Annotated in this window: 64 protein-coding genes (1 of these 64 only partly in view); 18 read left to right on the forward strand and 46 right to left on the reverse strand. The window is 52.2% G+C overall.

Annotation, left to right across the window (positions count from 1 at the left end; translation table 11 throughout):
- Positions 1-76: 76 nt before the first annotated feature.
- The 3 genes from uvrC to AC3G2T_RS08810 form a co-directional block, all read right to left on the reverse strand.
- Positions 77-2,155, reverse strand: a complete 2,079-nt coding sequence (uvrC, locus tag AC3G2T_RS08800) for an excinuclease ABC subunit UvrC (protein WP_488435197.1) — start codon at positions 2,153-2,155, stop codon at positions 77-79.
- Positions 2,156-2,458: 303 nt separating this feature from the next.
- Positions 2,459-2,773 (reverse strand): thioredoxin, encoded by a 315-nt coding sequence (gene trxA, locus AC3G2T_RS08805; protein ID WP_474680122.1) that lies wholly within the window; start codon positions 2,771-2,773, stop codon positions 2,459-2,461.
- Positions 2,774-2,910: 137 nt separating this feature from the next.
- The gene (locus AC3G2T_RS08810) at positions 2,911-3,300 is read right to left on the reverse strand and encodes a MerR family transcriptional regulator (RefSeq protein WP_474680121.1); all 390 of its coding nucleotides are present in this window, start codon (positions 3,298-3,300) and stop codon (positions 2,911-2,913) included.
- Between the two features lie 202 nt (positions 3,301-3,502).
- On the opposite strand from AC3G2T_RS08810, the gene AC3G2T_RS08815 reads away from it, so the two are divergent.
- A complete protein-coding gene (locus AC3G2T_RS08815) occupies positions 3,503-3,649 on the forward strand; it encodes a YqzM family protein (RefSeq protein WP_474680120.1) in 147 nt (48 codons plus the stop codon).
- A gap of 172 nt (positions 3,650-3,821) precedes the next feature.
- Positions 3,822-4,826: a protoglobin domain-containing protein gene (locus AC3G2T_RS08820; protein ID WP_488435198.1), complete on the forward strand. Its 1,005-nt coding sequence runs from the start codon at positions 3,822-3,824 to the stop codon at positions 4,824-4,826.
- A 77-nt stretch (positions 4,827-4,903) separates the two neighbouring features.
- Here AC3G2T_RS08820 and dnaI read toward each other — a convergent pair whose 3' ends face one another.
- The 4 genes from dnaI to AC3G2T_RS08840 all read right to left on the reverse strand — a co-directional run bounded on the left by dnaI (position 4,904) and on the right by AC3G2T_RS08840 (position 8,789).
- Positions 4,904-5,857 carry a primosomal protein DnaI gene (gene dnaI / locus AC3G2T_RS08825; RefSeq protein ID WP_474680118.1) on the reverse strand — a complete coding sequence of 318 codons (954 nt, stop codon included), beginning with the start codon at positions 5,855-5,857 and terminating at the stop codon, positions 4,904-4,906.
- 32 nt (positions 5,858-5,889) lie between these two features.
- Complete coding sequence (locus tag AC3G2T_RS08830; protein WP_488435199.1) at positions 5,890-7,407, reverse strand: replication initiation and membrane attachment family protein; 1,518 nt, start codon at positions 7,405-7,407, stop codon at positions 5,890-5,892.
- 168 nt (positions 7,408-7,575) lie between these two features.
- Positions 7,576-8,451, reverse strand: coding sequence for an alpha/beta fold hydrolase (locus AC3G2T_RS08835; RefSeq protein WP_488435200.1), 876 nt, complete (start codon positions 8,449-8,451; stop codon positions 7,576-7,578).
- A 53-nt stretch (positions 8,452-8,504) separates the two neighbouring features.
- Positions 8,505-8,789 (reverse strand): YuiB family protein, encoded by a 285-nt coding sequence (locus AC3G2T_RS08840; protein ID WP_474680115.1) that lies wholly within the window; start codon positions 8,787-8,789, stop codon positions 8,505-8,507.
- Positions 8,790-8,955: 166 nt separating this feature from the next.
- Between AC3G2T_RS08840 and hemQ the strand changes: the two genes are divergently transcribed.
- The gene (gene hemQ / locus AC3G2T_RS08845; RefSeq protein ID WP_474680114.1) at positions 8,956-9,702 is read left to right on the forward strand and encodes a hydrogen peroxide-dependent heme synthase; all 747 of its coding nucleotides are present in this window, start codon (positions 8,956-8,958) and stop codon (positions 9,700-9,702) included.
- Between the two features lie 80 nt (positions 9,703-9,782).
- Here the strand turns inward: hemQ and AC3G2T_RS08850 are convergent, their stop codons facing one another.
- Both AC3G2T_RS08850 and AC3G2T_RS08855 read right to left on the reverse strand, forming a co-directional pair.
- The gene (locus AC3G2T_RS08850) at positions 9,783-10,067 is read right to left on the reverse strand and encodes a hypothetical protein (RefSeq protein ID WP_474680113.1); all 285 of its coding nucleotides are present in this window, start codon (positions 10,065-10,067) and stop codon (positions 9,783-9,785) included.
- Between the two features lie 33 nt (positions 10,068-10,100).
- The gene (locus tag AC3G2T_RS08855; RefSeq protein ID WP_474680112.1) at positions 10,101-11,291 is read right to left on the reverse strand and encodes an NAD(P)/FAD-dependent oxidoreductase; all 1,191 of its coding nucleotides are present in this window, start codon (positions 11,289-11,291) and stop codon (positions 10,101-10,103) included.
- A 398-nt stretch (positions 11,292-11,689) separates the two neighbouring features.
- Between AC3G2T_RS08855 and AC3G2T_RS08860 the strand changes: the two genes are divergently transcribed.
- Both AC3G2T_RS08860 and AC3G2T_RS08865 read left to right on the forward strand, forming a co-directional pair.
- A complete protein-coding gene (locus tag AC3G2T_RS08860) occupies positions 11,690-12,691 on the forward strand; it encodes an NAD(P)/FAD-dependent oxidoreductase (RefSeq protein WP_488435201.1) in 1,002 nt (333 codons plus the stop codon).
- A gap of 62 nt (positions 12,692-12,753) precedes the next feature.
- On the forward strand, positions 12,754-12,996 hold the full coding sequence (locus tag AC3G2T_RS08865) for a hypothetical protein (RefSeq protein ID WP_488435202.1): 243 nt from the start codon (positions 12,754-12,756) through the stop codon (positions 12,994-12,996).
- Positions 12,997-13,020: 24 nt separating this feature from the next.
- Here the strand turns inward: AC3G2T_RS08865 and sda are convergent, their stop codons facing one another.
- Positions 13,021-13,176, reverse strand: a complete 156-nt coding sequence (sda, locus tag AC3G2T_RS08870) for a sporulation histidine kinase inhibitor Sda (protein WP_474680109.1) — start codon at positions 13,174-13,176, stop codon at positions 13,021-13,023.
- A gap of 348 nt (positions 13,177-13,524) precedes the next feature.
- Here sda and AC3G2T_RS08875 point away from each other — a divergent pair, with 348 nt between their 5' ends.
- The gene (locus tag AC3G2T_RS08875; protein ID WP_474680108.1) at positions 13,525-13,686 is read left to right on the forward strand and encodes a mechanosensitive ion channel protein MscL; all 162 of its coding nucleotides are present in this window, start codon (positions 13,525-13,527) and stop codon (positions 13,684-13,686) included.
- Positions 13,687-13,741: 55 nt separating this feature from the next.
- Here the strand turns inward: AC3G2T_RS08875 and AC3G2T_RS08880 are convergent, their stop codons facing one another.
- From AC3G2T_RS08880 to AC3G2T_RS08915, 8 genes are all read right to left on the reverse strand, one after another.
- Complete coding sequence (locus AC3G2T_RS08880; protein ID WP_488435203.1) at positions 13,742-14,305, reverse strand: hypothetical protein; 564 nt, start codon at positions 14,303-14,305, stop codon at positions 13,742-13,744.
- A 76-nt stretch (positions 14,306-14,381) separates the two neighbouring features.
- Positions 14,382-14,555, reverse strand: a complete 174-nt coding sequence (locus tag AC3G2T_RS08885) for a hypothetical protein (RefSeq protein WP_488435204.1) — start codon at positions 14,553-14,555, stop codon at positions 14,382-14,384.
- 68 nt (positions 14,556-14,623) lie between these two features.
- On the reverse strand, positions 14,624-14,998 hold the full coding sequence (locus AC3G2T_RS08890; RefSeq protein ID WP_488435205.1) for a hypothetical protein: 375 nt from the start codon (positions 14,996-14,998) through the stop codon (positions 14,624-14,626).
- A 6-nt stretch (positions 14,999-15,004) separates the two neighbouring features.
- Entirely contained in the window at positions 15,005-16,396 is a 1,392-nt protein-coding gene (gene fumC / locus AC3G2T_RS08895; protein WP_488435206.1) for a class II fumarate hydratase, read from the reverse strand.
- 462 nt (positions 16,397-16,858) lie between these two features.
- The gene (locus AC3G2T_RS08900) at positions 16,859-17,380 is read right to left on the reverse strand and encodes a GNAT family N-acetyltransferase (RefSeq protein ID WP_488435207.1); all 522 of its coding nucleotides are present in this window, start codon (positions 17,378-17,380) and stop codon (positions 16,859-16,861) included.
- 55 nt (positions 17,381-17,435) lie between these two features.
- Positions 17,436-17,657, reverse strand: coding sequence for a hypothetical protein (locus AC3G2T_RS08905; protein ID WP_488435208.1), 222 nt, complete (start codon positions 17,655-17,657; stop codon positions 17,436-17,438).
- Positions 17,658-18,163: 506 nt separating this feature from the next.
- Complete coding sequence (locus AC3G2T_RS08910) at positions 18,164-18,526, reverse strand: HesB/IscA family protein (protein WP_474680101.1); 363 nt, start codon at positions 18,524-18,526, stop codon at positions 18,164-18,166.
- Positions 18,527-18,613: 87 nt separating this feature from the next.
- The gene (locus AC3G2T_RS08915) at positions 18,614-18,796 is read right to left on the reverse strand and encodes an aspartyl-phosphate phosphatase Spo0E family protein (protein ID WP_474680100.1); all 183 of its coding nucleotides are present in this window, start codon (positions 18,794-18,796) and stop codon (positions 18,614-18,616) included.
- 201 nt (positions 18,797-18,997) lie between these two features.
- On the opposite strand from AC3G2T_RS08915, the gene mqnE reads away from it, so the two are divergent.
- Both mqnE and AC3G2T_RS08925 read left to right on the forward strand, forming a co-directional pair.
- On the forward strand, positions 18,998-20,098 hold the full coding sequence (gene mqnE, locus AC3G2T_RS08920; protein WP_474680099.1) for an aminofutalosine synthase MqnE: 1,101 nt from the start codon (positions 18,998-19,000) through the stop codon (positions 20,096-20,098).
- A gap of 48 nt (positions 20,099-20,146) precedes the next feature.
- The gene (locus tag AC3G2T_RS08925) at positions 20,147-21,211 is read left to right on the forward strand and encodes an NAD(P)/FAD-dependent oxidoreductase (RefSeq protein WP_474680098.1); all 1,065 of its coding nucleotides are present in this window, start codon (positions 20,147-20,149) and stop codon (positions 21,209-21,211) included.
- A 3-nt stretch (positions 21,212-21,214) separates the two neighbouring features.
- On the opposite strand, the gene AC3G2T_RS08930 is transcribed toward AC3G2T_RS08925, so the two are convergent.
- Positions 21,215-21,469, reverse strand: coding sequence for a YuzB family protein (locus AC3G2T_RS08930; RefSeq protein ID WP_474680097.1), 255 nt, complete (start codon positions 21,467-21,469; stop codon positions 21,215-21,217).
- 101 nt (positions 21,470-21,570) lie between these two features.
- Here AC3G2T_RS08930 and AC3G2T_RS08935 point away from each other — a divergent pair, with 101 nt between their 5' ends.
- Positions 21,571-21,816 carry a NifU family protein gene (locus tag AC3G2T_RS08935; RefSeq protein WP_134751012.1) on the forward strand — a complete coding sequence of 82 codons (246 nt, stop codon included), beginning with the start codon at positions 21,571-21,573 and terminating at the stop codon, positions 21,814-21,816.
- A gap of 184 nt (positions 21,817-22,000) precedes the next feature.
- On the opposite strand, the gene AC3G2T_RS08940 is transcribed toward AC3G2T_RS08935, so the two are convergent.
- The 6 genes from AC3G2T_RS08940 to AC3G2T_RS08965 all read right to left on the reverse strand — a co-directional run bounded on the left by AC3G2T_RS08940 (position 22,001) and on the right by AC3G2T_RS08965 (position 26,264).
- Positions 22,001-22,798 carry an SDR family oxidoreductase gene (locus tag AC3G2T_RS08940; protein ID WP_474680096.1) on the reverse strand — a complete coding sequence of 266 codons (798 nt, stop codon included), beginning with the start codon at positions 22,796-22,798 and terminating at the stop codon, positions 22,001-22,003.
- Positions 22,799-22,805: 7 nt separating this feature from the next.
- Entirely contained in the window at positions 22,806-23,516 is a 711-nt protein-coding gene (locus AC3G2T_RS08945; protein WP_488435209.1) for a Cthe_2314 family HEPN domain-containing protein, read from the reverse strand.
- Positions 23,517-23,550: 34 nt separating this feature from the next.
- Positions 23,551-24,504, reverse strand: coding sequence for a DMT family transporter (locus tag AC3G2T_RS08950; protein WP_488435210.1), 954 nt, complete (start codon positions 24,502-24,504; stop codon positions 23,551-23,553).
- A complete protein-coding gene (locus AC3G2T_RS08955) occupies positions 24,501-24,686 on the reverse strand; it encodes a hypothetical protein (protein ID WP_474680266.1) in 186 nt (61 codons plus the stop codon). Before AC3G2T_RS08955 ends, AC3G2T_RS08950 begins: the two co-directional genes overlap by 4 nt.
- 86 nt (positions 24,687-24,772) lie before the next feature.
- On the reverse strand, positions 24,773-25,684 hold the full coding sequence (locus tag AC3G2T_RS08960) for a COX15/CtaA family protein (RefSeq protein ID WP_488435211.1): 912 nt from the start codon (positions 25,682-25,684) through the stop codon (positions 24,773-24,775).
- A gap of 235 nt (positions 25,685-25,919) precedes the next feature.
- Positions 25,920-26,264, reverse strand: coding sequence for a thioredoxin family protein (locus tag AC3G2T_RS08965; RefSeq protein WP_488435212.1), 345 nt, complete (start codon positions 26,262-26,264; stop codon positions 25,920-25,922).
- A gap of 255 nt (positions 26,265-26,519) precedes the next feature.
- Between AC3G2T_RS08965 and AC3G2T_RS08970 the strand changes: the two genes are divergently transcribed.
- The 3 genes from AC3G2T_RS08970 to AC3G2T_RS08980 all read left to right on the forward strand — a co-directional run bounded on the left by AC3G2T_RS08970 (position 26,520) and on the right by AC3G2T_RS08980 (position 27,949).
- The gene (locus AC3G2T_RS08970) at positions 26,520-26,672 is read left to right on the forward strand and encodes a DUF1540 domain-containing protein (protein WP_474680091.1); all 153 of its coding nucleotides are present in this window, start codon (positions 26,520-26,522) and stop codon (positions 26,670-26,672) included.
- A gap of 215 nt (positions 26,673-26,887) precedes the next feature.
- Positions 26,888-27,727, forward strand: coding sequence for an SPFH domain-containing protein (locus AC3G2T_RS08975; RefSeq protein WP_488435213.1), 840 nt, complete (start codon positions 26,888-26,890; stop codon positions 27,725-27,727).
- Between the two features lie 12 nt (positions 27,728-27,739).
- Positions 27,740-27,949: a type II toxin-antitoxin system antitoxin gene (locus AC3G2T_RS08980; protein WP_474680089.1), complete on the forward strand. Its 210-nt coding sequence runs from the start codon at positions 27,740-27,742 to the stop codon at positions 27,947-27,949.
- Positions 27,950-28,184: 235 nt separating this feature from the next.
- On the opposite strand, the gene AC3G2T_RS08985 is transcribed toward AC3G2T_RS08980, so the two are convergent.
- Positions 28,185-28,298, reverse strand: coding sequence for a stalk domain-containing protein (locus AC3G2T_RS08985; protein ID WP_474680261.1), 114 nt, complete (start codon positions 28,296-28,298; stop codon positions 28,185-28,187).
- Positions 28,299-29,240: 942 nt separating this feature from the next.
- Here AC3G2T_RS08985 and AC3G2T_RS08990 point away from each other — a divergent pair.
- Complete coding sequence (locus AC3G2T_RS08990; RefSeq protein WP_488435214.1) at positions 29,241-30,542, forward strand: DUF2515 family protein; 1,302 nt, start codon at positions 29,241-29,243, stop codon at positions 30,540-30,542.
- Between the two features lie 3 nt (positions 30,543-30,545).
- Here AC3G2T_RS08990 and AC3G2T_RS08995 read toward each other — a convergent pair whose 3' ends face one another.
- The 5 genes from AC3G2T_RS08995 to AC3G2T_RS09015 are packed head-to-tail and all read right to left on the reverse strand — an operon-like array spanning position 30,546 to position 35,721.
- Positions 30,546-32,225, reverse strand: coding sequence for a putative polysaccharide biosynthesis protein (locus tag AC3G2T_RS08995; RefSeq protein WP_488435215.1), 1,680 nt, complete (start codon positions 32,223-32,225; stop codon positions 30,546-30,548).
- Between the two features lie 25 nt (positions 32,226-32,250).
- Entirely contained in the window at positions 32,251-32,736 is a 486-nt protein-coding gene (locus AC3G2T_RS09000) for a DUF456 domain-containing protein (protein ID WP_488435216.1), read from the reverse strand.
- 13 nt (positions 32,737-32,749) lie between these two features.
- Positions 32,750-33,487, reverse strand: a complete 738-nt coding sequence (locus AC3G2T_RS09005) for a Cof-type HAD-IIB family hydrolase (protein WP_488435217.1) — start codon at positions 33,485-33,487, stop codon at positions 32,750-32,752.
- A gap of 13 nt (positions 33,488-33,500) precedes the next feature.
- Positions 33,501-35,375: an asparagine synthase (glutamine-hydrolyzing) gene (asnB, locus tag AC3G2T_RS09010; RefSeq protein ID WP_488435218.1), complete on the reverse strand. Its 1,875-nt coding sequence runs from the start codon at positions 35,373-35,375 to the stop codon at positions 33,501-33,503.
- Between the two features lie 55 nt (positions 35,376-35,430).
- Positions 35,431-35,721, reverse strand: coding sequence for a hypothetical protein (locus AC3G2T_RS09015; protein WP_474680083.1), 291 nt, complete (start codon positions 35,719-35,721; stop codon positions 35,431-35,433).
- Positions 35,722-36,142: 421 nt separating this feature from the next.
- On the opposite strand from AC3G2T_RS09015, the gene AC3G2T_RS09020 reads away from it, so the two are divergent.
- Positions 36,143-36,529, forward strand: a complete 387-nt coding sequence (locus AC3G2T_RS09020) for a hypothetical protein (protein WP_488435219.1) — start codon at positions 36,143-36,145, stop codon at positions 36,527-36,529.
- 50 nt (positions 36,530-36,579) lie between these two features.
- Here AC3G2T_RS09020 and AC3G2T_RS09025 read toward each other — a convergent pair whose 3' ends face one another.
- From AC3G2T_RS09025 to AC3G2T_RS09045, 5 genes are all read right to left on the reverse strand, one after another.
- Positions 36,580-38,643, reverse strand: a complete 2,064-nt coding sequence (locus AC3G2T_RS09025) for a peptidoglycan D,D-transpeptidase FtsI family protein (protein ID WP_488435220.1) — start codon at positions 38,641-38,643, stop codon at positions 36,580-36,582.
- A 17-nt stretch (positions 38,644-38,660) separates the two neighbouring features.
- The gene (locus AC3G2T_RS09030) at positions 38,661-39,383 is read right to left on the reverse strand and encodes an HAD-IA family hydrolase (protein ID WP_488435221.1); all 723 of its coding nucleotides are present in this window, start codon (positions 39,381-39,383) and stop codon (positions 38,661-38,663) included.
- A gap of 137 nt (positions 39,384-39,520) precedes the next feature.
- The gene (locus AC3G2T_RS09035; protein ID WP_474680079.1) at positions 39,521-40,669 is read right to left on the reverse strand and encodes a transglutaminase domain-containing protein; all 1,149 of its coding nucleotides are present in this window, start codon (positions 40,667-40,669) and stop codon (positions 39,521-39,523) included.
- 22 nt (positions 40,670-40,691) lie between these two features.
- Entirely contained in the window at positions 40,692-41,126 is a 435-nt protein-coding gene (locus AC3G2T_RS09040; RefSeq protein ID WP_474680078.1) for a hypothetical protein, read from the reverse strand.
- A gap of 57 nt (positions 41,127-41,183) precedes the next feature.
- Positions 41,184-41,339 (reverse strand): hypothetical protein, encoded by a 156-nt coding sequence (locus tag AC3G2T_RS09045; RefSeq protein WP_488435222.1) that lies wholly within the window; start codon positions 41,337-41,339, stop codon positions 41,184-41,186.
- Between the two features lie 123 nt (positions 41,340-41,462).
- On the opposite strand from AC3G2T_RS09045, the gene AC3G2T_RS09050 reads away from it, so the two are divergent.
- On the forward strand, positions 41,463-42,647 hold the full coding sequence (locus AC3G2T_RS09050; RefSeq protein WP_474680076.1) for an MFS transporter: 1,185 nt from the start codon (positions 41,463-41,465) through the stop codon (positions 42,645-42,647).
- Between the two features lie 71 nt (positions 42,648-42,718).
- Here AC3G2T_RS09050 and AC3G2T_RS09055 read toward each other — a convergent pair whose 3' ends face one another.
- Both AC3G2T_RS09055 and AC3G2T_RS09060 read right to left on the reverse strand, forming a co-directional pair.
- Complete coding sequence (locus AC3G2T_RS09055; protein ID WP_474680260.1) at positions 42,719-44,269, reverse strand: glycoside hydrolase family 43 protein; 1,551 nt, start codon at positions 44,267-44,269, stop codon at positions 42,719-42,721.
- A gap of 156 nt (positions 44,270-44,425) precedes the next feature.
- Positions 44,426-45,955 carry a glycoside hydrolase family 43 protein gene (locus AC3G2T_RS09060; RefSeq protein ID WP_474680075.1) on the reverse strand — a complete coding sequence of 510 codons (1,530 nt, stop codon included), beginning with the start codon at positions 45,953-45,955 and terminating at the stop codon, positions 44,426-44,428.
- 729 nt (positions 45,956-46,684) lie between these two features.
- On the opposite strand from AC3G2T_RS09060, the gene AC3G2T_RS09065 reads away from it, so the two are divergent.
- Complete coding sequence (locus AC3G2T_RS09065; RefSeq protein ID WP_488435223.1) at positions 46,685-47,038, forward strand: ribonuclease M5; 354 nt, start codon at positions 46,685-46,687, stop codon at positions 47,036-47,038.
- A 42-nt stretch (positions 47,039-47,080) separates the two neighbouring features.
- On the opposite strand, the gene AC3G2T_RS09070 is transcribed toward AC3G2T_RS09065, so the two are convergent.
- Both AC3G2T_RS09070 and cyoE read right to left on the reverse strand, forming a co-directional pair.
- Positions 47,081-47,713 carry an SCO family protein gene (locus tag AC3G2T_RS09070; RefSeq protein ID WP_488435224.1) on the reverse strand — a complete coding sequence of 211 codons (633 nt, stop codon included), beginning with the start codon at positions 47,711-47,713 and terminating at the stop codon, positions 47,081-47,083.
- 81 nt (positions 47,714-47,794) lie between these two features.
- Positions 47,795-48,766: a heme o synthase gene (gene cyoE, locus AC3G2T_RS09075; protein WP_474680072.1), complete on the reverse strand. Its 972-nt coding sequence runs from the start codon at positions 48,764-48,766 to the stop codon at positions 47,795-47,797.
- Positions 48,767-49,382: 616 nt separating this feature from the next.
- Between cyoE and AC3G2T_RS09080 the strand changes: the two genes are divergently transcribed.
- A complete protein-coding gene (locus tag AC3G2T_RS09080) occupies positions 49,383-49,655 on the forward strand; it encodes a hypothetical protein (RefSeq protein WP_488435225.1) in 273 nt (90 codons plus the stop codon).
- A gap of 2 nt (positions 49,656-49,657) precedes the next feature.
- Here the strand turns inward: AC3G2T_RS09080 and AC3G2T_RS09085 are convergent, their stop codons facing one another.
- From AC3G2T_RS09085 to AC3G2T_RS09110, 6 genes are all read right to left on the reverse strand, one after another.
- Positions 49,658-50,512: an urease accessory protein UreD gene (locus tag AC3G2T_RS09085; RefSeq protein WP_488435226.1), complete on the reverse strand. Its 855-nt coding sequence runs from the start codon at positions 50,510-50,512 to the stop codon at positions 49,658-49,660.
- Positions 50,505-51,164 (reverse strand): urease accessory protein UreG, encoded by a 660-nt coding sequence (ureG, locus tag AC3G2T_RS09090; protein WP_474680069.1) that lies wholly within the window; start codon positions 51,162-51,164, stop codon positions 50,505-50,507. Before ureG ends, AC3G2T_RS09085 begins: the two co-directional genes overlap by 8 nt.
- Before the next feature lie 44 nt (positions 51,165-51,208).
- Positions 51,209-51,907: an urease accessory protein UreF gene (locus AC3G2T_RS09095; protein ID WP_488435358.1), complete on the reverse strand. Its 699-nt coding sequence runs from the start codon at positions 51,905-51,907 to the stop codon at positions 51,209-51,211.
- Positions 51,908-51,931: 24 nt separating this feature from the next.
- Positions 51,932-53,647, reverse strand: coding sequence for an urease subunit alpha (ureC, locus tag AC3G2T_RS09100; protein ID WP_488435227.1), 1,716 nt, complete (start codon positions 53,645-53,647; stop codon positions 51,932-51,934).
- The gene (gene ureB, locus AC3G2T_RS09105; RefSeq protein ID WP_488435228.1) at positions 53,634-54,011 is read right to left on the reverse strand and encodes an urease subunit beta; all 378 of its coding nucleotides are present in this window, start codon (positions 54,009-54,011) and stop codon (positions 53,634-53,636) included. Before ureB ends, ureC begins: the two co-directional genes overlap by 14 nt.
- Positions 54,012-54,128: 117 nt before the next feature.
- Entirely contained in the window at positions 54,129-54,434 is a 306-nt protein-coding gene (locus tag AC3G2T_RS09110; protein WP_474680066.1) for an urease subunit gamma, read from the reverse strand.
- 284 nt (positions 54,435-54,718) lie between these two features.
- Here AC3G2T_RS09110 and urtA point away from each other — a divergent pair, with 284 nt between their 5' ends.
- Positions 54,719-55,574, forward strand: the 5' portion of a protein-coding gene (gene urtA, locus AC3G2T_RS09115) for an urea ABC transporter substrate-binding protein (RefSeq protein ID WP_488435229.1). Its footprint extends 422 nt past the window's final position; 856 of the gene's 1,278 nt are visible here — the first part of the coding sequence; it begins with the start codon at positions 54,719-54,721; its stop codon lies off the right edge, out of view.

Raw genomic sequence — 55,574 nt, forward strand, 5'->3', positions numbered from 1 at the left:
CATGCAGCGCAGCCCCCGATAGGAGCTGCGCGAGGTGCACACCTTTCACGTAAACCGACAAAAAAGCGGGGCCCCCTTACTCCTGGGGAGCCGCCGCCTCATTTTCGCCTTGCAAAGCTTTCATAATTTCGTTTGCCAGCTTTTCACCGATACCCAGAGGCTTGAAGTCTTCGACTTTGGCCTCTTTTATTTTGCGTACCGAGCCAAAATGCTTGAGCAGCGCCTTCCGCCGCTTCTCGCCGATGCCCGGTATCGCGTCAAGCTGGGAGACGACCATCGACTTCGCCCTCGTCTCGCGGTGAAACGTGATCGCGAAGCGGTGCACTTCGTCCTGGATGCGCTGCAGCAAATAAAACTCCTGGCTGTCCCGCTGCAGAGGAATTACTTCCGCCGGGTCGCCCATCATCAGCTGCGCGGTTTTGTGCTTGGCGTCTTTCACCAGGCCGCAAATCGGGATGTACAGCCCCAATTCGTTCTCCAGCACATCGACCGCAGCGGAGATTTGCCCTTTGCCTCCGTCCACGACGATCAAATCGGGCATCGTCAAATTTTCCTTGAGCACCCGCTCGTAGCGGCGGCGGATCACCTCGCGCATCGTTTCGTAATCGTCCGGCCCCTGAACGGTTTTCACCTTGTATTTGCGGTACTCTTTGCGATCCGGCTTGCCGTTGATGAACACGACCATGGCCGAGACCGGATTCGTCCCTTGAATGTTCGAGTTATCGAACGCCTCGATGCGGTGAATCGCACCCGTTCCCAGCCATTCGCCCAGATTTTGCACCGCTTTGACGGAACGGCTTTCATCGCGCTCAAGCAGCCTGAACTTCTCTTCCAGCGCCATGCGGGCGTTATCCTTCGCCATATCGACCATCTGCTTTTTCAACCCGCGCTGCGGAAAATGAACCTTCACCTTCAGCCACGACTCCAGCGCTTCCCGCACGTCCTTCTCCTCGGCTTCAGCCTGGGCAGCGCCACCACCAGCTTCCGCAACTCCTTCTGCCTGTATAGCGTTCCCGGCATCTGCTACAGCTTCAACCTGCGCGGCACCCCCAACTTCCCCAGCTCCCTCGACCTGGATAGTGTTTGCAGCTTCAGCAGCTCCTTCCACCCGTATAGCGCTCCCGGTTTCCGCTACGCCTCCGGCCTGCGAGGCAGCCGCTGCCCCAGGCTGCGCCGACGCCCCCGCTTCCGGCACGCCGGGCAGGAAAATCTCCTTCGGCAGCGCCGGATTGTCGCTGTACACCTGTGTCACATAGGTGATGAAGTCGCCGTACTCGTCACCATAGTAAGGGAACAGCGAAACGTGGCGCTCGATCATCTTGCCCTGGCGCATGTACTGGATATGTACAGCCATCCAGCCTTTGTCCACGGCATAGCCGAAAATGTCGCGGTCGACCGCATCATTCGTCGTGATCTTCTGCTTCTCCATGACCGCGTCGATGTTCAAAATATGATCGCGCAGCTCCTTCGCGCGCTCAAAGTTCAATTCCTCCGCTGCGGCGTGCATTTTGGCCGTCAGCTCTTCCTTGATCTCCACGTGTCCTCCGTTGAGGAAACGGGTGATCTCCTGCACCATCCGCTCGTTCGTCTCCGCGGATACTTCATATTCGCAAGGCGCCAGACACTGCCCGATATGATAGTATAGGCATACTTTATCGGGCAGGGTCCTGCACTTGCGCAGCGGATACAGCCGGTCCAGCAGCTTCTTCGTCTGCTGGGCGGCAAAAGCGTTCGGATAAGGGCCGAAGTATTTGCCCTTATCTTTAATCACCCGCCGCGTGACCTCCAGACGCGGCTGCTGTTCGTGCGTGATTTTGATATACGGGAACGTCTTGTCGTCCTTCAAAAGCACGTTGTAGCGCGGATGGTGCTGCTTGATCAGGTTGCATTCGAGAATCAACGCTTCCATATTGCTGGACGTGACAATATATTCAAAATCGCGAATCTCGCTGACCAGCCGCTGCGTCTTGGCGCCGTGGCTGCCCGTAAAATAGGAGCGCACGCGATTTTTCAGAACTTTGGCTTTGCCTACGTAAATGATCGTTCCTTCGCGGTTTTTCATCAAATAACAGCCGGGTTTGTCCGGCAGCAGCGCCAGCTTGTTGCGGATCGCTTCCTGGCTTTGTTCCCGGGCTTCCCGGTCCTCGTATTCCATTGCAGACAGTTCCCCCTTCTTACGATCTCCCCAAAATGCCCATCGCCCAGCGGCAGCAGGTACTTCCCTGCCCGTCGCCCGAGCGCCGGCGGAACTCCCCATCCGTCGCCTAAAAGGCGGAGGGTACTCACCTACCCGTCGCCCAAACAACGGCGGGTACTTTCCCACCCGTCGCCCCGACGGCGGCGGAACTCCCTACCCGCCGCTCATTCGGCCGGACCGGGCCGTGCTCATGCAAAAAAGCTCTTTCTCAGCATAGCAGAAAAAGAGCTTTTTCTCACGAATTTTGTGCGGTGGAGCCTATTATTGATGACGGCTTACTACGTTTTTCAGCGCGTCTTTGGATTGGAAGCCCACGACTTTGTCGACCGGCTGGCCGTCTTTGAATACGATCAGCGTCGGAATGCTCATCACGCCGAAGCGCGCAGCGGATTCCGGATTGTCGTCGACGTTTACTTTGGCGATTTTCAAAGATTCAACCTCTTTATCGAGTTCTTCCAGGACAGGCGCGATCATTTTGCAAGGCCCGCACCAAGGTGCCCAAAAGTCTACAAGGACAGTTCCTTCGCTTTCAACTTCAGCTTTAAAGCTTTGGTCGGATACATTCACAATTGCCATGTTAAATCCTCCTTCATGAAAATGAATTTATAGCATCAAGTAGGTTTCTACTGAGCGTCAACATGTAAAGTATACCACAGTGCCCGGCCATTTCAACCGAACCCGCGATAGCGCAAATCGACATCCGGCATGACCGGTCAAGTCGTCGCCGCCTTTTCACGTTCCTGCTTCTGCCGCTCCAAGTATGCGATCCGATCCTTCAGATTTGCCTGCAGCAGCATCAGCATTTCCATCTGCCCTTCAATTTCTCTGAGCTTATCCGTATAAAGCGGCAGCAGATCGTCGCAATGCGACTCCGGGTGCTTCATAACGCAGTTCAGAAAACTTTCGATTTGCTCGGTGGAAAAGCCCAGGCTCAAATAAAACTGAATGGTCTTGACGCGCTCTACAGCCATTTGATTGAACACCCGGTACCCGTTCTCTTCGCGTTCCGTAGCGATCAAACCCTTTTGCTCGTAGTAACGCAAGGAGCGTATGCTGGCACCGGTAAGCTTGGAAAGCTCGCTGATCCGCATGGCGTTCACCACATTTCTTTTCCTTCTTGATCAAGTAAGGTTAAACTTATTGTAAACCATAACACTAATGTTATAGTCAAGCATTTTTTTCTTATTTTCAAAAAAAATCGGACACTTTCCACTTTTATCATGACGAAATGCTTTACAACTTTCTAAAAGTTTGGGTATACTAGGCTTACAATCATGCTAATGATGGACGGCAGGGGGTACGAATATGAGCGATCCTAAACATCCTGAGCTTCACGTCTACGAAGAACCGCGCAACGACTTTATGGACGTTGGCATGGGCTTCGGCGTTTTTTTTGGAGTTCTGCTCTTGGTGGCGGTTATTGCAACGATCATCCAAGTTGCGCGAGTCTAAGAATCTGTCCGACGAACTCAGTAGAAGGTATAGGCAGTTTCGGACAGACTTCTAGATTAGTACGATCGGAACAACAGAACCGTTTCCCGGCCTCTGGCGAAGCGGTTCTGTTTTCTTATTCGCAGGAAGCGCCTTATCTGCCGTTCTGCATGCAAAGGAGCTAAGAGAACAGATGATTCGAGTTAATCAAGCGCGGCAGCAAATGCTGGACTTTATCGGTTTAACAGAGGAAGATCTAGCCCTGCTCAAAAGCAACGAGAACGCTTTCAAACAAGTCGTGGATGAACTGGTCGATCAATTATATGAAGATATTATCAAATGGCCGGAGTTGAAAGCGCTTATCGAAAAGCACAGCAGCATCGAGCGCCTGAAGGAAACCCAGCGCTGGTACTTTATGTCCATGGCGGCCGGCACGATCGACGATTCGTTTATCGAAAAGCGGCTGCACATCGGGAGAGTGCATTCGCGCATCGGGCTGACTACCGCCTGGTATTTGGGCACTTATCTCAAATATACGAACCTGGCTTCCCGGCACTTTGCCGCCGTTCTGCCGGACAATTGGACCCATGTCATCAACTCGCTGAGCAAAATGTTCAACCTCGATTCCCAATTGGTGCTCGAAGCCTATGAACAGGACGAAAAAGCGAAGGTGCAAAATCTCGCCGACGAGCAAAAACTGATGCTGACGACGATCAGCAGAGCCGTGCAGGATCTCGCCTCCATGATGGTCCAGTTGAACGGCAGCAGCCAATCCGTCGCCGATACCGCGATCCAGACGGCCGAATCGCAGGAGCTGTCCAATCAGCGCATCGACGAGCTGCATTTCGAGATCAAAGATATCGAGAAAATGGGCTCGGTCATGAAAGAAATCTCCGATCAGACGCACCTGCTCGGCCTGAATGCGGCCATCGAAGCCGCGCGGTCCGGCGAGCACGGACGGGGCTTTGAAGTCGTCGCCAACGAAGTGCGCAAGCTGGCTTCCCACTCCAGGGAATCGCTCAATTTGATCCAGAGCAAGCTGAAACAAATCTCCGATAAGCTGGAGATGGTCAAGCAGGGCTCCGAAGAAACGACGCTGTACGCCCGGACGCAAGCGGCCAGTGCCGAAGAGCTGACCTCATTTGTGCAAATGATCGAAAATGTCACCGAAGAGCTGGAACAGCTGAAAAAGGACTAATCTCTTACATAGCGAAAAAGGCTGGAACCACCGACATCCAATGCGTCGTCGGCGTTCCGGCCTTTTTATTGTCCGCGCTAAGCGTAGCCCCGCTTGTTCGCGCCGTTGACGGCGACGACATCGACGAAAGGCCGGATCCGGTCCATGATCCGCTGCCCTTTGTACTCCTCGTCACCGTCCTTGTTGGTGAAGCTGAAATGCTTCTCCAGCCCGGACAGCTCGTAATTCGAGGTGAAGAAAGTCGGCTTGCGGTTCATCCGGTAATTGAGGATCGCGCCGATAACATGGTCTCTGAGCCACGGATTCAGGTTCTCCGCCCCGATATCGTCGAATACGAGCAGATCCGTCTCCTTGAGCAGATCGATCGTCTCCTTGAGTTTGTAGGGCTCCTGGAACATGCCCTTCAAATCTTCCGCGAAGTCCGGCATGTAGACGATAGCGCCGGTCATCCCCACTTTAGCCAATTGGTACAGCATGTAGCACATCAGAAACGTCTTTCCCGTGCCGAACGGGCCGGACAAGAACAGTCCTTTCTTTTGCAAGCCGTCTTCTATAGTCCGTTCCACATAGTTGTTGATTTGAATGACCGCTTTCGCGCGATCCAGATCTGTCCGAAGGATATCCTCAAACGAATAGCTCTGGCTGAGAATGCCGGGATCGACATGAAACGTCCGGATTCGGCTTCCGATCGCATCCTGCAGCTGCTTGGCGGTGAATTTTTTGCAAGCGACCTTCTCCTCATGAATAAAAGGGGTTCCATTTGCCAATTCCGCCGTCAGCATCGTATAATGGCCGGTCATATCGTTGGGACAGCGATCCAGACCAGGGCAGTTCGAGCAAACTTTGTACTCCGTCACATACTGGTAAAGCTTATTCATATTGAGTTTAATCGCATGATCATCGAGAAACGGATATTTTTGGCGGAACTTGCCGATCAGAGCGTCCTGCATAGCGGCTTGAATTTTGGCTTCCGCATTCCTTCTCCATTCCGAATCGGGCAGCGATTTAAGTATTTTAGACAGGGATTCCATTCAGGCAACACCCCCCCTTTAGCGTATTCGTGCTAACTTTTGCGGTTGAAGCGCTCGTCCAGCTTCTGCGCCTTTCTGAGCGCAGCTTCCAGCTCCTCTTCCGTAAGTCTGGAAGACGCGGCGGAATCGGCATCCTGCACCGCAATCGGAATGCGCGGCTTCTGCTGCTTGCCCTGCCGGCCTCTTGTCGCAGAGCCGCCGCCCGCCTTGGCCGCCTCCACCTTTGAAGCCGCTTTTTGCTTGAAGCGGATTTTTTCCCGCACATACTCGACCGCCTGCTCGTACGTCGCGATTTGCTTGCCCAGCATGTCCGACGCGACCGCTTCGATCGACGATCTGGCCCAGGAGCGCCGGTCGATGTGCAGGAAGTGGATGAGCACGTTGATGACTTCCTCTTTCAGCTTGTAGTTCAAGTCAATTTTCTCAAAAATGTTCAACACGCCGTCCGGAATCGAACCTTGCGTAAAAAACATGCGCAGAACAGCCATATAAGGCTCGTTCCGCAAAATATAGTTGTACTGGTGATCGGTGCACTCGCCGCGAAGCATCTGCGGCACCTCCAGGTAGTACTGCATCTCGACCGGTCTGTCTTCGGCCCTTTCCTCGGCCTGCTCTTCGCCGGATCTTCCCTCCGCAGGCCGGGCAAGCGCGCGCTCCCGCTCCTCGCCGCGCTTCTTGCTTTGCCGGTAGAACAAATTCGCGTTGTACTGCAGCCTGTCCATCTCCAGTTCGCCTTCTTCGGTGAACATGCCGTCTTCATCCAGCAGCCGGCACGTCTCCTGCAGCGACAGATTATACTTTTTCGCTACGATGTTAATAGCGGCCATCTGATCAGGCTTATGCTTCAGCGCTTCGACAAATACCCGGTTGCTGGCGCCGCGTGGAAAGCGCATGATGATGTCGGCGTACTGGAAGCCCTTGGTCGTCACGTCGATTCCCGCCTCGCCGCCGTGCTTCGACGCCGAAGCTTCGTACAGCGCCTGCTCCAGCTCGTAGTCGATCACCTGCGTGTTCAGGCGGAACAGGTCGTAGAACGGTACGGACAAGTTCTCGCCCCTGGCGTCCAGGCATTCCTCCGGCTCCGGGGCAAGCAGCTCTTCCCGAAGGGAAAGCAGCATATATTTGCCCACTTTATCGCGCAGCAGCAGCGTTAAATGCTGATTGCGAAAAAACTCGTTCGGCCCCAAAGGAGCAAACAGGGTGTATTCAAACACATAGTCCTCGTCCCCCGGCAAAAACTTGCGTGTCGTTTGCAGCAGCCCGATCGCCTCGAGCTTCGACGACTGCTCGATCAAATATTTGCGGCCGCGCTCGCCCTGCTCAAGCTCCAACAGCAGAAACAGCTTCCGCTGCTGCTCCAGCGGCGAATAGCCGGCCCGATCCGCGCCGATCTGCTGATAAAGCGCGTGGTACAGGCTTACGGCGTACCCGCCTATCATCGGCTGGTACATCATCGTAAGCATTTTATAATCCAGGCTGCTCAAAGAAAAATCACGGTTGACGTAAAACCGGTGATTTTCCGTAAAATGCAGCATATTCGTCATTTGCATTGCGCAATCGCTCCATCCTGCCTTCGGCCGAATCTATCTGTCAGCCTTTCAGCCATACTCTATCAGTCTACCACAAAAAACGACACGCTTGGAGTGGATGAGCCGAAGGATTTTTACCCAAAAAAATAAAGCCCCCTCCCCGGAGGCCGGCTTCATTCGCGCGGGCCGTCAGCTTAACGGCAGCCCGCTTTCGTTGTCATCATGCCCGTACATGGCCGGGTTGAGCTTTTTGGCGATTTCCAGGTCCAGCTTCCCGCGCTCCGTCTCGCGGTCCTCCAGGCTCTCAATCCACAGCCGGATCAAATCGTTCATTCGCGGAGCGTTTTTGAGCGGAATTTGATGCTTCGCGCCCTTAATAAAATAAAGCGAGCTGTTCCGCAGCTTGTCTTGCAGCATATACGAATACTTGTTGAAGCGAATATCGTTTTGCCCGAAGATGAGAAGCATCGGATGCGAAATGGACGCCAGCCGGTGCGTGCAGTTATAGGTTAAGGACAGCTCAAAATATTGCTTGATCTGGTTCGGATTGCCGCGAAGTGAAGTTTGAAACAATGTCCGAAAAGTTTCATCCTTATCGGCGTTGCCCGCTGTAATGACTCTGGACAGCAGCTTGTGGAGAACTCCGCGGTCAGCCATCTGGACAGCCGTCCAAATCGAGCTTTTGTTAAAAGCATCGCTGATCTCGGACATGCCGCTGACGACGATGCCGCCCAAAAATCGCTTCGGATACGCAAGCAGCGCTTCCAGTACGATAGAACCGCCGGTGGAATAGCCGCATATATAAGCCTTGTCGATGCCCAAAAAGTCAAGCAGGTGCCGGATATCCTGGGCGATGAGCGAATAGGTGAGCAACCTTTCCGACGGCCTGCTCTCCCCATGCCCCCGAATATCGAAAGTAATCACCCGAAACCGGTCCGAAAGCTGCTCTTTCTGATAATTGAACGTTTCAAGCGTCAGCAGCGGAGGGTGGATGAAGACGACAGGCGTCCCGTTCCCGGTCGTTTCAAAATGCAGGACGGTTCCGTTAATATGAGCGAAAGGCAAAGTTCTCTCCTCCGAATGGTCAAGTTCGACTACTTCACCATAGAGTGCCCATTTTAAAACATTTTAAATCCTCGGATGCGCAGCGCCTTGATGGCCGAACCGCTCAATACCGCCCCGACAAGGCCGCCGACAGCCGGCACGGAATCCACGACCGTAAACCCCGTATTGTCGGACAAAAACGAAGCTGTACCCATCGTACCGTAAACGATGACCCCGATGATCAGGGCTATGTAAGCGTAAAGCGGAAACCATGTTGTTTTCATCAGCATATTCAAAATAAAGCCAAGTCCGAAAAACAGCACGAGCATCAGGACTGCGGCTACGATCATTTGCAGCAACGAAATCTACCCCCTTTTTCCTTTATATTTTAATCTACGGACAAGCGCAGGTAAAGTGCATGCGGATACAATTTTTCCATCGTCACCCTTTGTTCATTTGCCCTTTCTCCAAGGATTGGATACAATGTAGGGGACAAAAAGCCGTGATCGAGGAGGTTCATTACTCATGAGTGAAGCTGTACAAACGCTTGAAGGCTGGTATGCGCTGCATGATTTCCGTCTGATCGACTGGAACGCATGGAAAGCCGCTTCTTCGGAAGAGCGCAAGTTCGCTGCGGACGAGCTGAATTCGTTTCTGTCCAAATGGCAGCAGGTAGAAAATGACAAATTAGGCAGCACTGCCGTATATAGCATCGTCGGGCAAAAAGCCGATTTCGTCTTTATGCAGCTGCGTGAAACGTTGGAAGAACTGAACGAACTGGAAAATGAGTTTAACAAATCGGCTTTTGCCGCGTTCACGATTCCCGTTTATTCCTACGTATCGATTGTGGAATTAAGCAGCTACCTGGCCAAACCGGGCGTCGATCCGCTGGAAGATCCGGAGCTGGCCGCCAGATTGAAGCCGACACTGCCCAAAGCGAAGCATATTTGCTTCTATCCGATGAACAAGCGCCGCGACGGCGGCGACAACTGGTACATGCTCAGCGCCGACGAGCGCAGAACGATGATGCGCTCCCACGGCATGATCGGCCGCACATACGCCGGTAAAGTGAAGCAAATCATCACAGGCTCCGTAGGCCTCGACGATTGGGAATGGGGCGTTACGCTGTTCGCCGACGATGCGCTGCAATTCAAGAAGCTTGTCTATGAAATGCGCTTTGACGAAGTCAGCGCCCGCTACGGCGAATTTGGCGAATTCTACGTCGGCAACCTGCTTACACCCGACAAATTTGCCGAACTCATTCGTCTGTAAACCGGAGCTCCGCTCCCGAACGCGCCAAAAAAGGAAGCACGCTTTTTACAAGCGAAGCTTCCTTTTTCTTATTTTGACGCCTAGTTCTCATCCTCTTCATCGTCCCGAAGGGCGGCTGCGAGCTCGGCTTCCATCTGCGCTTTGCGGGCCAAATATGCCTCAGTGTCGCGGTCGCGCTGACGGCTCTTTTCCTTCAGCCGCTCGATCGCCGGAAGAATGAGGATATCGATTTCCTTTTGAATCGTAGCTACAAGGTCGTAGCGCTTCTCCGACTCCAAATGACGGCCTACATCCATCAAAGCGTTGTAACGGTCCAATTCATCCCGGGTTAGAAGACCTCTTACTTGGACACTGCAGTGCCGCACGGCTATCCCCCCAGATTCGCCAAACTTGTTATTTTAGAATCGGCCCTTGCGAATAACGAGCGGGATGCCGCCGATAATATACAGGTAACGGATATCGACTATCTTTTTCATAATCGCCGCCATGTTGCCTTTGAGCTTGCGGGAACCGACGATTCCGATGGCTTGTCCTCTGCCCAGGGAGGCTACGGTGCCTTTGTTCGAGAATTTGAAAGTTTTCATTTGCGAGCCGCGGATCGAAGCGATCAGGTTGTGCGCAACAGCTTCGCCCTGCTGCATCGCGATTTGCGCCGTAGGCGGGAACGGTCTGCCTTCGTCATTCATGACGATCGAGCAGTCCCCGACGACATAAATGTTCTCAAACTGCGGAGAACGCAAGTACTCGTCCACTTTGATTCTGCCGCGCATCGTCTCGAATCCGGCTTCGTCGAGCATATGGTTGCCGCGGATACCGCCGGTCCATACGACAGTGGCGGACTTGATGAACTCGTCGCCGGCAATAAGAACGCCCTCAGGCGTACATTCTTTGATTGCCGTGCCGATTTTGAACACGACGCCCTTGTTTTCCAAAACTTTCATGCCGTATTCGACCAACTCGGGGTCAAAGCCCGGCAGCGCGGTCGGCGCGGCTTCAATATTGTATATTTTCACAAGCGCCGGATCTACGTCGAACTCTTTGCAAAGTTCCGGTACGCGGTCGGCCAGCTCGCCAATGAACTCGATGCCCGTAAAACCCGCGCCGCCGACTACGAAAGTCAAATAATCTTTGCGGTCAGGCTCGCGCTTGTATTTGGCAAACTGATATTCGATATGTTCGCGGATAAACCGGACGCTGTTGATGCTGCGGATGTTCATCGCATAATCTTTTAACCCCGGAATGCCGAAAGTTTCAGGTTCGCCGCCGAGACCAACTACCAAGTAATCGTAAGAGAGGGTTCCGTCTTCAAGGATGACTTTCTTTTCATGCGGACGAATTTGGGTCACTGTGGACTTCACGAAATCCACTTTAAATTCATCGATGAGCTTCAAAATGTTCACGCGTGCATTTTCAGGATTGTCAGTCCCTGCAGCGGGCATATGAAGGTGGGTAGTAATATAATGATAATCATGCTTATTGACTAATGTCACGTCAGCTTCGTTATAGTTCAATTCCTTTTGCAAACGAATAGCCGTCAAAATACCGCCATAACCTGCTCCTAAAATAACGATTCTTGGTATGCGACTCATGTTTCTCTCACTTCCATGTCCGATTTTGTTAAAGGTTTTCTCTATATTGTGAAATATTACACAAATGGCTTCAAATGTAGTATACAACCTATAGTTTGCACTTCTTCACAGCTAAATATGATGAAACAGCCATGAGATTGATCACAACATGCATAAACCCATTCTCAGGTAATGATATAATAGTTCGCGGTCAAATATCAAGCCTTATTTTACCCGAAAATAGGGCATATAGGCGAATAATGCTTGTCTTGACAATGTAAGTAGAATTTATCATATACATAAGCGTTTTACATAAAGAAATCACAATTTTCTGGTTCCTTCTATAGTGGAGATGTCTATAATAAACTAACATTGTGCAGAAACCGCATCTAAAGGAATGTAATCGGAGGGTGGAACACATGACTGAGAGAGAAACGAACCAAGATTTGGTCGACATTATTGTCATAGGCGGAGGGCCTGCCGGCATGTTCGCTTCATTTTATGCGGGGATGCGCCAGGCATCCGTAAGAGTTATCGAAAGCATGCCGCAGCTCGGCGGGCAGCTTGCCGCTCTTTACCCGGAAAAATACATCTACGATGTCGCCGGGTTCCCGAAAGTAACCGCCCAAGAGCTGGTGAACAATCTCCAGGCGCAAATGAAGCATTTCCCGATCGATGTCCGGCTCGAAGAGAAAGTGCATCAAGTGAGCAAAAAGGAGGAGCGTCTTTTCGAAGTTTGTACCGATAAAGGCGTGCATTACAGCCGCGCTATCATTCTTACCGGCGGCGTCGGCGCATTCGAGCCTCGCCGTCTCGAGCTTCCCGAAGCTCCTCAATACGAAAAGAAAAACCTGCATTACTTCGTCAGTGACTTGAACAAATTCGCCGGCCAAAAAGTGTTGATCAGCGGCGGCGGTGATTCGGCCGTTGACTGGGCGCTGATGCTTGAGCCGATCGCCGAAAAAGTAACGCTGATCCACCGCAGAGACAATTTCCGTGCGCATGAGCACAGCGTTGAAAACTTGATGAAATCCAAAGTAAACATTGTTACGCCTGCGGAAATCACCAAACTTCACGGCAGCGGCGCCATCGAACAGGTTACTTTGAAAAATATCAAATCCGGTGAAGAAACCGTCGTCGACGCGAACGCCGTTATCGTTAACTTCGGATTCGTATCCTCGCTGGGTCCGATCGCCGAGTGGGGACTTAACATCGACGGCGGCTCAATCGTCGTTGATTCCAGAATGGAAACGAGCATACCCGGCATTTTCGCAGCGGGAGACATCACTACTTATCCGGGCAAGCTGAAATTGATCGCTGTCGGCTTCGGCGAAGCGCCTACGGCTATCAACAACGCCAAAGTATACATCGATCCGACAGCCAAACTGTCACCGGGCCACAGCAGCAGCTTGAAATTTTAATCGTTAATATTTATAAAACGGGGTATTCTATGCCTAATCACCTGATTAGGAGGAATACCCCGTTGTCATATGTATGCCCGATTTGCAACGGTATGCAGGCGCTGAGCGCCGAGTGCCCCGAATGCCGCAGCCAGGTTCAGGATTACGGAAGATGGCTCGATTATTTGGGTCCTTATTCTCCGTACCGCGAAATCGACGATCTGTCGATGACGGACGGTTTTAGCGGTACAGGTGAAGAGGGATGCGTTCATCTGGTCAACTGCCCCGAATGCGGCCGCAGCTTTACTGTGGAAATCCATGCATAGAACGCAGCCCGAAAAAAAAGAAGCTCAGTTCAGCGGAGCCTCATCCTTCAAGTATATATCCAGCTTCAAGTTGCGCCTCTTGATTTCCGCAAAGAGCAAGTCTACGAAATCCGCTTCCAATTTTAAATCCAGTGCCTTGTAGTAAGAGTCGATCAACGTTTCATCACTAATTAATCTCACCGCAATCACCTTTATTCCTAGAATTTGTAATTATATTATCATGGGCTTAACATTAGAACAAGCGTTCCGTTATCCACAGAAGATTGTGAATAACCTGTGGGTAACATGTTGATAGGTGTCATAAACTGTCTGCTGGCAAAGGGGATAATGTGAATAAAGTTATTCACAGCCGGTGGATTCGCTCATCCGATAAAAAAAAATGATCAGTTCTACAGGAACCAATCAACATAGAATTAACAAAACCGTAATCTTGTTCACAAATTTGAAAAATTAATTTAATCGTCATTTAATATTGTCCGCATACAATAAGTCCATAAGGTAATTTTCCAGGAAAGGAGTGAATGAGCAATGATCGTGTACGATATCGTACTGAATGGGGAAATCAAGGAAACTATCAAACCTCGCAAAAGCCGTCTGAAAGAAATTTACGCATACATGCTGGAGCAAAGCAAACTGATGAGAGCCAAATACGGCGAAAACGTAAAAATTAAAGGCCGCATGGTGTATTAGGGAAATGCAGTTCCCCTGGCACTACGGCCTTTCTTTTTTCGCATCATGGGGCTTTTTACTTGGACGCGCCCCATTTCCGCTTGATCAGCACGCCGATTCCAAACAAGCCGAGCAGCACAACGGCGATGATGGCAAAATAGCCCCAAGCCCCCCCATAACCCGCCAAGTTCACACGATGAGTTGGCGCTGAACTTTGTCCCAGCTTTTGCAGATCGGCAGAAGCCAAAGAAAGCTCCGTCGTCCTGGTGCACAATCCGGTGGCGAGACGGCGCTCCTCATTCTCGTAGGCGTACACCAAATACGACTGTCCCTTGACAAACTCAGCCCCGCAGGAGCTTGAACTCATCGCCGTATAAACGGCCATCTGCGAATCCTCCGCCCCTTTCCAATTGCCGGCAACTTCGAAGACGACCCGAACCGGATCCGCCGAGCTGCGCATCAATCTGAACGGGCTTCCTTCTTCCACCCGCAGCACTTTTCCCGAAAATACGGCGTTCGCCTTTGCCAATGCCACCGCCGGTTCCGGAGGCTGCGCACAGGAGCAGGCATGAGCCTGACGAACATCCAGCCATGGCAGCAGCAGACCAAGCACAAGCATGGCATACACAATTTTTCGCATGGTAAAAGCCTCCAATCTAACGTTTACTTTTAAACGCAGATGAAGGCGATTTTGTTGCTCCAGGCAAAAACCCCAGTTATTTCAGAACTTCTGTTTCCTCCAAAATAAAAGCTTTCAACTTTTGATCCGCAATATCATGGCTAAGGCGCATAATAGCCTCGACCTCTAATTCCGCTCCTTTGTCATCAAAATCATGATAATCGCCCGGCTGCTGCTTCGAGCGGCAGACGATTTCATACAACATGCCCAAACAAGATCACCTTCCATCTAAAAATGAATTCGTTAATTATATGTGTGAAATCATAAGATTGACTATACTTATTTGCTCAACAAACGGTTGTCCATGGCGATTTCTTCGGCAAATTGATAATCGACGGCCAGCAAACCGCTGGAATGCGGCGCGGAAGGAAGCGGAAGATTCGCGTCGGCTTCGACCAGCCCTTTGCACGAAAATACGACCCGGCAAGCCGAACAACCGAGCTGCTCGGCCTTATGTCCGGCAAACTGCCGAATCGCGTCCAGCAGCTTCTCGAACTGATCTTCCGACTCCAGTTCAAGCAAATAAAGATCGACGCAAAGCTCCAAGCGTCCCGCTCCGGCCGATACTTGCCCTACGGCGCCCCAAGGCTCCAGATAGCCTTGCTCCAGTTGAAATCCGTACAGAGTATCCGATATTGCTATTGCATTCCACATCGCTGCTCACTCCGCTTTCGGTTCGATCATAAGTTCAGGACGGACGATCCGGTCGAACTGCTCTTCGCTCAAAACATGGTTCTTGAGAACGGCTTCTTTTAGCGTAATGCCTTCTTTGTGGGCCAGTTTGGCGACGGCGGCCGCGTTATCATAGCCGATATGCGGATTTAATGCCGTAACGAGCATTAAGGAGCGCTCCAGATGGCCGCTGATGACCGCAAGGTTCGGTTCGATGCCAACCGCGCAATGCTCGTTGAAAGAACGGATGCTGTCAGCCAACAGCCGGGCTGACTGCAGGAAATTGTAGATGATGACCGGCTTGAAAACGTTCAGCTCAAAATTGCCCTGGCTCGCTGCAAAACCGATAGCCGCATCGTTGCCCATGACCTGGCACACCACCATCGTCAGCGCTTCGCTCTGCGTCGGGTTCACTTTGCCAGGCATGATCGAGCTTCCCGGCTCATTGGCCGGGATGGTCAGCTCGCCGATCCCGCTGCGCGGCCCGCTGGCGAGCCATCTCACATCGTTGGCGATCTTCATCAGATCGGCCGCCAACGCCTTGAAAGCGCCATGAACGTGCACGAGCTCGTCATGGCTCGTTAAGGCATGGAATTTGTTCGCGGCGCTAACAAATGTTTTGCCTGTCAGCCGGCCGATCTCCTGGGCGACCAGCTCGCCGAACCGGGGATGGGCGTTAATCCCCGTGCCGACGGCCGTCCCGCCGATAGCCAGCTCGCGCAAAAACTCCAGGCTTTGGCGAAGCATCGCCTCCGATTTTTCCAGCATGCGGACCCAGCCGCTGATCTCCTGTCCGAGCGTGATCGGCGTCGCATCCTGCAGGTGGGTGCGGCCGATTTTGATGACGGCTGCATAGTTTTCGCTCTTGGCGCGAAGCGTTGCCTGAAGGGCTCCGATCGCGGGCAGCAGCTCATCCTCCACGGCCAGCAGCGCAGCGATATGCATCGCGGCCGGGAACGTGTCATTCGAGCTTTGCGAGCGGTTGACGTCGTCGTTCGGATGAATACGCCCGTCAAGCCCCTGCTGCTCCAGCAGCTGATTGCCGCGGTTCGCAATAACTTCGTTGACGTTCATATTCGTCTGCGTGCCGCTGCCCGTCTGCCAAACGACAAGCGGAAAATGCTCGTTCAGCGCGCCGGAAATAATCTCGTCCGCCGCCGCTTGAATCGCCGTCGCTTTATCGGCGTTCAGCTTGCCGAGCTGCGCATTTACCGCTGCGGCGCTCCGCTTCAAAATGCCGAACGCCCGGATGAGCCGCAGCGGCATTTTTTCCGTGCCGATTTGAAAATTGACGAAACTTCTTTGCGTTTGAGCGGCCCATAATTTATCCGCCGGAACCTGAACTTCCCCTAATGTATCTTTTTCAATACGATAATCCATCGTTAACCTCCTGATATAGACTTCTGTGTTATGTATGACATCGATGTTGGTTTTATGATAAATGATAATGATTATCATTGTCAAATTGAAGATGGCGATGACCGCTCGCCTACAGTAATGCGCGCCAGTAAACCAGAGCCATCCTGACGGAAATACGTCGCTTACGATGATGACGGAACCATCCAAACGCTGATCTTGGTATATGGGCGGGGATTGTGTATGAAAACTCATGCACAATTTAGCCTTGGAAAGCCGGAATCGAAAATCTGTACGAAAAATCGCATAGAATTCCTCATTTCTGTCGATTCCGACAAAGTGTATATGAAAAAACACACAGATTCATAGACAAGCATACGATCAAACTGCAACGAACCGTACAAGTCTTAAACGTGATCCCGGAAGCTTTTTCCGCGCAAAAAGACGCTCAGGACCGCGGCCCGGAGCGTCTGCAATTTATGATTTTCACAGAAAATAGACCATGTGATGCTCATCGAAATATTGGCCGTTTATTTTTAGGGCGCGTTCTTCAACAGCATATGTTTTAAATCCTATTTTCTCGTAAAGCAATTTTGCCTTCTGATTGCCTACGACTGATAAATGCACTTGTTCTAACCCTGAAACCTGCCTGGCATAGTGCAGGACAAACTCCATGATTTGCGTGCCGATTCCATTTCCTTGCGCGTCGGATTTGACATACATACCCCAAATATAACCTTTATGCTTGGATTTGTTTTGATGATATTGAAAAAATCCGGCAACGCCTATTAATTCGCCATTTTCAAAAGCTCCCGAAATAAAATTGTTGTCCGAATGAGTTCGATTCCAGCGCTCCCTCAAGTTCTCGGCGGTAACATGCTGCTCTTCCTCCAGGGAAGAACCGAAAGATTCGGGATAATCCCCAAGCGCCTGCAAACGAATGTCCCGAAAAGCTTCGGCATCCTGAATAGTCAATTTACGTATTTCTACCATTAAAAGTTCTCCCAACTAAAAATCCTCCCAACACTTGGGGCTTGCATCCTGCCGCACCTGCAAAACTCAACTACATCCATCTTATAAAAATGGTATTTTTTACAGGAACTTTGTTTTTCTTCGCCCAATCATAACGTAACCGGGCACAGCTTTCGCCATACATACCCTCACTAGTCCCATGCCACGCTTCCGCCCCCTCACCCGCCAGCACTTCCCGATCGAGCATCACGGAGAAATCCTGCACTAACGCATTACTGATCAGCACCGCACGCAAAAACCTGCAAAAGTACATCTTTTTACGTCCTCGATGGGCTCGATGCAAAATATTCCTGCAAATGTGCAGGCTTTTCCGCCCAAACTCTTGCTCAGACCCGTTTTCGGCAAAAATTCCTGCACAATCGCAGGCTTTTCTCCCAATCGTGCCACTACGGCCGAAAATTCCTGCACTTTTGCAGTTTTTCTGCGCAAATGCTCCGTCAGCCGCCAGACGATGTCCTGGCCAGCGAGTTTTTCAGCGATCGCCTTAACAGCGTTAAGCTTTTGACGTTATTCGGCCGATTTCAGGGCGAAAACTACTCATCACGCATGTATAGTGCAAATTTCACGTTACGCTTAACCTTGATAAGCCAACCATTTGCAAGCGCGTTTCCTACTTTCCGCCAATTGCCAACTTTGAAATAAACTAACCGCGGATGCAAAACAAAAACCTCCTGATGGAATATTCACGTAGAATATTTCGTCAGGAGGCCGTAATCGCTAGGTGCCTCGGTTATCGCCTCAGTGTCAGAAGGACAACCCTTAATCCTCGCAAGGCTGCGCTAACGCTGCGTCCTCTTCCTTCGTGCGGAACGACTGTCCGCAGCCGCAGGATGCTACCGCATTCGGATTGTTGATGGTGAAGCCGCCGCCCATGCCGGAGTCTTGGTAGTCGATTTCGACGCCGTACAAGTACTTCGCGCTGTCTTCGTCTACGACGACCTTCAGGCCATGAATGGTCATTACTTTATCGTCATCCTTCTGATCGTCGTCGAACCCCATCCCGTAAGAGTAGCCGCTGCAGCCTCCGGCTTTGACGCCGACGCGCAGGAACAGGTTCGGTGATTCTTCAGAAGCCAAAAGATCTTTAATTTTATCGCACGCTGATTCGCTGATCGTGATCATTAGGAAATCCCTCCTATTCGTATTGCTTACTAACAAGTATACTCCTAATGAGAAGAATGCTCAAGGGCTCGGGCGTCCTTCGTTCCTTCATTTGTTGTTTCGGCTTAGCGCGTAATACTGGAGCAGCAATTGATCCAGGTTTCTGCTGCACTGCAGAACTTCGGGATGCATAAGGCCGTGCCGACTGCCAAGCCGCACCATCTGGTCTCTAAGCTGTTCGATTTGTATATGAAGCCGCTCCTGCGGTTCGGTTAGGAAAGTCGTTAGCACGATTTTATCACCTTAATCTAACATTCTCACAATAATTTAGTATACAGGAATCTTCACTTATTGGGAATATCTTCATGGCAGGTTGTGGAAAGGCTAATAGTTTGGGGTCTGCCGCCAGATTATCGCCCTGTACATATTGCCCCTCTCTGCCCATAGGTTTATAATAATAAAGGTTTATATTGAGATGGGGAGGGAAAAATCATGAGTGTCGTGATCACGAACCCTGAAAAACGGATGGCCGAAATCGCCGATAAAGTGGAGCACGGAGAACGCTTATCGCTGGAAGACGGCTTGTTCCTTTATCAGTCGGACGATCTTCCGACCATTGGTCAATTAGCAAATAAAGTGAACCTGCGCTTGAACGGAAAAAAGGTTTACTTTGTCGAGAATATGAGCCTCTACTTCACCAACGTTTGCGAGGAGCACTGCGCATTTTGCCATTTCCGCCGCGATGAGGGTGAGGAAGGGGCTTATACGCTTACGCCCGGACAAATGCTGGAGTATGTTGCGGAGCATTATCATCCGGAGCTGCGGGAGTTTCACATTAGCCAGGGGCATAATCCCCACGTACCGTTCGAATACTATGTGGATTGCATCCGCCAGCTGAAGCAGGCTTATCCCGATGTTACCATTAAGGCGCATACCGCGGCGGAAATTGAATTTTTCTCGCGGATCAGCGGGCTCAGCTACCGCGACGTGCTGAAGACGCTGATGGATGCGGGGCTGTCGACGCTGCCTGGAGGCGGCGCGGAAATTTTAACTGAGCGCTACCGGTCCAAGATGAGGGTGGAAAAAGCCTCTTCGGAAGAATGGCTTGAAGTGCACCGTACAGCGCACCAGCTTGGCATGAAAACTCATGCAACCATGCTGTACGGCTCGATTGAAACGTTGGAGGAGCGCGTTCATCATATGACGCTGCTGCGCGAGCTGCAGGACGAGACGGGCGGATTCCTCGTATTTATTCCGAATTCGATTCAGCCGGCCAGCAAAAATGCCGGAATTAAGCGCCGCGTGCCGGCTTTTGACGAGCTGAAGACGATCGCTATCAGCCGCTTGATGCTCGATAATTTCCCGCACATCAAGGCTTATTTCATTAATATCGGCACCAAGCTGACCCAATTGTCGTTCGCTTTCGGCGCATCCGATGCGCACGGTACGATCGTGAAGGAACGGATCTCGCACGCGGCCGGGGCCACGTCGCCCGAGGGCTTGACCAAGGACGATCTTGTCTGGCTGATCAAAGGCGCCGGCCGCATTCCGGTGGAACGCGATACCTTTTATAATGAAATAAAGGTTTATTAGTCATAATATTATACGTAGATCTAGAGACTAGAAGGGATATTGGCACAGATGAAAAAGTTTGTCATTCTCGGTGGGGGTTATGGCGGGTTGACCATAGCCTTACAATTGCTGGAAAAGAAGCTGCCCGATGATACGGTTGTCGTGTTGGTGGATCGCAGTCCATTTCAAGGTTTAAAAACGGAATATTATGCGCTTGCTTCAGGCACCGTTGCAGAGACGCACGTACGTGTTGCCTATCCGGTGGATCCTCGCCTGATTCTTACTTACGGAGAGGTAACGGAAGTGGATTTGGATCAGAAGCAGGTACTGTTTGCCGACAAAGAACCATTAACGTATGATTGGCTTGTTGTCGGCTTGGGCTGCGTAGACAGTTATCACGGTATCGCCGGCGCCCAGGAGAATTCTTGCAGCATTCAGACTTTCTGCCAGACACGGGCTACTTATCAAAAGGTGAACGATGTCGCGCCATACGGTCAAATCTCGATTATCGGCGGCGGATTAAGCGGTGTCGAAATGGCATCCGAGCTTCGCGAGAGCAGACCGGACCTGAACATCCGTCTGATCGACCGCGGAGCTAGTCTGTTGTCTTCCTTCCCTAACAATCTGCAGCAGTATGTAAGAGACTGGATGGTAGAGCATGACATTGAGCTCAGACCGAATGTGTCGCTTGTCCGGCTGGACGGCGGAGATCTGTACAATCAGGACGAAATCATCAAAACCGATGTGACGGTCTGGACCGCAGGCATCCAGCCAAGCCCGATCGTTCAAGCTATGAACGTTCCCAAAGACAAGCAGGGCCGTGTGATCCTCAACGGGTACCATCAGATCCCGGATTATCCGGACGTGTACGTCGTCGGCGACTGCGCCTCGCTCCCGTTCGCTCCGAGCGCTCAGGCGGCCGAAGCGCAGGGCAGGCAAATTGCCGAGGTTATGCTGGCGATTTGGAACGGCGATACCCCTCGGCTCGGCAAAATCAAGCTCAAAGGGGTTCTCGGTTCGCTCGGCAAAAAAGCAGGATTCGGCATCATGGGCAAGCGCACCCTCATGACCGGCAAAATTGCCCGGGCGATTAAAAGCGGTGTGCTCTGGAAATCCAAGCACCACTTCGGCTGACGCTTATTCGCCGAGAAGATCGTACATCGCTTCGAGCTCGCCGATTTTTTGTATAATAACGTCAAGAAGGCGTTCCGCGCTTTCCGCGGCGACGATTTCGCCATTCACCAACGCGTAAGGTTCCATATAGCACTGCCCGCAATTGCCAAGACAGCCGTATTCGACGACATCGTATTCCGGATTTTGCTCAAGTGCTTTCATAACTTTATCTGTGCCGTGGTGCATGTTGCTGGCGCAAAATTCAATAATCGGTCTCATTGGACAAATCCACCTAACTTTTGATTTTCCATGCTTCTTGAAAACCATTTTCATTTGTACTTTATTGTACTATAATAATAAAAGAAAGGAGATGATTCAATATGACTGAAAATACAAAAGAAACAATGTATGATGAAGTCCTTGAAGTTTTAGATAAGCTTCGTCCTTTTCTCCAACGCGACGGCGGTGACGTTGAGCTGGTCGACGTGGAAGACGGAATCGTTAAGCTGAAGCTGATGGGTGCCTGCGGCAGCTGCCCGAGCTCCACGATCACGCTCAAAGCCGGTATCGAAAGAGCGCTGGTTGAAGAAGTCGAAGGCGTTCAAGAAGTCGTACAAGTATTCTAAGCTTTAAAATTAAGAGAGCTTACCTCTGCGGTAAGCTCTTTTTGCTGCGGCTAGGAGTCTGGCGGGCGGAGCTGCTTTTGTGCATGCCGGTGTGAATAATGACCCTTATATTTCCGTTCACGCTGCATAATTACTGTCATTTTGCATGTATATATACCTTCTACGTGGTGCATCGGACAGACTCCTAGGAGTCCAGCTTGCGCTGCTTTAAAACGGGGAGCGGCTGGATCGGGTCCAGCCCGCCGGAAATGTCCATGATGTTGCCGGTAATAAAGTCCGAGTCCGGCGAGCACAGGAAGGAAATGGCCCGGGCGACATCTTCGCCCGTTCCCGGACGTCCGACCGGCGTTTCGCCGTCCGCTTCCAGGCGGGCCTGCTGCATCGTCCGCTCTTTGTTATGGCCGCGAATATCGCCCGGACATATCATATTTACCGTGATGCCGCTTTCGGCCTCCTCTTCCGCCAGCGTCTTCGTGAAGGAAACGAGTCCTACCTTGGCGGCCGCATAGACGGCCCGGTGCGTCCAGCCTCTGGCCTCCGCGGCTTTGCCGAAGCCGAAATGAATGATCCGCCCCCATCGGCGCGCTCTCATCATCGGCAGAACGAGATGATCGAGCTCCATGACCCCCAGCAGGTTGCCGCGCGTCAAATATTCGATCTCGTCCATGCTATAGTCGGCAAAAAAGCGCCTTTCTCTGTAAAAGGGCCCGGCATTGTTCACAAGAATATCGATCGGCCCCAGTCCGGAGGCCGCCGTTTCCACAATTCGCACGATATCCTCGCGCTTGGCGACGTCCCCTTGAACGGCAATGCTCCGAACGCCGAGCTGCGTCAGTTCCTGAACGAGCCGGGATGCTTCCGCCTCGCTGGTTACATAGTTGACGGCAACGTCGCAGCCTTGCGCCGCAAGCGCAAGCGCGGTCATTTTCCCGAGCCCTTTGGCACTGCCTGTAATCAGAGCTGTTCGCCCTCTCAGTTCCATGGTTATCTTACCCCTTTGCGATCTTTGCCGTTATATACGAAAAAGCCACGATCAACGTACGGCACACCATGTCAAACCCTTGCTGCAAATCGTCCACGTTCGATTTCACATTTTCTACGTGAATGCGGTCGCCGGGAACAGGCTCCTTTTGCATCAAATCATCCAGCATTTCCGCATTAATGTAGTGAATCTCCATGTTGCGCTGATTCCGCAGGCGGTCCAGAGGGCTTTTATATTCCATTTTCAAATTGTAGAGTTGGAGCTCAAGCGAACTGTGTATATGGTTCTCATGCATGCGCCGCAGTACGGTAAAATAGGAAAACCGGCTTTTGACAGCTTCGGTCTTCATGTCGAACAAATCGTTCATAAACGTTCCCAGCTTGTCCAATATGGAAAACACGCGAATGAATGCATTTTTGTAGAAGTAAACGAAACGGCGGTAATCTTCGAGCTCCTGCGGGTTCATTTCCTCCAAATAGGCTTTATGAATGTTCGCCGCATAGCGTTCACAGCAGTACTTGCTTTGCTCAAGCTCATCCAGCGCGTCCAGGAACCCTTTGCTCCAGATTGACAGCCGGTGATGCTTTTTGCTTGAAACAGCATGTCCATCGCGGCCTCCGGCCTGCAGGGAGCGGATATAGCTCCTCACCGCATCGCCTGCTTCGAGCAACAGCCCGCTATCCGAACGTTTGGGCTCGCCAAATAACATTCTAAGCATACCCCTCACCCCATTGTTCAGATTCCATGTTGTTTTAAAGCTTCGCGCTTTGGGGCGCGGAAGAAACTTTGCCGGCGCGGCCGCGGTCGCGCTGTACCAAATACATCGCGGCAAGCACGCCCGCACCGCCGATGTACTGATTCAGGGAGATGGATTCGTTCAGTAAAAATATTCCCCCCACCGCCGCCGTCACGGGAAGCAAGTATCCGTAAGCCGATGACTTGAACGGTCCCAGACGGCCCAGACTCCAGTTATGGATGGAAAAACCTAACGCCGTAGCCAGCAACGAAGTGTAGATCAGACTGATCCATCCGGTCTGCGATATGCCGGCCAAGTAGGCGCCATCGACGTTCCACAGCACGAAAGGCAGCAGCGACACGGCGCCGGCCGTCATTTCCAGCGAAATCAGCAGCGGCAGCGGATAGCGCTGCACCAGCCGGTTCATGCCGATCAAATAAACGGCCCCCATCCCGCTCCGCATCAGGAGCAAAATGTCGCCGCGCAGCGTATCCGTGCCCAGATGAAAGCCTTCCGCGCCGCCGGATACGATAATGATCACGCTGCAAAGGGCAAGCGGTATGCCGACCGCGATCCGCCATGTCAGCTTCACCTGCCTGGCTACCAGAGCGATGATCACGGTAATAACCGGCATAAAGCCCCGGCCCAGCACAGCGCCGTTGGCGGAATTGGAAAACTGCAGCGCATACTGCAGCATCGCTTCCATTCCGACGGCGTTCAGAACGCCCAGACCGCATATCAGCAGCAAGTCGCGGCCGGCGATATGCGCTTTGAGCCTCCGCGATCGATAATAGAAATAAGTATATACCCACAAAATCGGAATCATACTCGCAAAACGGAGCCCGTTGAACACGAGAGGGTCCCATTCCTGTCCCCCGATTTTCATCGAAGACAGGTTAATTCCCCAGAGAATGTAAACAAGGACGAACCCCAAATGTGGGAGAAGCTTGCTCGAATCACCGGAATTCATGCAAAATATTCCTTCCAGCGGTTGTCTACCAATTCCACGATATCTTCCCGAGGCACAAGCTCATCCGGGTAACCGGGCTTCATGCGGGCATCGATGACGATTGGCGCCTGAGCCGATATTTCGATCAGTTGATTTTCCCGGCGTAAAATTTCGAGGTAGGCTCGTAAATTTGTAGGTACCATCTATGTTCCCACCTTTTCGACTTTTAGTACAATTTATTCGCCTTAGCATGGAAATAGCCTTCTTACGAAGGCTTCCATGGCACGGCTTAGTTTTTCTCTTTGCGGTAATAAAGCGTCAAAACACATAGATAACTGAGGAAACCGAACAAACAGGCTACGATAACCGCATGGACCATGCCGGTCAATAAGTAAGCAAGCTCGTTGCCCATCGACCAGGTAACTACGGCGCCGCTCAGTATTTGCAGCAGGACGAAAATAAGCGCCCATTTGCTGCCCAGAAACATCGTATCCGCTTCGCCATATTGTCTTTTCGCCCGAAGGTACAGAACCAAAATGCATATGAACAGCAGCAGCGCGGCTACGCGGTGGGCAAAGACGATGGCGGTCGCTCCGCTGAGCTCGGGAATGACCTGACCGTTGCACAGCGGCCAGCCGGTACAGCCTCCGGACGATGTCGTATGGCGCACGAAAGCTCCCAAATATACGACGACATAAGTATACACGGTCGTAACCCAGACAAGCGCTGTAAACCCGCTTTTGACGATTCCCTTGCCTTGATACTGCCCGTAAGGCGTAAATACAAGTGCGAGCAGCAGCGAGAAAGCGAAGGCCAGGAGCGAGAGCCCGAAATGGAGCGCCAGCACGACGGAAGACTGCGGCCAAACGACAGCCATAGCTCCCATAGCCGCCTGGATCAGCGTCATCACGACTGTGCCGGTAATGAACCATTTGGCGTCGCTTCGCTTCACATAGCGAAATACGAGGTAAAACGTAACGATCAGCACCAGCGTAACGATGCCGACAACGAGCCTGTGGCTGTATTCGATAAACGAAGAGATCGTGTGCGCCGGCACAAATTGCCCGTGGCATAACGGCCATTCGTCTCCGCAGCCTCTGCCTGCATCGGCTTTAGTAACAAGCGCGCCCATGGCCAGAATCAGAAACATGCCGATTGCCGAGAGATTCGCAAATCTTTGAATTATTTTTTGCTGCATCATGGCACCTACTTTGAATGTCATTGTTCCAAAAGATGTGTCGAATCGTACTATCCGTTTTCAATTATAGCCTTAATTGACGGGCAAATCCATTCGCAAATGTTACAAAGCCTTGAAACCGTCAGGCCGCGAAAAATAAAGAAAGACGGCCCCGGGAACCGTCCGCCGACAATCATGCATCGATAGCGGGCGCTCCTTCCGGGAGCCGTCTTTCCATATGATCCGGGCAGCAGGCGCCTTATTTGGCCAGCGCACCCGATACTTCTACGGCGCGGTCCAGGAACTGCTCGATCTCTTCCCGGGTTTTGCGCAGCTTGCTGACAAAGCGAACCAATTCCTGCCCTTCGCGGAAAGCGATAAAGCTCGGAATGCCGAGAATGTTCAATTGCTCGCACAAATCCTGCACCTCATCGCGATCCAGCTCGATAAAAGCAATGCGGTCCGCATATGCTTGCTCGATGTCCGGCATAAAAGGTTCGATATAATGGCAATCTTTGCACCAGGTAGTTTTGAAAACGGCTACGGTTAAGGAAGGCTGCGCGATCAGCTCCTGAAACTGTTCTTCGTTCGAAATTTTACGCATGATATCCACCTCATTGCATTGGAATTTACTTAGGTATATCACGACCGAACGGCAGTGTCAAGGGATTGAAGCCGGGAATGGAGCCCCAGAAAGGACAAGCGGCTTCTTCTTTTTAAAAATTTACAAATGATCCTATTTTTATGCGTCATTTTGTCCATACTATATACAGCGCAAAATCGCCTGTACGAATCAGAGCCACCTGGTTCGGGAAGAACGTTTTGTGCTGCAGCTTTTGGCGCGAGGAGGTGAGCGATTATGGCCAAAGACGTTTTGTGCGAAGTAGATTCCTGCCGCTACTGGGCTAACCAGAACAAATGCACCGCATCGTCCATTTACATTGTGAACCACGCTGCAAAAAACGCGGACACTTCCGGAGAAACCGACTGCAAAACTTTTGAAACTAAATAAGATGGAATCCGTCAGAAGGGACCTCGTGGTTCCTTCTTTCTTTTTACTGCGTCGGTAAAATCCGCATTCTATGTCTACCTCATAGTGTAATCAATAATGATAATTATTATCACAATTGCTTAAATTATTTTTGATGTATTTACATTAAAAGTAAAAAGTGATATCATAAAAATATCAAATTAATATAAACTTTATTGCGTAAGGAGTTGGAACTCATGAAAGAAGCAAAAGCTTGGTCTGTAAACGGATTTCTTGGTTTCGTTTTGTCGTTGATTGCTGTTGGTATCGGCATCGTGCTGCTCGCCCTGGGATCGGTCGCTCCCGGCATCATTGTTTCCATCCTCGGCTTCCTGTTCAGTACGACGATCACGATCGTTCAGCCGAATGAGGCGTCCGTCATTACTTTTTTCGGCAAATATTCCGGCACGATCCGCAAAAGCGGGCTTTGGCTCATCGTTCCTTTCTCGACAAGAAAGAAAATTTCGCTGCGGGTCCGCAACTTTAACAGCGTGAAGCTGAAAGTCAACGATGTCGAAGGAAATCCGATCGAGATTGCGGCCGTCGTCGTGTTTAAAGTTGTCGACACGTACAAAGCTTTGTTCGAAGTCGACAGTTACGACAAGTTCGTGGAAATTCAAAGCGAAGCCGCTTTGCGCCACGTCGCCAGCAAATACCCGTACGACCGCTATGAAGGCGAGGGCTATTCGCTGCGCGGCAATGCCGACGAAGTCGCAGCCGAACTGAGCCTGGAGCTGCAGGAACGACTCTCCGTCGCAGGCGTCGAAGTGCTGGAAGCCCGTCTTACCCATCTGGCCTACTCGACGGAAATCGCCAGCGCCATGCTTCAGCGCCAGCAGGCTTCCGCCATTCTCTCCGCACGGCAAAAAATCGTGGAAGGCGCAGTAGGCATGGTTCAAATGGCGATCAGCCAGTTGGAAGCCGAAGGATTACATCTCGACGAAGAGAAAAAAGCGGCGATGATCAACAATTTGCTCGTGGCGATCGTATCCGACCGCTCGGCGAGCCCGGTCATCAATACCGGTACGCTGTACTAACGGTACAGAGCTATGGCTCCAAAAAAGAATTTCCCGCTCCGGCTCGATCCAAAATTGTACGAAGCATTGGAGCGATGGGCTACAGATGAATTCCGCAGCGTGAACGGCCATATCGAATACGTGCTGCGCGACGCGCTCCATCGCGCGGGCCGCCTGCCGAAGCCGGGAGCTGTTCCCGATACGGCGGCTCCAGCTTCGCGCCCATCCGACGACACCGAGTAGCGTACCTGCGCTGTGCGGAAACAACACGAATAAACCTCCAAAACCACTGCATGCGGCCAGCCGCCGTCATGCAGCGCCCCACCGCTCGCCGTGAGAGCCGTGTGCGTTACGCTTGCGAGAACCGCGGGTCGCGAGAACCGTGCGCGTTGCGTTAGCGTGATTGCGAGCGGTGCGCTTAAAAGTGGGGATGGAGGTTTATTTTGCGTTTAGAGAGACTGGTAAATTCGAAATAAATCTATTCTTTTTTCGCAAACGTTGCGGTCCTTGTGCTTCCATCCCAGTCAACTTTAACACCCAGTATTTCTGCAAGTTGTCTGACAGGCAAGAATGTCAGATCGTTTTTAATCATTGGATACTGCACAGGTTGCAGCCCTGAAGTGGGAGGACAAAGCGGCTTGGCGGGAAAAACCTGCAAAAGTGCAGGTTTTTTCCGTAAAAATGGTTCATTTTGACGAAAAGCCTGCGATTGTGCAGGAATTTTGATTACAGATGGTCAGAGCCCCATGTTCGTGGCGAAAAGCCTGCACAATTGCAGCAATTTTACCGTGGCCCGCGTATCAACTGAGCAAAAACTGTACTTTTGCAGGTTTTTTTGAGTACAACCAGGCAGATGGTGCAATTGGGCTCTGGCGCGGGGGCTTCTGGGCAGGCAGATGGTGCCATCGGCTCTGACGTGGGGGTTCTGGGTAGGCAGATGATGCCATCGGCTCTGACGTGGGGGTTCTGGGCAGGCAGATGGTGCCATCGGCTCTGACGTGGGGCTTCTGGGTAGGCAGATGGTGCCATCGGCTCTGACGTGGGGCTTCTGGGTAGGCAGATGATGCCATCGACTCTGGCATTGGGGGGGGGGTACTGGGCAGGGATTTCTCCCGCAGCCGTGCTGATGTACTCTCTCCTAGTGAGTGAGTTTCTCGGCAGTACGACTTTAACAGGTTTTCTCCCCTTAGCCAAGTTGCTGTGCTGCCTCCCAGCGTCCGGGTTATGCTCTTGCAGGTTTTCCTGAGCGCTGCCGGCAGTTTATTTAATTACCGCTAACGTGGTTTACCCGTATTCGGGAGCGCGCTGCACGGATGCCACTTTTTCGCCACTCCTCAAACGAAACAGTGTGCCGCGCAGAACTTGCGGTCGCGGGGTGCCGCCAAATGCTCCCCTGACCCCCGCGTATAAGCGGGATTTTCGCCGGCTCCGCCGGAAATTTATTTCCGCTTTCAACATAGCCTTTAAAGAATGAGCGCACAATAATTTGTGGCCTCATCTATGCAGCTCAGGCTCAAGGAACGGAGGGATGACTGTGGCGAATTCCGCCGATAAGCGAAGCGGAGGCATGGGCGGGTTTGTAGACAAAGCAGTGCGGCTCCCCAGGCTGCTGCTGCAAATGTTCAAAAACAAAGCGTCCACACTGATGTACTCGATGAAAGCCGCGGAAACGGCGGCCGGGCGGATGCCCCTTTCTCCCGAGACGATCCGGCGCCTGGAGCACAGCTTGAAGCTCCGGCTTCGGCTGCAGCAGGACGGCGCCGCTCTCCCTCCTCTTGCTTCGCAAGAAAAGCTTTTGGTCAGCAGCCTGAAAGAGCTTGTTCAGCGAAAAAACCGCAACAATGTAACGCGCACGCAAGCGTACTGGGCGGTTTATCAGGAGCACCCCGAGCTGCATTGGGCGCTGCTCGCCCATATGGTATCGCGCAACGGCGGGTGGTGCATGACGGATTTGCGAGGCGAGCTGCTCCCGCGTTTGCTGTCACAAATTCATGCCGAACATACATTCGCTTTCCTCGAACGGGCGAACGCGCTTATTTTCCGCGATGCGTACCCACAGCTGCTGCTGTATGCCGAGAGCAAAAAGCGGGGGCGCAGCTTGTTTCATTTACTGCCTCATTTCGGCGTATCCGCGTTTATGGAGGCTGTCTGGAACGATTACTGGAGGCACAAGGAGCCCATCCCTCTGACGATCGCCCTGATCATAAACGAGCAAAATTACATCGAACAGCGAATCGTCCGGAATCGTCACTACAAGCAGACTGTGCTGGACACGCCCGCTTTTAAAACGCAAGCCTGGCTGCAGTTGAATCAGGTGTTCTTCCCTTACCTGGCCCCGCTTGGCGCCAAATCGCCTGTGCATCCTCACCCCCGCCTGGCCGGTCTGACTCTGGAAAATTTCAGCAACTTAAACGAACGCATCGAATTCGGAAAAAGCTTGTATGCGATCCTGTACGGCATCCCCGTCGTCCATCAAGGCGTGCTGAAGTTTGCCGCGGAGACTCCTCATACCGCCTCCCGGTCGGACTATTGGCCCCAGCTTTTCACAAGCGTCAAAAAAGCCCCTCCTGCCGGAAAATACGAGGAGAAGCTGAGCGGCCTTCATTTGAAAAAGGGGGCCGATCCCTTTTATAGTCCGGCGCTGCCCCGGGCGTGGCCCGACCGGCTGCTTGCGCCCGTCGAACCGGGAGACTGGTTCGCCGATTACCGCAAGCCGGTCATGCACATGCGGCCGATTCCCGTGCCCTTCGAGTTCGAGATGACAGCCGAAGCCTGCTTCGGCTTGAACAAAATCGAACTCGCCGTCGCAGCGGAGCAAGCGCTGCCGGAGCTGTAAAGCTTAGGCGCGGCCGAGCAGGCGTCCGGCTTTGCCGATGAGCTTTTGCAGCGGCGCGGGAAAGCTTTTGACGTCGTCTTTCGTCACGACGCGGGTCGCCAGCAGCATGAGCGGGTACAGCGCTATCGTTACTGCGCACACAATGACGGAATTGACGGCGGCATTCATGCGGTACCAGGCGAACAACTGGACATAGTGATGGGTCAGCCATTCTATGCCAAGACCGCAGACCGCGATTACGGCGATTGTCAGCGCAAGGCCGGCGGTTCGTCTGCCGAGCACGGTGAAGGCCACTTCCTTGCGGATGGCACGAATGTTGAGCCAGCTCATGGCGATAAAACAAAGCCCGGTGGACGCCGTAATCCCGTATATCCCCCATAAAGGCGACAGCAGCAAGCTTCCCGCCAGCTTCACCGCTACGCCGATTACGACATGAACGATGAGCGGCTTCATCCGGCCCATCCCCATGAGGACGGCTCCCGAGGTCTGCATGATGACCTGAAACATCGCGCTTAACGTCAACAGCGAAATCATATGCGGGCCATGGGCGATCCCGTAGGCCGAATCTTCATAGCCGAACAGCATCAGATCCAGCGGTCTGGCGGCAATGCTGATCATCAGCACGGCAGGCAGCCCTGACAAAATAGCCAACTGAAGCACGCGCGACGTCTGGCTGCTGACCTGCGTCAAGTCTTTTCTGGAGTAAGCCGCCGAAATAATCGGCACAACCGACTGGCTGAGCGCGACGGCCAAAATGATCGGAATACCCGCCAGCGATTGGGCCCGTCCGCCCATAATGCCGACAAGTCCGAGCGCTTCCTGCGCGCCGATCTTGCCTTCCAGCAGCGGAATAATCATCGAGGTATCGATGTTGTATACGAGCGGAACCGTCATCGAGAACAAAACGATCGGAATCGACAGCCGCAGCAGATTCCGGTAAATTTCCCGGTACCGCGGCAGCTCAGGCACAGGCCCCCCAGCCTCTACAGTAGCCGCTGCGGTTTGGCGGGGCGCCGCTTCTGCGGCTGCTGCATCCCGGCGCCTCAGCTTCAGCGCAAAATACAGCATAACCGCAAGCGCTGCGGCACCGCCGACAACGCCGCCGAAGGAGGCTCCGGCTACAGCCCAGCCCAGGCCGGCTTGCAGCAGGAAATAGGCCAGAGCAATCGAGGTCACGAGCCGGAATACCTGCTCGACGACCTGGGAAATGCCGTTCGGCATCATATTTTGCCTGCCCTGAAAATAGCCCCGCATGATGGCGATCAGCGGGAACATGAGCAGCGCGGGCGCGATGGCCCGCGTCGCCAAAGTCGCGTTCTCGCCGCCGCGGGAGATCGTTTCCGCATAAAGCGGCGCGAATGCGTAAAGCAGAGCCGTCATGACAACCCCCGCAACCAGCGCGAACCAGATGGCGGCTTTATAAATGCGCGCGGCCTCGGCCTGCCTGCCGAGCGCGTTTTTTTCCGATATCATTTTGCTTAATGCGCTTGGAATTCCCGCGGTCGCAATGACAAGCAAGGTCGAATACAGGCTGAATGCGATGGAATAGCTTCCATTGCCCGCATCTCCCAGCAAATGCACCAGCGGAATACGCTGAAAAACGCCGAGAAACCGCGCTACAAGCGCGGCCACGGTGAGAATGAGCGTCCCTTTTACGAGCGAGTCTTTTGTTTCCTTCGTCAACGTCCGTTCCTTCTCTCCCAATCGTTTAGTTATGAAAAATCCAGATGAGGAAAACAACGATCATAGCCAACTGCAGCACGATCTTAACTACGCTGCTGGCGAAAAAGCCAACCACCGAGCCGACCCCGGCGCCGAGCGCTTTTTGCCACCCGGTCCCGATGATCATTTCCCCGATAACGGCGCCGATAAACGGGCCGAGGATGATGCCGAATGCCGGAATAACAAAAGGGCCGACAATCAGGCCGACGGTGCTTCCGATTACCGAGGCCCTTGAGCCGCCGAATTTTTTGACGCCCATCGCGCTGACCGCATAATCCGCCACCATGATGACCGCGACGATTAATGTTTGAATGAGCCAGAACGAAACACCGAACGGCTCAAAACCGATCATCAGACCGTAGACGAAAAAAGCGCCATAGATCGCCAGCACGCCGGGCAGCACCGGATAGACCGCACCGGCCATACCCACGGCAAACAGCAGTATAACCAAAATCCAGCCTGTCACAACCATGCTTGACGAACTCCTATTTCAGGATATATTCATAAATTATTTTGGCAACCCCGTGCTCTTCGTTCGTCGCTGTGGTCGTATCGGCAATCCGCTTGACGCCTTCCTGCGCATTGCCCATCGCTACCCCCAAGCCGCTGGCGGTGAGCATGGCAATGTCGTTCTCGCTGTCGCCCATCGCGATCACTTCCGACATCCCAATGCCGAGCAAGCCGCATACCGCTTCAACCCCGCTCGCCTTGTTCACACCAAGCGGATTCAGCTCGATGTTGCACGGATGGGAATTCGTAACCTCAAGCTGCCCCCAGCTCTCCACTATCCGGCGAACCTGCCGCAATGCCGCCTCGTCTTCGGTGTAATAACCGAATTTCAGCCATTGATGGCTTGCAAGGTCTTCCGCCCAGTTGTCACGGTTATAGATACCGTCGACGGCGTACGCCCACCACCAGGTATCGTGCTGTACCGCAATTTCGTGCAGACTGCGCACGAGATCTACGGAGAGCAGCTTCCTGCTGTGCAGTTTGCCCGGCGCTTCCCATACCTCGCTGCCGTTGACCGTAACCATCGGCGTCTTGAGACCGAGTTCCGTCACATAAGGCATCGCGCTCTGCACGCCGCGGCCGGTCGAGAAAATGACCGTCACGCCCGCTTCAAGAGCTGCGGCGATCGCTTTTTTGTTCTCCGCGCTTATCTCTTTGTCTTCCGTAAGCAGCGTTCCGTCCATGTCGAGCGCCAGCAATTTGTAGTTTCCCATATGCGCCTCCCGTTTAATAAGCTGCTGCCGTCTTTTTCGGCAATTCTTCCAAATAGGTCACGTGCCACAAGGCGAAAATATAAATCGTCCATATGCGGCGCGCATAGTCGCCCTGGCCGCTGCGGTGCTTTTGCAGCATGCGCTCTACGGTGTCGATATTGATGTAATCTTCGATGCCGCTGGCTTTGATTTGTTCGAGCAGCATGTCCCCCATCGGGCCGTTCATCCAATCGCGCAGCGGCACAGGGAAGCCCAGCTTCGGACGATTCAGAATGAAATCCGGAATGATGCCTTCCATCGCTTTGCGGAAAATGTATTTGGTCGTTCCGTTTGCGATGCGGTATTTCGCCGGAATGCGGCGCGCCACTTCGAACAGTTCCTTGTCCAAAAACGGAACGCGCAGCTCCAGGGAGTGGGCCATCGTCATTTTGTCGGCTTTCATCAAAATGTCGCCGGGCATCCACAAATTCATATCGATATACTGCATCCGGCTGACCGGATCTAGGTGCTTCGTTTTGCCGTAGTAGTCGGCGGCGATTTGCAGCGGATTTTTGTACGACCGCAGCATCTCGCTATCCAGGCGGAGCACTTCGGCTTTCATGTCCTCGGTAAAAATTTTCGCGTTGCCGATAAAACGCTCTTCCAGCGGCGTCGTGCCGCGCAGCAAGTAGTTGCGGCCGGACATGCCGCTTGGCAGCATGCGGGCGAAGCGGTGCAGCATCCGCTTCACCGACAACGGCAGCCGCTCGATCGGGCTCAGCGACAAAGGCTCGCGGTAGATGCGGTAGCCGCCGAACAACTCGTCCGCGCCTTCGCCGGACAGCACGACCGTCACATGCTCTCTGGCCAGCTGTGCGACGTGGTACAGCGCGATGGCCGAAGGATCCGCGACAGGCTCGTCCTGATGCCAGATCGCCTTCGGCAGCGTGCTGAAGAAATCGTCGCGCGTAATGATTTTATCGTAATGCTCCGTTCCGAGGGCGGCAGCGGTTTGCGCCGCGATCGGCGTTTCGTTGTTCGGCCCTTCGAAGCCTACCGAGAACGTGCGGATCGGCTCGATGTTCCGCATATGGGTAGCGATCGCGGTGGAATCGATGCCGCTGGACAAAAAGCACCCGCGTTCCACATCGCTGACCATATGATGAGCAACCGAGTCCTTGAGCGTCTCGCGAATTTGCTCGACATATTCGTCGAACGGGCGGTCTTCCGGCTCGAACATCGGGTCCCAATATTTATGTATCGACATTTCACCGTCGAAGCCGACTTTGACATAATGCCCCGGAGGCAGCTTCTGAATGCCGTGAAACATCGTGTTAGGCTCAGGAACATATTGAAAAGTCAAATAATTCAGCAGGCTGTCCGTGTGAATCAGCCGGTTCATGCCTTCCGCAGCCAGCAAGCTCTTTATTTCCGAACCGAATAAAAACTGGCGGTCGTTGTAATGATAGTAAAACGGCTTAATGCCGAAATGATCGCGCGCGCCGAACAGCTGCTTCTTCTTTTTGTCCCAGATCGCAAATCCGAACATGCCGCGCATATGCTTGACGCATTCCTCGCCATATTCTTCGTAAAGATGAACGATAACCTCGGTATCGCTGTGCGTGCGGAACTGATGTCCGCGCCCGATCAGCATGCCGCGCAGCTCTTTATAATTGTAAATTTCCCCGTTAAAAATAATCCAGACCGATTCGTCCTCGTTCGTCAGAGGCTGATGCCCCTCCTGGATATCGATAATCGACAGTCTGCGAAAGCCGAGTCCTATCCGATTATCCGTCCAAAATCCGGAGTCATTCGGCCCGCGGTGCACGATGACATCCGTCATTTGCTCCAGCATGGGAACGGACGGTTCTCTATCTTCAAAATAAACTACGCCGGTAATACCGCACATGGTGAAACTCACTCCTCCACACTTGCATTCAAAAATCAGTCGGACTATCGATACATTAGTATACCATAACTGCCGTCCATACTGGAAATGAAGATGGAGGAACCCGGCTCGATCCCGGCAATTCGGATCTTATAAAAATATGAACGTAATGATCAGCCGTTTGAGAGATGAAGACCAGCGGACTTTTTTCACCGCGACTCACCGCCTTTTCCATTGTGCATAAATGTTTGCTCAAGGCAACTTTTTGGTAAAAGCTTCCTCGTGCTTTTATCATATGTCCGGGCAGGCGGAATGTGCCAAGAACTTTGGCGGAAAAGCCGGCCTTGTCGGCAAAATAGCGTAACACCGCGCGTGCAGCTCCCAGCCCGCGCGGTGTTGCGTTGTACGCCGGCGGTCGGGGCGATACTTGCCGATTCTGAAACTCGCAAAAGTCAGGGAGGCGCTGCCGCTTCTCCCCAACGCGCCCCTCCCATACAGGTTGTGGCGCTGCTCGGCGAGGGGGTAAGGAGCGGCTGGACAGGGAGAAAACCTGCAAAAGTGCAGTTTTTTTCCTTGAAATTGCTTCATTTCAATGAAAAGCCTGCAATTGTGCAGGAATTTTCGACCAAAATGAACCCGAGCCCTTTCGTGCGGCAAAAAACCTGCACAATTGCAGGAATTTGTCGCTGCAGGCGAATGAACGAGCAAAAAGATGCACTTTTGCAGGCTTTTTGCGCGGGGCAAGGCAATTTACGCTATCGGCTCAGGCGTGTGGATTTCTTGTCACTTTGACTATTGCAGGCTTTTTGCGCGCGGCGCGGCAATTTACTCTATCGGCTCGGGCGTGTGGATTTCTTGTCACTTTGTCTATTTCAGGCTTTCTGCTCGCGGCGCGGCAATTTAATCTATCGGCTCGGGCGTATGGATTTCTTATCACTTTGACTATTTCAGGCTTTCTGCGCACGGCAAGACAATTTACGCTATCCGCTCAGGCGTATGGATTTCTTGTCACTTTGACTATTTCAGGCTTTCTGCACACGGCATGGCAGTTTACGCTATCGGCTCGGGCGGATGGATTTCTTGATGGCCCCGCGGTCGAATTTTTCGACAGTCTAGAACATGCATCTTCTGCCTTTTGCTGCTCCGGCCAGCCGTCCTCCAACGTGGCCCCCTAAATACAAGAAAAGAAGCGCGCCAAAGCACGCTTCTTGATTCACTGCCATCCTTACCACGGTCTCTTGCCGCCGCCGAGTTTCGTCAAAATCCCGTCATTCGCCGCATCGTATGCGGAGAATATTTTCGCCGCGATCGGAGAGGCGCCGTAGCGTCCGAAACCGCCCTCGGGCACGACGACAGCTACGGCCAGCTTCGGATTCTCGACAGGTGCGAAGGCGATGAACACCGCATTTTCGACAGTGCCTCCGGATACGACTTGAGTGGACGTCCCCGTCTTGCGCGCCACGTTGAAAGGCAGGTCATCGATGCCTTCGGCACCGCTCTTCATACCGTGGACGATTGTATTCCAATCGCTGCTGGAGAACATCGTCGACGAATCGTCCAGCACTTCCGGCTCGATTTTTTTCACCAGCTGCCCTTCATAGCTTCTGATCTCATCTACAAACAGCGGCTTCATCCGCTTTCCGCGGTTAGCCAGCGTCGCCGCGTATTGCGCAAGCTGCAGCGTAGTCGTCTTCTCGTTCTGTCCCCAGGAAGCATAGACCATGGCCGATTGGTAGCTGTCTTTTTTGGCGTTTTTGGCAAAGTCGTTCGATCCGGCAATTTCTCCGGGAAGTCCGCTTCCCGTTTTAACGCCGATGCCGAATTTCGCCAAATACTCCGCCCATTTATCGGTCACCGCCTGAGTTTCTCCGCCATATTTTTTGTAGAACGGAATACCGATCATTGCCGACATGTAGGTGTTGGACGAATGTTCAATGGCCGTAGATGCGTTCAGCTCCCCGTATGCCGCCTTATCGGAGTTTGTAATCGTACTTGCGCTGCCTGTTTTGCCGAAACTGAAGGAACCGGTGTCGTAGTAATAATCGCTTGCATTCAGCTTCTCTTTCAAACCGATTAGCACGGATAGAGGCTTGATCGTAGAGCCCATAAACACGATGGACGACGGATGCTTCGCATTTTCCTTTTCGGTCGGATATTTGGTCTTTGCGGTCGTAATCGAGCCGTTGGATATATAGGTGCCGATTTCGTCGTAGTCGTTCTGAGAAATCCCGCCGGTCCACACGTTCGCGTTATAGTCGGGATAGTTGGCCATTGTGACTACGCGTCCCGTATCGACTTCCATCGCTACCGCAAAGCCCGACGCGGCGTTCGTCCCCCACTTCAAATAAGGATTGCCCGCATTGGAAGGACTCTGCAAAGATTTGATATGATCCTCAAGCTCTTTTTCCGTTGTCTTCTGCACATCCTTGTTGATCGTCAAATACAGGTTGTTCCCTTTGACCGGTGCGGTTACGGTCGCTCTTCCGATAATTCGCATGACTGCGTCAACCGGATAAACTTTGCTGCCGTTCGTCCCCCGCAGCTCATCCTGATACATCCGCTCGATCCCGTCAAACCCTACGTTCTCGGCATCCAAGTATTCGGACTTTTCCGGGTTGTCCTTATACATATCTCTCGCCGTCTGCGTGGAGTACGACTTTAAGTACCCGATCAACTGCGTGGCGATCGTCGTTTTCCCGTCGTCATCCATTTCATACGTGCGGATGCTTTCCTCGTTCACTTCCAGCCATTTGTACTCGTCCCGGTGCTCCAGCAAATACGCGATTTCCGCCTGGGACAAGTCGGCTTTGATTCTGCGCGGGACCTGAAAATAACTCGGCGGCTTCGTATCCTTTTTGTTGATGTCGTAGCCCAAATCCATAGAAAGGATGATGTCCGCAGCCGTCAGCTTTTTGGCGTCCGGCTTGCCGTATTTGTCGAAAACGTCCTTCAGCTTGTTGGCGAGCGAAATCAAGTCATCCTTGTTCTGCTGCCCCGGCTCGATGCGGAAAAACAGCGACTGGATCGGAATCGTATAGGCCAGCGGCGATTTGTTGGAATCGTAAATATTGCCGCGGATCGGGGCAATTTTCGTTTTCGTGTTCGTGTTCGTATTTTCGGCCGCTTTCAGCTCCTTGTACTGCACGAACTGCAAAATCGCCAGCCGCACGATCAGGATGGAAAACAGCACAAATGTCAAAAAGAAAAAGATGTTGATGCGTAAGGAAAAGTGCCGCTTCTTGGTGATCTCGCTTTTTTTCGGGTCATCCATCGCTGCCGATGACTTCATTGCTTTTCAATCCTTTCTCACACACTGACATGTTCTTCGAACAGTTGAAGCAAAGAGCGGATGCCTTCTCCCGTGTGGTAGTCGTAGCGAAGTATTTTTACGGCATCGATGCCCGCCTGGCTCGGCGCCCAAATATCGTTGGTCTCATGATCTCCGATATAGAGAACGTCCCGGGGATCGATATTCGCCAGCTTCAGGGCCAAATGAAAAATCGCCGGGTCCGGCTTCTCCAGACCGACCTCCGTGGATACGATCACGGGCTCGAAAAAATGCAAAATGCCCTTGCTTGCCAAAATCGCTTTAAGCGTAGGAGCAAAATTGCTGACGATCCCAAGCCGGAAACCCATATCCCGCAAACGTTCCAGACACGGAATGACGTCGTCGAACAGCTCATAGTACTCCGGCGCCGTATAAATATCGTAGAGTTCGTGGCAGCAAGCATGTATTTCGTCAGCCGTCCAGGTTGCATGCGCGTCCAGCTTGTGAAGCACGTATTTATACAGGTCCACCCAAAATGCGCGGTCGGATTCCGGGGTGCAGGCTTCAAAAGAATCCGTCTTCTTCCCGTAATAAAATAGACGAAAAGCTTCCGCGAATAGTTCACCGATGTGCGCTTCATCCCTGTCCAGGGAACGATCCGCCAAATACTGCTTCAAGATGGCTTGAGCTGCGGGAATCATCAGCAGGGTGTCGCCTGCATCGAAATATATCATTTTATACTGCCGAATGGGTTGTCGCATTGGATCTCCTTCATGATGCTGCTCATAATCATATTAACAATTCCGCTATTAAGTGTACCACACTTGCTTAGGAGGAAAAAAGAAGCCGCGCCCTTTGAGTGGAAAGGCTGGCTTCCGGCGAATCCGCTATATTTTTGCTATGCCTCTTTAATGTGCGTTTGATCGAAATTCGGCGGGTTGAACCAGTTGCCTCCGCTTGCAACCCAAGTCGAATCAAGCGGCACCCAGCGCTCCGATTCCTTCAAGTAAACTTCGTTCCAGGCATGAGGCCCGTAGCTGCCCCTGCCGTCGTAGCCGAGACCGGTCACGACCTTCACATCGAGCCCGACGGACCGCGCCATCAGCGCGTACAATCTGGAATAATCGATGCATACGCCCTTGCGGGTGCTAAACGTATCTTCCGGCGTCTGCTCCTTCCAGATGCGCTGATCCTCATACAGCCTCACCTTGTCCCAATCGTACTGCACCCGAGTTCCGACCCATTTGTACAGGAGCCGCGCCTTCTCCTCGTCCGATTTGCCGGGGGCCGTCACTTCCTTGGCCGCTTCGGCTATGTTGTCCGGTATATTGGCGTCCAGCACCTCGTATCTGCGCTGCAAAATGTTCGAGAACTCATTTTCGACCGCCCTGGTAAATACAGGAACCTTGTCGGCAATAAAGTCGCCCGTGAAAGGTGAGATGACTTCTTGCGCGCCCTTTTGATACATCTGCGACGATTGAATGTACGACGTGAGCGGCGAATGTGGGAACAAGGTTGCAAAAATAAACAGCGCCGCGATCAGCATCAGCGCCCTGGCGAATCCCGCAACGGCGCCTATAGCCCCGCCGGCCAAAGAACTGAGCAGCGATCTCCGACCCGCGCCGTAAGGATGACGTCCGGCCAGCCAATAGCGGGCAACCGGCTCGAACAAAAGATACAAAATGTGCTTCACGATCATATAGCCGAGCAAAAACAGCACGCCGAACCGGAGCAGCGGAAAATCGCGGATGCTCGTTACCGCCGTATAGTAAATCTGCTGCCACATCGTGATCTCCCCGGCGGGCAGCCGCAAATTTTGCGACTTGAGCCAGGTTTGAATAAGCGGGGAAACGAGCTGCACGCTCTTCCACGCCAAAAACATGCTGATGATAACCGTGAGCCCTTCGACGACCATGTAGACGAGATGCTTGGCCGAACCGGAGCCGCCGCGGAAAAAGCCCTGTATGACAGCGGCCGCAAACGTTAAAACAATGGCGATCGATATGAGATTAATTGTTGTCCATTTTGCGAGCATCATATCCGCCATAAGATTTCCCTCCTATTTTAAGCTAAGGCTTGGCATTTTTTTGCGCCTGCTCCACAAATGCGTTGATCGCCGCATTCGCGTTCATCGTAAACGTTGTTCCCATAAAGGTAACTTTCACTTCTTCCGAGCCCGCTTTTCCCTCGACCTTCAAGCTTTTGGTCGTGATCAAAAAGGAGCCGTCCGGATTCGCCTTGAACTGCGCGTCCTTGGCTTCGGAGGCCAATGCGCTTACGGCTTTGTCTTTCACCTCGTCGCCCACCTGGCTGACAACGCTTGCTCCTATGCTTTGCAGCTTATCCTTATAATTGGCTCCATATACGACCAGAGCCCCGACAATGACGATAACAAGTATCCATTTCATGATCGTTTTAACGATTCCAATAACGATAAAAAGAACAATGATCGCCGCAATGAGCAAATACCAGCGGTCCTGCGCGAAAGAAATCCATTGATCCAAGCGAAAATCCCTCCATTATTAAAAAAAGTACCTTCCTAATCATACTACAGCGCATCGTTATTGTTCATCTCTTTTTTTCCTTAATTCCGCTAACTTTTTCTGGATTTCGCCGCTCTTGTCGGCGTAATTTCTTGAGGAGCGGATGGACCGCCTTAACCGAAACAGGAGATACACGGCCGCGGCCGCCAGCAGCAGGATTACCATAGAGTCCATGCGGAAGCTCCTTTCTTTGGAAATGTGTCATTTATGCAGAAAGGTCATATCCTGCGGACAAGTCGCGTACATCTTAGAGACAAGACTCCTGAGTCAACATATTAAAAATGGGCGGTGAGATCTTTGAGAACGGCGATTTGGTTATATTTGTTTATGTTTGTTGCGTTTTTCGATCTGCACGCGCAGTATCCGATCTTGTCCCCTTTCGCTTTGTCCCTGGGCGCGGCGCCTTCTTTTATCGGCTTGATTATGGGCGTATACTCGATCACGCATCTGCCCGGAAATTTAATTGCCGGCTACGGTGTGGACAAATACGGCAGCAAGCTTTTCATCATCTTTAGCCTGATTGTAGCAGGGATCATCCTCTTATTTCAATCTATGGTCACAGACCCGTGGCATTTGCTGTACATTCGCTCCATCAGCGGATTTGTGCTTGCGTTTCTGTCGCCGGCGTGCCTCTCCCTGCTGGCCCGGATTGCCAAAGACCGCATTCACCAGAGCAAGCTGATGACAGGCAACGGCCTCGTCCATACGCTGGCCTCGGTCGTGTCCCCGGCAGCCGGAGCGCTGCTGGTCGCCAAAATCGGGTTTACGACCGCTTTTTCCGTGCTCGGCTGGGTACTGATCGTCACCGGGATTCTCGCTATTTTCGGCGTTAAGGAGCAAAAAGCTTCGGTGACGGCAGAGCTGTCCGATACCGCTCAGCCGCTGCTCGTCGATCACCATGGCCATTCGCTCCCGGAGCGGCCCGGCGACGTGACTCCGCACATGCCGATTCCCTGGCTTTTCTTTTTGATTCCGATGGCGATTTCTTGTTCGCAAGGCATTTTATTTTTCGAGCTGCCGCTTATGCAGGCATCCAGAGGCTCCATTTTAACCTCCGGCGTATTTTTCTCCCTGGTCAGCCTGGGGGCGCTGTGCACGCTGAGCATGTGGTTTTTGAACCAGGTTTCGCCTTCAATCCGTACTGTAGCGGGGAGCTTGTCGCTTGCTATCATATTTTTCGGCTTGGCCGTCAAATGGCCTGTACCGCTTTCAGTGTCGCTGTTTCTCATCGGGATGGCCAAAGGCGTCATCTTCCCGTCGCTCGCGGCGCTGCTCGCCGGCATCACAAGCAGCAGCCGGTACGGGCGCGTCTTCTCGCTGCTGTCGATTTCACACTCCATCGGCGCCTTCTTCGGACCGACGCTGGCTGGACAGCTCCGCGATCAAATCTCATCGTATTTCATCGCCTTTTTCATACTGATGCTGGCCCTTTCGCTGCTGCCCCTCCGCACCTTCAAGCTTCATGTAATACCCCATAATTAATCGGAAAACGGAGCCCGCAAAATCGCGAGACTCCGTTTTTATGTTGCGGATGCATGTTTCCTGCCATCTACTCACTGCAATCGCAAATAATCAAAATCGACAAAACCGCCGGTTGATTTAGTAGCATAATTGAACAAAGCAAAACGGTATCCCATAAAGTGAGGCAGTGTATAAGACATCTGAAGCGTGCTGCCTATAGCCGTCCAATTTGTGCCGTCAAGACTGTAGTAAAAATAGGCTTTATCTGTCTGATTTTTAAAATCACAGAAAAGTTTAAGGTATACTCTGTTCTGGGTGACGGGGACGCTCGCCACTTCAGTCATTGTTCCCGAGCCGGCATTCGCCATCACAATGGATTTGGAAGTCCCGGACATCTTTACGCCGACAAATCCGTATTTAGCCTGAAACGCTGCAAGACCGGCATAATCGCCGTCCTTCATGCCGCTTGTTTCCAATGCAACGGTTCCTGTAGATTGCGGTCCGAATGTCCTTTGGGTAAGCGTGTTTCTGGCATCAAGAATGCTCGTGCTCACTTTTCCGGTCGTAATTCTCATGAATCCGGGACGCTGTGTAAGGGACCACTTCGTATTGTCAGGATTGTGGTTCCACTGCCACACCTTGCCAAGAGTCGTATTTGAAAATTCATCGGACGCATAAACCTTCTTGGCCGGATAACCTTCGACGGGAACATTCATGGTAAGGGGAACTTTACCGTTGACACCGAATACCGGCCAATTATTGGACCATGTAACCGGAACAAGATACGGCATACGTCCGATTGCCCCGCTGTCTTTAAACAGCATACCATACCAGGAGCCGGAAGCCGTATCGACAATGCCTCCCTGTGCAATGCCCGAATCCTTCAATACAACTTGACCTGTATACGGTCCGGTCAAGCTGCTTGCGCGGTAGCATAATTCAGTGCGGCCGCTTCCCGACGGCCAAACGATCAGGAATACATAGTACATTCCGTTGATCTTTTGGATGTGCGCGCCTTCGGCCTTCACTATGAAGCTGGAACCGGCAATATTACTTGAATTGGGGATAATTACTTGATTAAGCCCCCCTGATTTGATCGCTTTGGCGTCTGCCGTAAGCTCGATAATGCTGATGTTATCGCTGCCATAAACCAGGAATACGCGTCCGTTATCAAACAGCAGCGATGCGTCATGGTAATAGCTGCCAAGCACTGACGATGTCCATGGGCCGGTTTCTATATTGTTCGTTTGATAAATGTAGGTTTTGCCGGTAGAATTCGAGCCAAAAGAAACATAATAAGTGCCGTTATTATATCTAAGGCTGCTTGCCCACGAGCCTCTTCCGTATTCGTTCTGCCCGTTGTTCAGATTTTGTGCGTCATTGTTGGCATACGTATCGTAAACATAATTTACGATTTCCCAATTTACGAGGTCGTTGGATTTCATGATCGGGACTCCAGGGTTCATATGCATGGTCGTGCTGGTCATATAATACGTATTGCCTACCCTGATCACATCGTTGTCCGGTGCATCGGCATATATAAACGGATTTGTAAAAGTAGTGGCTGCAAATGCGGTATAATTGGGCATCATACTCATGAATAATGTGAAAACCAATAAGAACACGCCTATTCTCTTATACATCATACAATCGCCTCCTTATAGGAAAATTGGACTGTAGACAGGTTTTTTGGCAGCTGCTTCAAAAAAGATGAATGACGTTCGGAAAATGAACGTTAATTTCCCGAACGTCAAAAACGTTACTCCTTTATTCGTGCTGTAAATTCACGCTGCTCATGATTAGCGCGAAAACTGCCAGTAATCAAAATTAAACAAATAATCGGTTCCTGCTCCCGTAAACACGAAGAACACTTTGTGGACACCCGTTGCACCGCTGACATTGGTTGTTACTTCCTTCCAATTTTGCCACCCGCCTGTAGAAGGTACGGGAAGTGTTCCAACAAGAGTACCGGTTGGACTGTCAAGACGTATTTCAATATTGCCTCCTGTAGTCGCCGATGCTACATTTGCTTTAAACGTCTTGGCTCCGCTGCCAAAGTCAGCATTTCCTACAGCTACCCAGTCCCCGTTATTTATATATGCTACATTTTGATTATTTACCGGTCCGCCTGCCGCTTGACTATCCTCAGTTTGGATACCTGCATTCCATCCGATCGTTTCAGCCTCAGTCCTGTTGTACGGATCCAGATTGGCGATCTGGGCTATGCCTGCCATATTTGCCTGAACTTCTTGTATCGTTCCATTCGAATTATACACAAGCTTATTGATATGCGGGGATCGGTATCCTTTTCCGCTTCCCAATTGAGCCGTGGCGACAGTTTGGGTATGGTACACGACATACCACTGGTTATTAAAGTTAAATACGGCATGGTGGTTGTTTCCGCCGCCCCCGAAAAATGCGCCCGGATTTTTCAGGAAATGCCCTGTATACGTAAAGGGCCCCATAGGACTGCTGCTCATCATGTAGCCGATCTCGCCTGCCGGATAAGCGGCCGGGTGCGTACCGGAGAAATTGATACAATAAGAGTAGTAATATTTGCCGTTGTACTTATGAATGCCGGAGTCTTCAAACATGTAAGGAGCATCAATGGTTACTGCGCTTCCAACAATACTCGTCATATCGGCGCCCAATTTCAAAACTCTGGCTGTTTTGGGATTGGCAACCGATGCCGGATCCGAGGTATTGGGTATTCCCCCGCCGACATACAAATATCCTTGACCATCATCATCCACAAATACGGCCGGGTCAAAAAGCCATGTAACTCCGGCGACTCCGGGCGTATTGCCTGTAACAAGAGCTTTTCCGAGCGGATCTGTCCATGGTCCTAGCGGAGAATCCGCAGTCAGCACGCCAATACCCGATGCGCCATTTGCAAAATAAAGGAAAAATTTCTCCTTGCCGTTTATCGTTTTGTGTGTGGCAGCGGGAGCCCATGAAAGTGACGCCCATTTGGCAATACCTTTGCCGTTATTGCCGCTATTGGCTCCCGCTACCGGAATGGAACCATGATCTGTCCAGTTCACCATATCAGCGGAAGATATGACATTAACTTTATACAATGCGCTAAAATCATTTTCTTTAACAGTCCCGTTGCTATTATTTACATACGCATCGCTTGACATATAAATGTAAACCCTTCCATTATAGACCATCGCAAAGGGGTCTGCCCCCAATTTATGGTCCATAAGCGGGTTTGAATTCCCCGGAAGTTTTGCAGTCGCACTGTTGGCGGCATATGCGGACGTCAATGGCACAGCACTGAGCGTTAATGAACAAGCCAATACAATCGCACTTAATTTTTTTAACATAATACATTTTCCTCCTTTTAAAATATCGCTTGCCGCTTGCGCGGGGTATACAGCACTGCAGAATTCGGCGCCATAGCAATCGGTTGTCAGACGGTGTCGGCGCAGTTGTTCCCATCGTTCATGCAACGACAGAATGTTTGGAAAGAGCTCGTCGGTTGACTTCGAAAGCGTTTGCATAATACTTTTCGGGTTAACTTCAATATTTCATAACAAGGGAATCTGAAAAGTCCGTTAAAACTTTAGAACGTTCAACAAATTTTATCTCTCCTTTCTAAGTTTTTTAACGGATCGTTCATTGCAAGAACATTGCATGCGCACTCCTTTCACTATATTTGGCAATAATCTGGTGAAGCAACTCCATTATAAAGCGCTTTCTTTTTTGAAAAAATAGAATTTATTTGGAATAAATTGTGTTATTTTATGAATTTTGTGCTAAAGAATCAGAAAGTTGGTGTTGTTCATTGACAAATCAATGATATTGCTTGATTTTACCTTAGAATGTCCACAAAGAGTCGATTGATAAAGAGACCTTCTATGCGCCTCAAAGAATCCTGCTTTCGAAAAGTTATTTTACGAAAAAAAGTACTGCGACGTCTTTAGCGGATCGGTCTGTCAACGCTTGTCATTTCCCGGGAAATCCGCACATGATTTGCCTGAAAATCGCATAAAGGGCTTGGATCGCTCGCCAAAACTGGTTATAATACAAAAAAAAGCAGCGAGGGGGCCCCTATGTCGATAGCTATAATTGTCGAAGGCAAAAATGACAAAAGCCGATTGAAACGAATCGTCAGCGAGGAAATTGCAATTTTCTGCACATACGGCACACCCAACTCGGCGACGCTGGAAGATTTGAAGAAAAAAGCAGGCGGTCGCCAGGTTTACATATTTACCGATAACGATTCTTCCGGAAAGCGGATCCGCGCTCTGCTGTGCGACGCCTTTCCCGACGCCGAGCAAATCTATACGCGCAAAGGCTATGCCGGAGTGGAAGGAACGCCCGAAGAATATCTGATCCAGCAACTAGAAAAAGCAGGGCTGGAAGAGTATATTATATACCCTGATCCAAGCCCTGCTTTGGAGTAAAACCGAGGTTAATCGGACGGACTCCCGCTTCCCTCTTGCGTATTATTTGCCTTTGGACAACGTAATGACGTCCTTCACTATGTAATTCGCATCCAGCTTCGGATCGCCCGCATCGTAATAATTGCGGAGCACCCCTTTCGGATCGACCAACAGAATAGCGTTGGAATGCGAGAAATCCCCATTCTTCTCTTTGATCACCATAATGCCGAAATCTTCGGCAAGCTTCTTCGTCTCCGCCTCGTCACCGCGCAAAAACGTCCATCCTCCCGGCACAGGCTTCGATTCGAACCTGCTGCCGAACTCCTTCAACACAGCCGGGGTATCCCTGGTCGGATCAACCGTAATCGAAAGAATTTCCGCCTTGCTGCCAAGAAGCCCTTTTTCCTTTAACGATGCCTGTACGTTGGAAAGGATAAATGAAGTCGGCATGCATACGTCAGGGCAAAAAGAGTAGAAGAAATACACGAGTCTGACTTTCCCGTTCAAATCCTTGGATGAAACCGTCTTACCGTCCAAATCCGTCAATTGAAAATCCGGGGCCGGCTTCATCGCCCTAAGCCGCTCATCGCTTCCGTCCTGCTGAAACCACAGCTTGTATGCAAAAGACGCAATCATTGCCACCAAAATGATGCCGATGGCCATTTTAAACCAGTTTTTCGCTAAAAACACATTCATTCCGCTTCTTTTCCCCCATCCCATGTTCAAAAGCAAAATAAAATCCCATGTCGCCATGGGAAGTCGTAAATCCGCTCTGCCTTACTTCATTGTACTGAACACCATCAAAATGGACAACAGCGTTAAATAGTTAAGCGAGTAAATAAACATGCCTTTTGCCCATTTGATTTCGGATTCGCCGTGCATGCCAAACCCTCTTACCGCCATAAACACCCAAATCAAGCCAAGCGCTGTCGAGACGATCAGGAACGTGTAGCCGAGATAGCCGAAAGCCGTCAGCATAACCGTAACCGGGACTAAAAGAACAACGTAGCGAAGCATGCTGACTTTCGTAACGTAGAAGCCTTTCACTACGGGAAGCAAAGGAAATCCCGCCGCGCGGTATTCTTCCGACCTGCGAATGCCAAGCGCCCAGAAATGAGGCGGCTGCCAGAGGAACAGAAACAAATACAGCAAAATTGCTCCAAGATCGAACTTTCCTGTGACTGCGCAGTAACCGATGATAGGAGGCACCGCGCCGGAAAATGCGCCCACGAACGTGCTCCATACGGAAGTTCTTTTAAACCAGGCCGTATATACCCACACGTACAAGAACAAACCGATCAATCCAAGCAGCGCCGCCAATGGCGAGTTCGCCAGCAAGTACAGTGTGCCCAGTCCGAGAACTCCGAGAATGATCCCGTATGCCAGCACGACGTTCGGCGCCATTCTTCCGCTTGGCAGGGCGCGATTGCGGGTCCGCTCCATCTTGGAGTCCATATCCCGATCCAAATAGTTGTTCAACACGGTGCCTGAAGCCATGACGAGCGCCGATCCGAGCAGCGTGTAAAGCAGCAGCAGCCAGTTCACATCCCATTTGGATGCGACCCAAAAGCCTGCGAACGCAGTCATTGAATTAGAATAAATCAACCCTGGCTTCGTCAACCGATAAAAATCTTTAATAGAAACAGGCTCTGCCGAGGTTTGAACGGCGCCGGCTTCGTGCGCTTCCGGATGTTCGGCCGTTTTGACCGCCGCGTTCGGAACCGACTCGTAGCTTACTTGCTTTTCCACGTAATTGCCCTCCTGTATATGAACTGCCGAGCAAATCAATAACCCTGATTTTCAACAATCTAATCATACCAACCTGAATCCCGTTTGACAATGAAACGAGCGCAGTTGTCATCATTTTGTCGATTCTCTTTCCCAGTATGCGTGTAAAAAGTCACAGCCATTCTATTTTCGTTAACAATGTCCGATTTCCCGCAAAAAACGCGCTGCAGCACCTATTTCAACCGGTGGAGTGTACCCGTTTCACTGCTTTCCACGCATACCGGGGAATAAATTCCCTCATCCCGCCCGGGAGCTTTTGTACCTGGCCGGTTAAAGGCGACGCTCGGCGCTCCACGTTGGGAAGTGGCTCGGGAGTGGGCAATTCCTGCAAAAAACCCCATGCCGCTGGGCGGTACACATGAAGGCGAATTTAGTGTATAGCTACCGGCATCGAACTGGCCGTCAATGACGGCGCTCCACACTCGGAAGATGGCAATTCCTGCAAAAGTGCAGGCTTTTTCGATGGAAACGGATCGTTTGGAGGAAAAGCCTGCGTTTGTGCAGGAATTTACGCTCATGACGGGCATGAGCCCGCTTTATAGCGTAAAAAACTGCAGTTTTGCAGGAATTGTTCGGGGTGAGAGCTGGTGGAGAGCGAAAAGATGTACTTTTGCAGGCTTTCCCGTTCAAACAGGGGGGGCCGAGGATTCAGCAGTTCCCGGAGAAGCTCCGCGGCATCGAACTGGCCGTCAAAGACGGCGCTCCACGTCGGGAATTGGCTCGGGAGAAGGCGATACCTGCAAAAGTGCAGGCTTATTCGATGGAATCGGCTCGTTTGGAGGAAAAGCCTGCGTTTGTACAGGAATTTACGCTCAAGTCGGGCATGAGCCCGCTTTTGCGTACAGGCTGATTCTATTTATTAATAGTTAACGGCATTAACGATAACAAGCTGGCGCGAATCGCGTTCCATGCCGTACCGAGCGTGTGCTGAAGTTCCCAGGCGCAGGTTCCCAGCGCCGACACGACGATTCCGTGCTTGTAGGCGAGGCTTGCTCCGAACCGGACCGAAGGCGGCGCTGCAAGATTCAGCTGCTCGATCACCGCGTCCAGATGCTTTTGCCCGATCCGGTCGGAGAAGATGAGGAGGCTGCCCAGATGGGTTTCCGCCCCCCAGCATCCGGGCGAGGACAAATCCATCGCGGACGGCACGATCCTTTGGTTTTGGCAGTAAACAAGCTCCCCGCCGTACCGGACTTTCATCCGGCTTTCGCAGTTGGCGTACTGGAACAGTTCGCCCCGCTGAGCGCGTCCCGGACATAGAATGTCCGACATGACGAGAACCGAGCCGGAAGCGGCGTCCACCTCCGTGTCGGCGGTAAACCGCGCGTCCGTGTAAAGCATCACGGGCTCGGGGATATATTCCAGCACTGCGCCCGCTTCCAAACGAATCCTTTGGCGCTGCGTGCTGCCGGCGCCTTCAATTGAAGGATGAACCTTCGTAAACGACTGGTTCGTCAAAAAAACGCGGGCGCCGGGTCCCAGGCGCCACTCCAGCTCATATTGATCCCCGGCCATAAGGCCTGGGGAGCAATCCATTACATAGACGCCGAGCTGATCCTCCGGATCGGCGCCAACGTTGAGCGTTTCGTTCTCGTAACGAAACGTTTTGGCGATTTTGAACGGGGAGGTGTGGTATTTGCCCGCGAGCTGCGTCCTGCCGCCGCGCAGCGCAAATTCCGCACGAATCTCCCCGGTCATGCTAGGCATGGGTATACTCCCGCTCCACCCATGCCACAATATCGTCCAACCCTGTGCCGCCCATCAGGTTGGAAAAAATATAAGGACGCTCGCCGCGCATCTTTTTCGTATCCTCTTCCATCACATCGAGGCTGGCGCCGACGTAGGGGGCCAGATCGATTTTGTTAATGACGAGCATGTCGGAGCGGATGATGCCCGGGCCGCCTTTGCGCGGAATTTTTTCCCCTTGCGCCACGTCGATAATATAGATGAAGCGATCTACCAGCTCCGGGCTGAAAGCCGCGGCCAAATTGTCGCCGCCGCTCTCGATGAAGATGATATCCAGCTTCGCGAAGCGCTTCTCCAGCTCTTCGATCGCTTCGAAATTCATCGAAGCGTCCTCGCGGATCGCCGTATGCGGGCAGCCGCCGGTCTCTACGCCGATGATCCGCTCTTCCGGCAAAGCCTCCGAACGGATCAAAATTTGCGCATCTTCCTTCGTATAAATATCGTTCGTAATGACCGCGATGCTGTAATGGCGATTCAGCTTGCGGGCGAGGCGTTCGACGAGCGCCGTCTTGCCGGAGCCAACCGGGCCCCCGATACCGATCCGCATCGGACGCGAGCGGTCCACCTCGGGTTTTTCCCAATGATGGTGATGATGTCCTTGACCTTGGCACATATGAATTCCTCCCAAAATGAATATTGGCTTTTATTTTCAAGATTTCAAGACATAAACAATCGGGAATACAGCGTTTCATGCTGCATCATGGCGAGATCGGCGGCCGGCGAGGCCGTGTAAGCCTCCGTCGGGTCCAGCCCGGATGCCTGCTCCCATGCACTGCGCGTTAACGGCAGGAGCTTGGCGAGCAGCATTTGCCCCTGCGTCTGGCCTATCGACATGAGCCGCAGCGCGCTGTTGATGCACGTGACGATGCAGCAATAGAGGTACCCTTCCGCCGCTTGCGCCAGCGGAACGTGCAAATGATAGCTCGCCCAGCCGTGCACGAGCGCATGGGTGCCGAAGCAGCGCTCCGCCTTCACGGCTTCGTGAAGCGGCTCCCACGCCAGCTCCGGATACATCGCCTTGGCGAGCTGCAGCAGCCGGCGGCCCATTTTTTGCGCGCCCGCTCTGGCTTCGCTGGAAGCCCGCTGAACGTGCATCATGCGGTCGACTTCCCACAGCCGATCCCATTCCTGCGCCGGAATGTGCATGTAGGCCGCTTTGATCGTCAGCGCATCCGATGTCGACCAATTGCAAGCAAGCATGGAGCGAATGTAGGCTTCCAGCTGCTCCATCGTCGTCAGCCGGCCCTGCTGCACCAGCGTTTCCAGGCCGAAAGAATGGGAGAAGCCGCCGATCGGCAGCGCCGAATCGAGCATCTGCTGGTAGGCCAGCCAGTGAAAAGGGGGAGCGGTAGTCATCGGTGTCACCTGCCTTGCATCCTTTTAGAACAAAAAGTAGCGCTGCGCCATCGGCAGCTCCGTCGCCGGTTCACAGGAGACCGGCTCTCCGTCCACTTTGACTTCATACGTTTCCGGATTTACCTCAATCGACGGCGCCAGATCGTTATGAATCATGTCTTTCTTGGAGATGCTTCGGCAGCCTTTTACGGGCTCGACGCGTTTTTGCAAGCCAAGGGAAGCTGCGATTCCACGGTCATATGCCGCCTTGGACACAAACGTGATGGAGCTTTGGGTCAGCGATTTGCCGAAAGCGGCGAACATCGGTCTGCCGAACACAGGCTGCGGCGTCGGAATCGAAGCGTTCGGGTCCCCCATCTGCGCGTAGGCGATGCTGCCGCCTTTCAGGACAAGATCCGGCTTGACGCCGAAAAACATCGGGCTCCAGACGACAAGGTCCGCGAATTTCCCGGCCTCCACCGAGCCCACAAGATGTGAAATGCCGTGGGTGATCGCCGGATTGATCGTATATTTGGCGATATACCGTTTAATGCGGAAGTTATCGCTGTCTTCCGTATCCTGCGGCAGCGGGCCGCGCTGCTTTTTCATCTTGTCGGCGGTTTGCCAGGTGCGGATAATGACTTCCCCGACACGCCCCATCGCCTGCGAATCCGAGCTGATCATGCTGAATACGCCCATATCGTGCAAAATATCTTCCGCGGCTATCGTTTCCGGACGAATCCGTGAATCCGCGAAAGCGACATCCTCGGGAATGCGGCTGTCGAGATGGTGGCATACCATGAGCATATCGAGATGTTCCTCAATCGTATTGATCGTAAAAGGCCGCGTAGGATTGGTCGAAGAGGGCAAAACATTGAGCTCGGCGGCTGCGCGAATAATGTCCGGCGCGTGTCCTCCGCCCGCTCCTTCGGTATGGTACGTATGAATCGTCCGGCCCTTGATCGCGGCCAGCGTATCTTCCAAAAATCCCGCTTCATTTAATGTATCGGTATGAATGGCGACCTGGACGTCGTACCTGTCCGCGGCTTCCAGGCAGGCGTCGATCGCCGCCGGCGTCGTGCCCCAGTCCTCGTGGAGCTTGAGACCGATGGCTCCCGCTTCGATCTGCTCGGTCAGCGGCGCGAGAAACGCCGCATTCCCTTTGCCGGTGAAGCCCAAGTTCATCGGAAACGCTTCGGCCGCTTCCAGCATCCGGCGCAGATGCCAAGCCCCCGGCGTACAGGTCGTCGCATTCGTCCCCGTCGCCGGCCCCGTTCCGCCGCCGATCATCGTCGTCACCCCGGAAGAGAGCGCCGTCTCGATCTGCTGCGGGCATATGAAATGAATATGCGAATCGATGCCGCCGGCCGTTACGATTTTGCCTTCGCCGGCGATCACCTCCGTACTCGCGCCGACGATTAACTGAGGATGAACCCCGTCCATAATGTCCGGGTTGCCGGCTTTTCCGATCGCGACGATATGGCCGTCCTTAATGCCGATATCGCCTTTGACAATTCCCCAATGGTCGATAATGACCGCATTCGTAATCAGCGTATCCAGAACGCCCTGATCGCGGGTCGCGCCGCTCGACTGCCCCATGCCGTCGCGTATCACTTTGCCTCCGCCGAATTTGCATTCGTCTCCATATACCGTGAAATCGCGCTCGATCTCGGCCCACAGCCCCGTATCCGCCAAACGGACGGCGTCGCCCTGCGTAGGCCCGAACATCAGCGCGTAGCTTTTGCGGTCAATTTGACTCACCGGGCTTCCCCTCCCATGCTTTCCATCGTTCCCGAACGTCCTCCGGCATGCTGCCATGCTCGGCGTGTCCGCGGCTCAAGCCGTTGAGCCCGTAAGACATTCTGGCTCCGCCCAGCTCGACAAGCCGGACCGGCTTCCGTTCGCCGGGCTCGAAGCGGACCGCGGTTCCCGCCGGAATATCCAGTCTCATTCCGTATGCCGCTTCGCGGGAAAATTCCAGCGCACGGTTCACTTCAAAAAAATGAAAATGCGAGCCCACCTGCACAGGACGGTCTCCCGCGTTGGCCACGTTCAACTCGACTGTCTTCCTGCCTACGTTCAATGCAATAAAGCCCTTCCCGGTCCGAAATTCTCCTGGAACCATAGTTCTGCTCCTCTCGATACTTTTTGCCCCCGCGTCGGAAAATTTGCGCTTCATTAAAAGTGCCGGGGAGTCCGTCCGACGGAGTCACTTTTGCACATGCCCACAAACTCCCGGGTCTTACTCGGCAATAGGCTGATGCACCGTAACAAGCTTGGTGCCGTCCGGAAAAGTCGCTTCCACCTGCACTTCGTGTATCATTTGCGGAACGCCTTCCATCACTTGGCCTGACATCAAAATTTTCGTTCCGTACTCCATTAATTGAGCCACCGTCATGCCGTCCCTGGCGCCTTCCATAATCTCCGATGTCAAAAGAGCGATGCTCTCGGGATAATTCAGCTTGACGCCTCTGGCCAACCGGCGGCGGGCCAAATCGGCAGCCACCGTAATCAGCAGCTTTTCTTTCTCTCTCTCCGTCAGATGCACGTCCTCACCTCTTTACGAAAACCGAATAATGGCAACTTGATACCCTCATTATATTCGTCAAAACCGGCAAAGTAAATATTCATACGTCAGATTTATTCACATAAAATAAGGTATATGCTTAGGTCATATTTCGTATTTATAGTAAATTATCCAATAAAAAGAAATTAAATTGTTCATTTTCACAATAATTCACTTTTTATGTTATATATATTGACATATAATTCGATTCCGGCTTATCATTGTCGGTGTAATCCAATTATTACTATAAAGGGAGTGGAAATTGTATGACAGAGAAGCGCAATTTCGGCAAGCTCACAGTCGCTTTAAGCATGGCTTTTATGATGGCCGCCGCAGGCTGTGCGGCAACCGAAACCACCACTTCATCGACGACTGCACCCGAAGCCGCCAAAGCCGCAGAGGCCAAGGCGGGAACCGGCAAAGACGACACAATCCCCGTAGGGATTTTGCATTCTTTGACCGGGACTATGTCCATCAGCGAGGTGTCCGTACGGGACGCGGAACTGATGGCGATCGAAGAAATCAATGCCGCAGGGGGACTTTTGGGAAAAAAAATCAAGCCTGTCATCGAAGACGGCGCGTCGGATTGGCCGACTTTTGCAGAGAAGACAAAGAAATTGCTGCAAAAAGACAGCGTCGTGACGATTTTCGGCTGCTGGACTTCGGCAAGCCGCAAAGCGGTGCTCCCCGTCGTCGAGCAAAACAAAGGCCTGCTCTGGTACCCCGTGCAGTATGAAGGCCTCGAATCGTCGCCGAACATTTTCTACACGGGCGCCACGACGAACCAGCAAATCATTCCCGCAGTCACCTGGCTCTTGCAAAATAAAGGCAAAAAATTTTACCTCCTCGGCTCCGACTACGTATTCCCCAGAACCGCCAACAAAATTATTAAGGAGCAGTTGAAAGCCGAGGGCGGCACGCTTGTCGCCGAAGAATACACGCCTCTCGGACATACGGATTACAACACGATCATCAGCAAAATAAAAAAAGATAAGCCTGACGTCATTTTCAACACCTTGAACGGGGATAGCAACGTCGCGTTCTTCAAGCAGTTGAAAGACGCCGGCATTACGTCCAAAGATATAACAACGATGTCCGTAAGCATCGCCGAAGAAGAAGTTC

It is taken from the genome of Paenibacillus sp. sgz302191 (assembly GCF_057749925.1).

Excerpts from the sequence above, each read along its gene's own strand:
- AC3G2T_RS09005 (WP_488435217.1), bottom strand. The coding sequence starts at position 33,487 with ATGGGAAACTACAAATTGCTGGCGCTCGACATGGACGGAACGCTGCTT.
- AC3G2T_RS08820 (WP_488435198.1), top strand. The coding sequence starts at position 3,822 with ATGATTCGAGTTAATCAAGCGCGGCAGCAAATGCTGGACTTTATCGGT.
- AC3G2T_RS08955 (WP_474680266.1), bottom strand. The coding sequence starts at position 24,686 with ATGGTACCTACAAATTTACGAGCCTACCTCGAAATTTTACGCCGGGAA.
- AC3G2T_RS09030 (WP_488435221.1), bottom strand. The coding sequence starts at position 39,383 with ATGCGACAACCCATTCGGCAGTATAAAATGATATATTTCGATGCAGGC.
- AC3G2T_RS08890 (WP_488435205.1), bottom strand. The coding sequence starts at position 14,998 with ATGTGGAATGCAATAGCAATATCGGATACTCTGTACGGATTTCAACTG.
- AC3G2T_RS08970 (WP_474680091.1), top strand. The coding sequence starts at position 26,520 with ATGGCCAAAGACGTTTTGTGCGAAGTAGATTCCTGCCGCTACTGGGCT.
- fumC (WP_488435206.1), bottom strand. The coding sequence starts at position 16,396 with ATGGATTATCGTATTGAAAAAGATACATTAGGGGAAGTTCAGGTTCCG.
- AC3G2T_RS08935 (WP_134751012.1), top strand. The coding sequence starts at position 21,571 with ATGACTGAAAATACAAAAGAAACAATGTATGATGAAGTCCTTGAAGTT.
- AC3G2T_RS09060 (WP_474680075.1), bottom strand. The coding sequence starts at position 45,955 with ATGTTAAAAAAATTAAGTGCGATTGTATTGGCTTGTTCATTAACGCTC.
- AC3G2T_RS08880 (WP_488435203.1), bottom strand. The coding sequence starts at position 14,305 with ATGCGAAAAATTGTGTATGCCATGCTTGTGCTTGGTCTGCTGCTGCCA.
- AC3G2T_RS08945 (WP_488435209.1), bottom strand. The coding sequence starts at position 23,516 with ATGCTTAGAATGTTATTTGGCGAGCCCAAACGTTCGGATAGCGGGCTG.
- AC3G2T_RS08985 (WP_474680261.1), bottom strand. The coding sequence starts at position 28,298 with ATGATTAAAAACGATCTGACATTCTTGCCTGTCAGACAACTTGCAGAA.
- AC3G2T_RS08975 (WP_488435213.1), top strand. The coding sequence starts at position 26,888 with ATGAAAGAAGCAAAAGCTTGGTCTGTAAACGGATTTCTTGGTTTCGTT.
- AC3G2T_RS08855 (WP_474680112.1), bottom strand. The coding sequence starts at position 11,291 with ATGAGTCGCATACCAAGAATCGTTATTTTAGGAGCAGGTTATGGCGGT.
- AC3G2T_RS08950 (WP_488435210.1), bottom strand. The coding sequence starts at position 24,504 with ATGAATTCCGGTGATTCGAGCAAGCTTCTCCCACATTTGGGGTTCGTC.
- ureG (WP_474680069.1), bottom strand. The coding sequence starts at position 51,164 with ATGTGCCAAGGTCAAGGACATCATCACCATCATTGGGAAAAACCCGAG.
- hemQ (WP_474680114.1), top strand. The coding sequence starts at position 8,956 with ATGAGTGAAGCTGTACAAACGCTTGAAGGCTGGTATGCGCTGCATGAT.
- AC3G2T_RS08830 (WP_488435199.1), bottom strand. The coding sequence starts at position 7,407 with ATGCAAATGACGAATATGCTGCATTTTACGGAAAATCACCGGTTTTAC.
- AC3G2T_RS09070 (WP_488435224.1), bottom strand. The coding sequence starts at position 47,713 with ATGAATGTGTTTTTAGCGAAAAACTGGTTTAAAATGGCCATCGGCATC.
- trxA (WP_474680122.1), bottom strand. The coding sequence starts at position 2,773 with ATGGCAATTGTGAATGTATCCGACCAAAGCTTTAAAGCTGAAGTTGAA.
- AC3G2T_RS09055 (WP_474680260.1), bottom strand. The coding sequence starts at position 44,269 with ATGTATAAGAGAATAGGCGTGTTCTTATTGGTTTTCACATTATTCATG.
- uvrC (WP_488435197.1), bottom strand. The coding sequence starts at position 2,155 with ATGGAATACGAGGACCGGGAAGCCCGGGAACAAAGCCAGGAAGCGATC.
- AC3G2T_RS09035 (WP_474680079.1), bottom strand. The coding sequence starts at position 40,669 with ATGGCGGATATGATGCTCGCAAAATGGACAACAATTAATCTCATATCG.
- AC3G2T_RS08940 (WP_474680096.1), bottom strand. The coding sequence starts at position 22,798 with ATGGAACTGAGAGGGCGAACAGCTCTGATTACAGGCAGTGCCAAAGGG.
- AC3G2T_RS09065 (WP_488435223.1), top strand. The coding sequence starts at position 46,685 with ATGTCGATAGCTATAATTGTCGAAGGCAAAAATGACAAAAGCCGATTG.
- AC3G2T_RS08930 (WP_474680097.1), bottom strand. The coding sequence starts at position 21,469 with ATGAGACCGATTATTGAATTTTGCGCCAGCAACATGCACCACGGCACA.
- AC3G2T_RS09085 (WP_488435226.1), bottom strand. The coding sequence starts at position 50,512 with ATGCCTAGCATGACCGGGGAGATTCGTGCGGAATTTGCGCTGCGCGGC.
- AC3G2T_RS09045 (WP_488435222.1), bottom strand. The coding sequence starts at position 41,339 with ATGGACTCTATGGTAATCCTGCTGCTGGCGGCCGCGGCCGTGTATCTC.
- AC3G2T_RS08925 (WP_474680098.1), top strand. The coding sequence starts at position 20,147 with ATGAAAAAGTTTGTCATTCTCGGTGGGGGTTATGGCGGGTTGACCATA.
- AC3G2T_RS08965 (WP_488435212.1), bottom strand. The coding sequence starts at position 26,264 with ATGCGTAAAATTTCGAACGAAGAACAGTTTCAGGAGCTGATCGCGCAG.
- asnB (WP_488435218.1), bottom strand. The coding sequence starts at position 35,375 with ATGTGCGGTATTACCGGCGTAGTTTATTTTGAAGATAGAGAACCGTCC.
- AC3G2T_RS08960 (WP_488435211.1), bottom strand. The coding sequence starts at position 25,684 with ATGATGCAGCAAAAAATAATTCAAAGATTTGCGAATCTCTCGGCAATC.
- AC3G2T_RS08860 (WP_488435201.1), top strand. The coding sequence starts at position 11,690 with ATGACTGAGAGAGAAACGAACCAAGATTTGGTCGACATTATTGTCATA.
- mqnE (WP_474680099.1), top strand. The coding sequence starts at position 18,998 with ATGAGTGTCGTGATCACGAACCCTGAAAAACGGATGGCCGAAATCGCC.
- AC3G2T_RS08875 (WP_474680108.1), top strand. The coding sequence starts at position 13,525 with ATGATCGTGTACGATATCGTACTGAATGGGGAAATCAAGGAAACTATC.
- AC3G2T_RS08910 (WP_474680101.1), bottom strand. The coding sequence starts at position 18,526 with ATGATCACGATCAGCGAATCAGCGTGCGATAAAATTAAAGATCTTTTG.
- ureB (WP_488435228.1), bottom strand. The coding sequence starts at position 54,011 with ATGGTTCCAGGAGAATTTCGGACCGGGAAGGGCTTTATTGCATTGAAC.
- AC3G2T_RS09000 (WP_488435216.1), bottom strand. The coding sequence starts at position 32,736 with ATGGTTGTGACAGGCTGGATTTTGGTTATACTGCTGTTTGCCGTGGGT.
- AC3G2T_RS08980 (WP_474680089.1), top strand. The coding sequence starts at position 27,740 with ATGGCTCCAAAAAAGAATTTCCCGCTCCGGCTCGATCCAAAATTGTAC.
- AC3G2T_RS08905 (WP_488435208.1), bottom strand. The coding sequence starts at position 17,657 with ATGTACTTTTGCAGGTTTTTGCGTGCGGTGCTGATCAGTAATGCGTTA.
- AC3G2T_RS09025 (WP_488435220.1), bottom strand. The coding sequence starts at position 38,643 with ATGAAGTCATCGGCAGCGATGGATGACCCGAAAAAAAGCGAGATCACC.
- AC3G2T_RS09095 (WP_488435358.1), bottom strand. The coding sequence starts at position 51,907 with ATGACTACCGCTCCCCCTTTTCACTGGCTGGCCTACCAGCAGATGCTC.
- AC3G2T_RS08815 (WP_474680120.1), top strand. The coding sequence starts at position 3,503 with ATGAGCGATCCTAAACATCCTGAGCTTCACGTCTACGAAGAACCGCGC.
- dnaI (WP_474680118.1), bottom strand. The coding sequence starts at position 5,857 with ATGGAATCCCTGTCTAAAATACTTAAATCGCTGCCCGATTCGGAATGG.